The sequence below is a fragment of the Deltaproteobacteria bacterium genome (assembly GCA_016874755.1).
GTDB lineage: Bacteria > Desulfobacterota > Binatia > UBA9968 > UBA9968 > DP-20.
This window is the reverse complement of record VGTH01000003.1, coordinates 56,673-114,343: the sequence shown is the minus strand read 5'-3', so window position 1 is coordinate 114,343 and position 57,671 is coordinate 56,673. Positions and strand designations below refer to the sequence as shown.

Annotated in this window: 57 protein-coding genes (2 of these 57 cut by a window edge); 32 read left to right on the top strand and 25 right to left on the bottom strand. The window is 58.0% G+C overall.

From position 1 onward, the window contains the following. The 7 genes from FJ145_02840 to FJ145_02810 form a co-directional block, all read left to right on the top strand. Window positions 1–150: the final stretch of an extracellular solute-binding protein gene (locus FJ145_02840; GenBank protein ID MBM4260357.1), read on the top strand. 1,167 nt of this gene lie to the left of the window's left edge; only the last 150 of its 1,317 coding nucleotides appear in the window; its start codon lies beyond the left edge, outside the window; the stop codon is at window positions 148–150. 2 nt (window positions 151–152) lie between these two features. After that, window positions 153–542, top strand: a complete 390-nt coding sequence (locus FJ145_02835; protein ID MBM4260356.1) for a hypothetical protein — start codon at window positions 153–155, stop codon at window positions 540–542. A 48-nt stretch (window positions 543–590) separates the two neighbouring features. After that, window positions 591–1,631 carry an ABC transporter substrate-binding protein gene (locus tag FJ145_02830; protein ID MBM4260355.1) on the top strand — a complete coding sequence of 347 codons (1,041 nt, stop codon included), beginning with the start codon at window positions 591–593 and terminating at the stop codon, window positions 1,629–1,631. Between the two features lie 78 nt (window positions 1,632–1,709). After that, window positions 1,710–2,747, top strand: a complete 1,038-nt coding sequence (locus FJ145_02825) for a hypothetical protein (protein MBM4260354.1) — start codon at window positions 1,710–1,712, stop codon at window positions 2,745–2,747. A 24-nt stretch (window positions 2,748–2,771) separates the two neighbouring features. Continuing rightward, the gene (locus FJ145_02820) at window positions 2,772–4,286 is read left to right on the top strand and encodes a MutL protein (GenBank protein ID MBM4260353.1); all 1,515 of its coding nucleotides are present in this window, start codon (window positions 2,772–2,774) and stop codon (window positions 4,284–4,286) included. Window positions 4,287–4,295: 9 nt separating this feature from the next. After that, a complete protein-coding gene (locus FJ145_02815) occupies window positions 4,296–5,243 on the top strand; it encodes a phosphate/phosphite/phosphonate ABC transporter substrate-binding protein (GenBank protein ID MBM4260352.1) in 948 nt (315 codons plus the stop codon). A gap of 45 nt (window positions 5,244–5,288) precedes the next feature. Continuing rightward, window positions 5,289–6,569: a CoA transferase gene (locus FJ145_02810; GenBank protein ID MBM4260351.1), complete on the top strand. Its 1,281-nt coding sequence runs from the start codon at window positions 5,289–5,291 to the stop codon at window positions 6,567–6,569. A 113-nt stretch (window positions 6,570–6,682) separates the two neighbouring features. On the opposite strand, the gene FJ145_02805 is transcribed toward FJ145_02810, so the two are convergent. The 6 genes from FJ145_02805 to FJ145_02780 all read right to left on the bottom strand — a co-directional run bounded on the left by FJ145_02805 (window position 6,683) and on the right by FJ145_02780 (window position 14,219). Further along, a complete protein-coding gene (locus tag FJ145_02805; protein MBM4260350.1) occupies window positions 6,683–7,444 on the bottom strand; it encodes an enoyl-CoA hydratase/isomerase family protein in 762 nt (253 codons plus the stop codon). A 166-nt stretch (window positions 7,445–7,610) separates the two neighbouring features. Further along, entirely contained in the window at window positions 7,611–8,705 is a 1,095-nt protein-coding gene (locus FJ145_02800; GenBank protein MBM4260349.1) for an ornithine cyclodeaminase family protein, read from the bottom strand. 79 nt (window positions 8,706–8,784) lie between these two features. Then, entirely contained in the window at window positions 8,785–9,765 is a 981-nt protein-coding gene (locus tag FJ145_02795; GenBank protein MBM4260348.1) for an ABC transporter substrate-binding protein, read from the bottom strand. 2 nt (window positions 9,766–9,767) lie between these two features. Further along, window positions 9,768–10,841 (bottom strand): hypothetical protein, encoded by a 1,074-nt coding sequence (locus FJ145_02790; protein MBM4260347.1) that lies wholly within the window; start codon window positions 10,839–10,841, stop codon window positions 9,768–9,770. A gap of 281 nt (window positions 10,842–11,122) precedes the next feature. After that, the gene (locus FJ145_02785) at window positions 11,123–12,526 is read right to left on the bottom strand and encodes an MmgE/PrpD family protein (GenBank protein ID MBM4260346.1); all 1,404 of its coding nucleotides are present in this window, start codon (window positions 12,524–12,526) and stop codon (window positions 11,123–11,125) included. Between the two features lie 298 nt (window positions 12,527–12,824). Further along, window positions 12,825–14,219: a hypothetical protein gene (locus tag FJ145_02780; protein ID MBM4260345.1), complete on the bottom strand. Its 1,395-nt coding sequence runs from the start codon at window positions 14,217–14,219 to the stop codon at window positions 12,825–12,827. A gap of 176 nt (window positions 14,220–14,395) precedes the next feature. On the opposite strand from FJ145_02780, the gene FJ145_02775 reads away from it, so the two are divergent. The 8 genes from FJ145_02775 (at window position 14,396) to FJ145_02740 (ending at window position 23,272) form a co-directional block, all read left to right on the top strand. Then, window positions 14,396–15,472: an amidohydrolase gene (locus tag FJ145_02775; GenBank protein MBM4260344.1), complete on the top strand. Its 1,077-nt coding sequence runs from the start codon at window positions 14,396–14,398 to the stop codon at window positions 15,470–15,472. A 313-nt stretch (window positions 15,473–15,785) separates the two neighbouring features. Next, the gene (locus tag FJ145_02770; GenBank protein MBM4260343.1) at window positions 15,786–16,748 is read left to right on the top strand and encodes an ABC transporter substrate-binding protein; all 963 of its coding nucleotides are present in this window, start codon (window positions 15,786–15,788) and stop codon (window positions 16,746–16,748) included. A 38-nt stretch (window positions 16,749–16,786) separates the two neighbouring features. After that, entirely contained in the window at window positions 16,787–17,740 is a 954-nt protein-coding gene (locus FJ145_02765; GenBank protein ID MBM4260342.1) for a hypothetical protein, read from the top strand. Window positions 17,741–17,837: 97 nt separating this feature from the next. Then, entirely contained in the window at window positions 17,838–18,608 is a 771-nt protein-coding gene (locus tag FJ145_02760) for a class I SAM-dependent methyltransferase (protein MBM4260341.1), read from the top strand. 182 nt (window positions 18,609–18,790) lie between these two features. Next, window positions 18,791–19,774: an ABC transporter substrate-binding protein gene (locus tag FJ145_02755; protein ID MBM4260340.1), complete on the top strand. Its 984-nt coding sequence runs from the start codon at window positions 18,791–18,793 to the stop codon at window positions 19,772–19,774. A gap of 19 nt (window positions 19,775–19,793) precedes the next feature. Continuing rightward, window positions 19,794–20,927, top strand: a complete 1,134-nt coding sequence (locus FJ145_02750; GenBank protein ID MBM4260339.1) for an amidohydrolase — start codon at window positions 19,794–19,796, stop codon at window positions 20,925–20,927. Window positions 20,928–21,050: 123 nt separating this feature from the next. After that, window positions 21,051–22,106 (top strand): ethanolamine ammonia lyase-activating protein, encoded by a 1,056-nt coding sequence (locus tag FJ145_02745; GenBank protein MBM4260338.1) that lies wholly within the window; start codon window positions 21,051–21,053, stop codon window positions 22,104–22,106. Between the two features lie 131 nt (window positions 22,107–22,237). After that, entirely contained in the window at window positions 22,238–23,272 is a 1,035-nt protein-coding gene (locus FJ145_02740) for a hypothetical protein (GenBank protein MBM4260337.1), read from the top strand. Between the two features lie 262 nt (window positions 23,273–23,534). Here the strand turns inward: FJ145_02740 and FJ145_02735 are convergent, their stop codons facing one another. From FJ145_02735 to FJ145_02720, 4 genes are all read right to left on the bottom strand, one after another. After that, on the bottom strand, window positions 23,535–24,029 hold the full coding sequence (locus tag FJ145_02735) for a hypothetical protein (GenBank protein MBM4260336.1): 495 nt from the start codon (window positions 24,027–24,029) through the stop codon (window positions 23,535–23,537). Between the two features lie 132 nt (window positions 24,030–24,161). Continuing rightward, window positions 24,162–25,541 (bottom strand): MFS transporter, encoded by a 1,380-nt coding sequence (locus FJ145_02730; GenBank protein ID MBM4260335.1) that lies wholly within the window; start codon window positions 25,539–25,541, stop codon window positions 24,162–24,164. A gap of 147 nt (window positions 25,542–25,688) precedes the next feature. After that, window positions 25,689–26,093, bottom strand: a complete 405-nt coding sequence (locus FJ145_02725) for a hypothetical protein (GenBank protein MBM4260334.1) — start codon at window positions 26,091–26,093, stop codon at window positions 25,689–25,691. Then, complete coding sequence (locus FJ145_02720; GenBank protein ID MBM4260333.1) at window positions 26,090–26,374, bottom strand: hypothetical protein; 285 nt, start codon at window positions 26,372–26,374, stop codon at window positions 26,090–26,092. The genes FJ145_02725 and FJ145_02720 overlap by 4 nt, the downstream gene beginning before the upstream one ends. A gap of 124 nt (window positions 26,375–26,498) precedes the next feature. Between FJ145_02720 and FJ145_02715 the strand changes: the two genes are divergently transcribed. The 5 genes from FJ145_02715 (at window position 26,499) to FJ145_02695 (ending at window position 30,410) form a co-directional block, all read left to right on the top strand. Continuing rightward, on the top strand, window positions 26,499–26,786 hold the full coding sequence (locus FJ145_02715) for a hypothetical protein (protein MBM4260332.1): 288 nt from the start codon (window positions 26,499–26,501) through the stop codon (window positions 26,784–26,786). Between the two features lie 63 nt (window positions 26,787–26,849). Next, window positions 26,850–27,059, top strand: a complete 210-nt coding sequence (locus FJ145_02710) for a hypothetical protein (GenBank protein ID MBM4260331.1) — start codon at window positions 26,850–26,852, stop codon at window positions 27,057–27,059. A gap of 33 nt (window positions 27,060–27,092) precedes the next feature. Further along, window positions 27,093–28,163, top strand: coding sequence for a hypothetical protein (locus FJ145_02705; GenBank protein MBM4260330.1), 1,071 nt, complete (start codon window positions 27,093–27,095; stop codon window positions 28,161–28,163). A gap of 182 nt (window positions 28,164–28,345) precedes the next feature. After that, window positions 28,346–29,326 carry an ABC transporter substrate-binding protein gene (locus tag FJ145_02700; protein ID MBM4260329.1) on the top strand — a complete coding sequence of 327 codons (981 nt, stop codon included), beginning with the start codon at window positions 28,346–28,348 and terminating at the stop codon, window positions 29,324–29,326. A 94-nt stretch (window positions 29,327–29,420) separates the two neighbouring features. Next, window positions 29,421–30,410 carry an ABC transporter substrate-binding protein gene (locus FJ145_02695; GenBank protein ID MBM4260328.1) on the top strand — a complete coding sequence of 330 codons (990 nt, stop codon included), beginning with the start codon at window positions 29,421–29,423 and terminating at the stop codon, window positions 30,408–30,410. Window positions 30,411–30,491: 81 nt separating this feature from the next. Here the strand turns inward: FJ145_02695 and FJ145_02690 are convergent, their stop codons facing one another. After that, a complete protein-coding gene (locus FJ145_02690) occupies window positions 30,492–31,613 on the bottom strand; it encodes an amidohydrolase (GenBank protein ID MBM4260327.1) in 1,122 nt (373 codons plus the stop codon). 210 nt (window positions 31,614–31,823) lie between these two features. Next, a complete protein-coding gene (locus FJ145_02685) occupies window positions 31,824–32,846 on the bottom strand; it encodes a cupin domain-containing protein (protein MBM4260326.1) in 1,023 nt (340 codons plus the stop codon). Window positions 32,847–32,980: 134 nt separating this feature from the next. On the opposite strand from FJ145_02685, the gene FJ145_02680 reads away from it, so the two are divergent. From FJ145_02680 to FJ145_02665, 4 genes are all read left to right on the top strand, one after another. Then, entirely contained in the window at window positions 32,981–33,985 is a 1,005-nt protein-coding gene (locus FJ145_02680) for a hypothetical protein (GenBank protein MBM4260325.1), read from the top strand. 90 nt (window positions 33,986–34,075) lie between these two features. After that, window positions 34,076–35,263, top strand: coding sequence for a hypothetical protein (locus FJ145_02675; GenBank protein MBM4260324.1), 1,188 nt, complete (start codon window positions 34,076–34,078; stop codon window positions 35,261–35,263). A 58-nt stretch (window positions 35,264–35,321) separates the two neighbouring features. After that, window positions 35,322–36,467: an amidohydrolase gene (locus FJ145_02670; protein ID MBM4260323.1), complete on the top strand. Its 1,146-nt coding sequence runs from the start codon at window positions 35,322–35,324 to the stop codon at window positions 36,465–36,467. Window positions 36,468–36,559: 92 nt separating this feature from the next. After that, on the top strand, window positions 36,560–37,615 hold the full coding sequence (locus FJ145_02665; GenBank protein MBM4260322.1) for a cupin domain-containing protein: 1,056 nt from the start codon (window positions 36,560–36,562) through the stop codon (window positions 37,613–37,615). A gap of 86 nt (window positions 37,616–37,701) precedes the next feature. Here the strand turns inward: FJ145_02665 and FJ145_02660 are convergent, their stop codons facing one another. The 3 genes from FJ145_02660 to FJ145_02650 form a co-directional block, all read right to left on the bottom strand. Continuing rightward, the gene (locus FJ145_02660; GenBank protein ID MBM4260321.1) at window positions 37,702–38,682 is read right to left on the bottom strand and encodes an amidohydrolase; all 981 of its coding nucleotides are present in this window, start codon (window positions 38,680–38,682) and stop codon (window positions 37,702–37,704) included. A 30-nt stretch (window positions 38,683–38,712) separates the two neighbouring features. Then, entirely contained in the window at window positions 38,713–39,918 is a 1,206-nt protein-coding gene (locus tag FJ145_02655) for a Gfo/Idh/MocA family oxidoreductase (GenBank protein MBM4260320.1), read from the bottom strand. Window positions 39,919–40,109: 191 nt separating this feature from the next. After that, complete coding sequence (locus FJ145_02650) at window positions 40,110–41,321, bottom strand: amidohydrolase (protein MBM4260319.1); 1,212 nt, start codon at window positions 41,319–41,321, stop codon at window positions 40,110–40,112. 156 nt (window positions 41,322–41,477) lie between these two features. Here FJ145_02650 and FJ145_02645 point away from each other — a divergent pair, with 156 nt between their 5' ends. The 8 genes from FJ145_02645 (at window position 41,478) to FJ145_02610 (ending at window position 50,235) form a co-directional block, all read left to right on the top strand. Next, the gene (locus tag FJ145_02645; protein ID MBM4260318.1) at window positions 41,478–41,798 is read left to right on the top strand and encodes a CopG family transcriptional regulator; all 321 of its coding nucleotides are present in this window, start codon (window positions 41,478–41,480) and stop codon (window positions 41,796–41,798) included. 85 nt (window positions 41,799–41,883) lie between these two features. Beyond that, the gene (locus FJ145_02640; protein MBM4260317.1) at window positions 41,884–42,885 is read left to right on the top strand and encodes an ABC transporter substrate-binding protein; all 1,002 of its coding nucleotides are present in this window, start codon (window positions 41,884–41,886) and stop codon (window positions 42,883–42,885) included. Between the two features lie 26 nt (window positions 42,886–42,911). Further along, window positions 42,912–44,018 carry an NADP transhydrogenase subunit alpha gene (locus FJ145_02635; protein MBM4260316.1) on the top strand — a complete coding sequence of 369 codons (1,107 nt, stop codon included), beginning with the start codon at window positions 42,912–42,914 and terminating at the stop codon, window positions 44,016–44,018. A 2-nt stretch (window positions 44,019–44,020) separates the two neighbouring features. Further along, window positions 44,021–45,004, top strand: a complete 984-nt coding sequence (locus tag FJ145_02630; GenBank protein ID MBM4260315.1) for an LLM class flavin-dependent oxidoreductase — start codon at window positions 44,021–44,023, stop codon at window positions 45,002–45,004. Window positions 45,005–45,058: 54 nt separating this feature from the next. Further along, window positions 45,059–46,066, top strand: a complete 1,008-nt coding sequence (locus FJ145_02625) for an extracellular solute-binding protein (GenBank protein ID MBM4260314.1) — start codon at window positions 45,059–45,061, stop codon at window positions 46,064–46,066. A gap of 78 nt (window positions 46,067–46,144) precedes the next feature. After that, window positions 46,145–47,167, top strand: a complete 1,023-nt coding sequence (locus tag FJ145_02620) for an extracellular solute-binding protein (protein ID MBM4260313.1) — start codon at window positions 46,145–46,147, stop codon at window positions 47,165–47,167. Between the two features lie 112 nt (window positions 47,168–47,279). Continuing rightward, window positions 47,280–48,995, top strand: coding sequence for an iron ABC transporter permease (locus FJ145_02615; protein ID MBM4260312.1), 1,716 nt, complete (start codon window positions 47,280–47,282; stop codon window positions 48,993–48,995). A gap of 52 nt (window positions 48,996–49,047) precedes the next feature. Then, window positions 49,048–50,235 carry a M20/M25/M40 family metallo-hydrolase gene (locus tag FJ145_02610; GenBank protein MBM4260311.1) on the top strand — a complete coding sequence of 396 codons (1,188 nt, stop codon included), beginning with the start codon at window positions 49,048–49,050 and terminating at the stop codon, window positions 50,233–50,235. Window positions 50,236–50,261: 26 nt separating this feature from the next. Here the strand turns inward: FJ145_02610 and FJ145_02605 are convergent, their stop codons facing one another. The 10 genes from FJ145_02605 to FJ145_02560 all read right to left on the bottom strand — a co-directional run. Continuing rightward, window positions 50,262–50,960, bottom strand: coding sequence for a class II aldolase/adducin family protein (locus FJ145_02605; GenBank protein MBM4260310.1), 699 nt, complete (start codon window positions 50,958–50,960; stop codon window positions 50,262–50,264). 13 nt (window positions 50,961–50,973) lie between these two features. After that, window positions 50,974–51,285, bottom strand: a complete 312-nt coding sequence (locus FJ145_02600; protein MBM4260309.1) for a hypothetical protein — start codon at window positions 51,283–51,285, stop codon at window positions 50,974–50,976. 28 nt (window positions 51,286–51,313) lie between these two features. Then, window positions 51,314–52,087, bottom strand: a complete 774-nt coding sequence (locus FJ145_02595) for a VOC family protein (protein MBM4260308.1) — start codon at window positions 52,085–52,087, stop codon at window positions 51,314–51,316. A 98-nt stretch (window positions 52,088–52,185) separates the two neighbouring features. Next, window positions 52,186–53,184 (bottom strand): LLM class flavin-dependent oxidoreductase, encoded by a 999-nt coding sequence (locus FJ145_02590; protein MBM4260307.1) that lies wholly within the window; start codon window positions 53,182–53,184, stop codon window positions 52,186–52,188. A 596-nt stretch (window positions 53,185–53,780) separates the two neighbouring features. Continuing rightward, window positions 53,781–54,611 (bottom strand): tetratricopeptide repeat protein, encoded by an 831-nt coding sequence (locus tag FJ145_02585; GenBank protein ID MBM4260306.1) that lies wholly within the window; start codon window positions 54,609–54,611, stop codon window positions 53,781–53,783. Between the two features lie 68 nt (window positions 54,612–54,679). After that, window positions 54,680–54,913 (bottom strand): hypothetical protein, encoded by a 234-nt coding sequence (locus FJ145_02580; protein ID MBM4260305.1) that lies wholly within the window; start codon window positions 54,911–54,913, stop codon window positions 54,680–54,682. A gap of 12 nt (window positions 54,914–54,925) precedes the next feature. Then, window positions 54,926–55,225, bottom strand: coding sequence for a hypothetical protein (locus FJ145_02575; protein MBM4260304.1), 300 nt, complete (start codon window positions 55,223–55,225; stop codon window positions 54,926–54,928). Between the two features lie 16 nt (window positions 55,226–55,241). Further along, window positions 55,242–56,072 carry a hypothetical protein gene (locus FJ145_02570; protein MBM4260303.1) on the bottom strand — a complete coding sequence of 277 codons (831 nt, stop codon included), beginning with the start codon at window positions 56,070–56,072 and terminating at the stop codon, window positions 55,242–55,244. Window positions 56,073–56,146: 74 nt separating this feature from the next. Further along, complete coding sequence (locus FJ145_02565; protein ID MBM4260302.1) at window positions 56,147–57,148, bottom strand: asparaginase; 1,002 nt, start codon at window positions 57,146–57,148, stop codon at window positions 56,147–56,149. Between the two features lie 145 nt (window positions 57,149–57,293). After that, window positions 57,294–57,671 carry the 3' end of a TIGR03619 family F420-dependent LLM class oxidoreductase gene (locus FJ145_02560; GenBank protein ID MBM4260301.1) on the bottom strand. 558 nt of this gene lie beyond the right edge of the window, so only the last 378 of its 936 coding nucleotides appear in the window; the start codon falls outside the window, past its right edge; the stop codon is at window positions 57,294–57,296.

The following is a 57,671-nucleotide window of genomic DNA, read 5'->3' as shown; positions in this document are numbered from 1 at the left end:
CAGCGCTTGCCCGGGCGGAGCAACGTGGCGACGCTCGACCCGGCGCTCAAAGAAATCAACGCCGAGAAGGTCCTGCCGCTGCCGATGGAGGAGCTGCAGGTGAGCTATAAGAAACATCTCGACGATTTTCGCAACTATTTCGGCAAGTAATCGTGGCGAGCACCAAAGCACAACCGGAGCTGCGGAAAATCTCAATTGCCACCGTGCGCTCGCGCAAAGAGGCGGCGGCCATCGCCGATAAATTAAGCGCCGCGGGCATCGAAAGTGTTCTCGTCGAGGAAAAAAGCTTCGCTACTCGCCAGTCGGCGCGCCGGCAGCTTGGCGCCGTCAAAGTTCAGGTCGAAAGCCGAGATGTGCAGCGAGCGCTGCAATGTCTACAGTCTAAGGACGCGTCGCCGAGCCCAGCGAACGGAGCAAACCCTGCCCAACCCGACACTGTTGCAATCCTGCCCGCCGCGCAGCGGCACGGCAGTTCGGCTTTTATCCCGTTGAGCGTCATCGGTGCGCTGCTGGCCGCTCTGGCGCTGTTGCTATTGCTGTAATGGGTGCCTACAACCAGCTGATCTCACTTTCTTAGGCAGGAAAAATCTATGCTCGATGGAAAACTCCGAATCGCGCCGACCTGTTATCACATGCTGCACCAGGTACCGGTGCGGGCGGCCCATGAGATGAACTTTTTTTACGACGAGGGCCTCAAGACCGCCGACGGCGGCCTGTCCTATGAGCTGCTCACCGACTCGATGGTGCCCTTTGGTTTAGAAAAGCTCGGCATCTCGCAAGCCATGAAAGAAAAATCGGTGGACATTGCACTGGACGTGCAGTCGCGCACGGTTTTTTATCAGCGCGCGCGGGGCGCCGATCTTTACATTATCGCCGGTTGGCGCAACCAGCACACCAACGTTTGGGTCGGGCCGCCGCATATCAAGTCGCTGCAAGACTTGAAAGGAAAACGTGTCGGCATCAGCGATTTTAACAGCATTCGCCATTGGGCAATCCAGATTCAACTCAAGAAGGCCGGCCTCGATCTCGAAAAAGACGTCGAATGGGTGCGCATCGGCGTCAATTCGCAGCTGCACAAAGACGCGATACGCTCAGGCCGCGTCGAGTGCGCGCCGGTGCCGCCCTGGTATGCCGAAGATTTGCTTGCGGAAGGCTGCAATGCGCTGGTTTCGCCGGCCGATCAATATCCCGACGGCCGCCCCGAGCGGATTGTTGCTGCCACGGGGCGCATCCTGGAAGAAAAGCCCGACATGGTGAAAGCTTTTCTGCGCGGGTTGGTGCGCTCCTATTGGTTTGTCCGCGATATGCCGAAGAACTACGAGTACATCACCAACTTGGAAAAGCGCATTCGCCTCACCAGCCCCGACCCGGAAGAACGCATCATTCACAAAGCGCGCTCCGTGCGTGATCTCGAAGCGATGCCCTTTCCGCTCGATGGCCGGGCCACCGGTTTCGAAGACATGCTCAAAGAAGAAGAGCGTCTGGGTGAGTTGAACTACAACGTGCCAAAGATCTCGGAAGTGGTGGCCCAGGATCTGGTTGACGAAGCGTTCAAAGAGCTGCGCGGACGCAAGGAGTTAGATGATGAGTTTCAGCGCTTGAAGAAAGCCGAAGCGCGCTGGGGATATTAGGGCTTCGCCTGGTTCTAACCGTTCAAGCGGTTCGAACGGTTCAAACGGTTCAAACCGTCGGAGGTAAAGACGTTGCGTATGCGTTATCCCGCGATCGTGGTCTGTGTTTTTGCCGTCGCGTTATTGTTGCGTGCTAGCAATCCGCTTTTTGCTCAAGCCAACAAGAACTGTTTTGAGGGCAAGACGATTTCTTTGCTGGTCGGTTCGTCGGCCGGCGGCGGGACGGACATCACGGCGCGGCTGATCGCGCGCCATTTGGAGCGCTACCTGCCGGGCAAACCGCGCATTGATATCATCAACAAACCCGGCGCCGGCGGTTTGATCGCGATCAACGAGCTTTACAATTTGAAGAAGCCCGACGGTTTGACCATGAGCACGCTCAACACCGGCGCGCTGTTTGCCACCGCGGTGGGCAACGAGGCGATCAAGTTCGAGCTGCAGAAGTTCCAATGGCTGGGCCAGGCATTCGACGACGCGCAGATGCTCTACATGCGCTCGGCGGGGCCTTTCACTTCGCTGGACGCGATTCGCAAAGCCAACAAGGAAGGCAAACTGCCCAAGCTCGGCGCGCAGGCGATCGATCACACTAGCAACGTGGTGCCCAAGGTGATCGGGCAAATTCTCGGCTTGGAATTTCAGGTCATACCCGGCTATCCCGGCACGCCGCAAATTCTGTTGGAGATCGAGCGCGGCGCGCTCGATGGCCGCGCCCAAGGGACGGGATCTTTGCTGGTGACGAAGCGCGACTGGGTCAAGTCGGGCTTTGTCAAACTGCTGGTCACGTCGAGCAAGGCGCGCGACAAACGGCTGCCCGATGTGCCCAGTATCGAAGAGCTGGCGCCGGTGGGCAGCAAGAGTTTGCTCGGCGCGCTGCACGCGGCGCAAAACCTGGCGCGCTCGATCGTGTTGCCGCCCGGCATGCCGGCCGATCGCTTGAAGCAAATGCGCGATGCCTTCGCGGCGATGACCAAAGACGAACAATTCCAAAAAGAAGCCGACAAGCTGGGCTTGGAAATCGGCCTGATCCGCGGCGAGGAGATGAATCGCGACGTCGAAGCGACGATTCGCGACAAGCGCTTGATGGAGCTCTATAAGAAAATCACGTCAACCAATTAAAAATTGAAAGTTCAAAATTAAACAATCTGCGGATCGCTGTCAGCGACGGTTGCTGCGCGTGATGGGGCGGTTTTTTTAATTTCTAATTTTTTTATTTTGAATTCTCTAGCCATTCTCATCGACTTCGGCAGCACCTACACCAAAGTCATCGCCGTCGACCTCGATCGCGCCGAAGTCATCGGCCGCAGCCAAGCGCCGTCATCGGTTTTGACCGACGTGCGCGACGGTTTGTTGCAGGCTCTGTGCTCTCTGCACGAACGCCATGGCATTTTTGCCAGCGCGCCGCGCGATTTGACGATCCTCGAAAATGCCACGGTGCTGGCCTCGAGCAGCGCTGCCGGCGGCTTGAAAATCGTCGTGGTCGGTAATGTTCCCGGCCTGACGGTGGAAGCGGCGAATCAAGCGGCGTTGGGCGCCGGCGCCAAGCTCATCGGTTCGACGGCGTTCAAATTGTCCGATGCGAAGCTGCGCGAAGTCGAAGCCCTCGCGCCCGATATGATTTTACTCACCGGCGGCACCGACGGTGGCGACGAGGCGACGATCTTGCACAACGCCGGCATGCTGGCGGCGGCGATGCGATTGGCCGTGCCGATCGTAGTGGCCGGCAATCGTGCCGCGTCGGCAGCCGTGGCTGCCCTGCTGCAAGGGCGCGGCAAGGAAGTGCGCCTCGCTGAAAACGTCATGCCGCGAACGAGCACAGTGGCCGTGGAAGGGGCACGCGAAGAGATTCGCAAGCTGTTCATGGAGCGCATCACCCATGCCAAGGGACTCGATGCTTTAGCGGGGACGGTTCCGGTGGTGCTGCCGACACCGATGGCGGTCTTACGCGGCGTGCGCCTGGGCGCCGACGGCACAGGCGTCGAACCCGGCTGGGGTGACATGTTGGTGGTCGACGTCGGCGGCGCGACGACCGACGTCCACTCGATTGGCTACGGTTTGCCGGGCGGCGAGAGCGCGATCGTGCAAGGATTGGCCGAGCCCTATGCCAAACGCACGGTGGAAGGCGATCTGGGCATTCGGTTCAATGCCGCGACTATTGTCGAGCGCATCGGTTTGGAGAAGTTGAGCGACGAGCTGCGGGCAAATTTTAAGCTTCGGATCGATAGCAGTGCGTTAAGCTCTTATATCGAGCAGATCGGCCGCAAGACGGCCACGGTGCCGCAGCGAGATTGGCACGCTGCTGCCGATGCGGTGCTGGCGCGCAACGCGGTTGCGCTGGCGATTGCGCGCCACGTCGGGCGGCGCGAGCGCATCGTCGCGCGCGAAGGTGAAGCGTGGGTGCACTACGGTAAAGATTTGCGTGAAACGCGCACACTCATCGGCATCGGCGGTATTTTCGTGCACAATCCCAACGCGGCGTATATCTTGTCGCCGCGCGAGCAGGCGGACGATCGGGTGCAGACCCTGCAACCGCGAAATCCTGCGGCCTATCTCGACGCATCGTACCTCCTCTATGCCGTGGGGCTGTTGTCGGAAAGCCGGCCCGATGTGGCTTTACCTTTGTTCAAGCGCTACATTACGCCGATCAAGTCTAGTTGAGGTTCACCGATGAGCCCATTGCGGTTGATGTTGAAATGTCTCCGTCGCGCCTGCCTAGGCGTTGGGTTGGCCGTCGTTTTGGCCAGCTCGCTTTGGACGGGGCAAGCCACGAGCTCGCCTGATTCGCGCCGGCTGGTGCTTGGGATGGTCTCGGAGATCAATCAGTCGGAAATTAAGGAACACTTCGCTGAGTTCGTCGCCCACGTCGCGAAACGCCTCTATCCCGAAGCGGGAAACAGCCGTGGCAGGGTGACGGTCGCGCCGACTCCCTTTGGGCTCGCCAAACTATTGGAACAACGGCGCGTCGACTTTTATCTCGAAAGCGTCTATCCGACTTACACGATCAATTATGTGCACAACGTCGGCAAGACCGTTCTGCGCCGGCACAAAAGCGGCCAAGCGGAATATCAGAGCTTGATCTTCGCGCATCGCAATGGGCCGATCAAAAGACTTGACGACCTGCGTGGCAAGACCATTGTTTTTGAAGACTCCGGTTCCACCTCGGGCTATTTGTTGCCGAAACTGTTTTTGCAAAAGCAGGGTTTCAAGCTCGTGGAAAAACGCGGTTACGATCCGAACGGCGCGCCTGCAGTGGTCGGCTATGTCTTCGCTTATGCCCAAGACAAACTGGTCGACCTGGTGCGCCGTGGAGAAGCGCAGGCTGGTGCTTTCAGCGACGATGACTACGCCGGCTTGAGCGACGCGGTGAAGGCAGAGCTCGTCGTGCTGGCGCAGACCGAAAGGCTGCCGCGCCATCTGGTGTCGGTGCGCGCCGATCTCGATGTGAAACTAGCAAACCGTATCGAAGAGATACTCCTCGGCATGGCCGACGAAGATGCTGGCCGGCGCATCCTCGCCAGAATCGACCGCACCACCAAGTTTGATCGCCTGCCTGGCGGTGAAGCGGCGCTCAAACGACGTTTGCTGGACACCTTTTTCACGCCCGGCCCCAAGTAGCACCTTTTGTGCGGCTTGGTTTATTTCCGTGGGTTTTTCGGTAATATGGAGAACCCACTGGAAGATAGGAATCGATCCCTGATGGCCGACTACATTAAAGAACACTACGACTTTCCGCTAACCAAAAAGAGCGAACATAAGCCGCTCCAGGGTGTGCGTGTGATCGACGCCGGCAACATGGTGGCAGCGCCGTTTGCAACCGTCCTGTTGGCCGATTTCGGCGCCGAGGTGATTAAGATCGAGCACCCTAAATATGGCGACGGCCAGCGCAAGCTCGAGCCGATTATGAACGGCATCCCCCTGTGGTGGAAATCGGTGGCGCGCAACAAACGCTGTATTACGCTCGATTTGGGCAAGCCCGAAGGGGCGGCGATCTTCAAAGAGCTGGTCAAAGGGCAGGACGTCGTTGTTGAGAATTACCGCCCGGGTACTTTTGAGAAATGGGGCATTGGCTACGACGCACTGCGAGCCATTGTCCCGAAAATAATCTTCCTGCGCATCTCCGGCTTCGGCCAAACTGGGCCCTATAAGAACCGCGCCGGCTTCGGCCGGGTTGCTGAAGCGATGAGCGGCTTGACTAATCTAATCGGCGAGCCCGACGGTCCGCCGATGTCGCCGGGCTATCCCTTGGGCGACTTGATCGCCGGCATTTTCGGTTCCCTCTCGGTGATGATGGCGCTTTATCACCGCGACGCCCGCGGCGGCGAAGGGCAGGTGATCGACCTGGCGCTTTACGAAGCGGTGTTTCGTTTCTTGGACTTCGACCCGATCCAATACGATCAGATGAAAACCGTCCACATGCGCACCGGCAACCGGGTCGCCTACGTCGCGCCCAGCTCCATGTTCAAAACCAAGGACGGCAAATACCTCACGCTGGCGGCGAGCACCCAGAACGTCTGGGAGCGGCTGGCGGAAGCGATCGGCCGCAAAGACTTGATCACCAACCCGAAATTCATCGACAACCCCGCGCGCGTGGAAAATTCCATCGAGTGCAACGGTCTGGTCGGCGCCTGGATCGAACAGAAAACCCGCGACGAAGTAATCGAACACTTCGACAAGTTCGGCGTCGCCTACTCGGCCGTTTTCGACATGGAAGACGCCTTCCGTGATCTCCAATACCGCGCCCGCGAAGCGATGGTGCGCGTGCCCGACCCCGATCTCGGTGAAGCGATCGTGCAAAACGTCGTGCCGAAAATGTCCGGCACCCCGGGTTCGGTGGATTTCCTCGGGCGGAAGCTCGGTGAAGATAATGAGGCGATTTACTGCGGTGAGTTGGGGATGTCGAAAGAAAAGCTGAAAGATCTCACGCAAGCAGGCATCGTTTAGGAGTTTACCCACCACGAAGACACGAAGTCCACGCAGGTCGGAGAGAGAATTGAAATTTCTTTTCTTGCCTTCTTGATCGTGGTGCCTTCGTGGTGAATGTTTTTTTCTTTGTCTTACCGAATTCCTTTCCGTTCAAGAAAAGCTTTAAATCCTTCGCGCGGCGAATTTGCCTTCAACTTGCTCTTGCGCGCGTTGTGTTCGGCATCGAACATCTCACGCCAAGCCATGCCGACGTCGTCGTCGACGAGTTTTTTGATGCCTTGAACCATGCGCGCGTCGTTGGCGGCGATCAGATTGGCCAACTCCAAGGCGGTCTCCGCGAGCTTTGCCGACGGCACGACTTGATTTAGCAAGCCTATCTTCTCCGCTTCTTCGGCGCGCACGGGGCGGCCGGTGTAAAGCAATTCTTTAGCTTTCGGCATGCCGACCACCAGCGGCAGGGACCAGGTCGAGTTGGCGCGGCCATATTTTGCGGCAAGAAATTGGATCTCGGTGTTCTCGCAGCCGATGCGGATGTCGAGCATGGTGGTTAATTGCGCGCCGGCGCCGTAGGCGATGCCGTTGATGGCGCCGATGATCGGCTTTTGAAACGTCGCCAGGTGCCAGTTCATCTCGCGGCGCAGGTCCGTGCGCGCGGCCATCTCTTCGGGTGTTGACTTGATCATTTGATGAATATCGCCGCCGGCGGAAAAAGCCCGCGGGCCGGCTCCCGTGAGAATTACGACAGCTACGTTGTCGTCGGCTTCGATGACTTTTAATTCTTCGTCGAGATCGCAGGCGAGCTCGTAGCTCATGGCGTTGAGCTTTTCGGGGCGGTTGAGAGTGACGACGGCGACTTTGCCTTTGCGTTCGGCGAGAATATTTAGATAGCTCATGGCGTTACTCCTTCACTGTAGTGCCGCATTACAACAGAAAGCCGCGAGCGGCGCAATTGAGATTCGGAATGCCTCGCGCCAAGTGCCCAAAGGCCGCAATGGATTACCGAGTGTTCGTCCCAACGTTTGCGTGCTTTGCCTCTTTGCGCGGGAAATATCCGATTCCTCAGTCGCGAATGTCCTGCAGGAACGGATCGGTCGACATTTTTAATCCCACGCCTTTCTCCTTGGCTTTCTCGTAGGCTTTCGCGGCGACGGCGGCGAACTGAAAACCGAGCAATCCCAGATTGTGAAAGAAGGTAATTTGCTCCCGTGATGCGCGCCGCTTCGAGGGGTCGTTCAGCAGATCGCACAGGTCTGGGTAGTTCACGAAGTCGAGATTGCTCACCGACCGCTTCGGGGTGCGCGCTTGCTGCTCGGGAGTGCCGACCACCCACGACGCCCAGCCGTGCTGCCGCTCGGACTCCGCCATGCCGCCCTTGGCCCCGAAAGTTTCGGTGCCGACCTGAATGACGATGTCGCAAAGTTTGACGATGTCCCAGCTAAATTCTTTTGAGCTGCAATTGGCCAGGTGCATGCCTTTTTCGATCCAGCCAGTGTCGGTGACCACGAGTTTGTTGGAGTCGGTGCAAGTGGTGACAATGTCGGAGCCGCGCACCACCGGTTCGGCGCTGTCATAGGGCTCGACGGGAATGCCCAGTTCCCGCGTCATTGCGGCTGCGAATGCCTCTCGATGTTCTTTCGTCGGACTGTAGACTTTGACTTTCTTGATATTTCGCACCGCGCAGAACGCCGGCAGGTAAGCGTGGGCCATGCCGCCAGAGCCGAGCAGGCCAATGACACTGGCATCTTCGCGGGCCAAGTAGCGCACGCCCAACGCCGCTCCGGCAGCGACGCGCAGGTGATGTAAGATGCCGTCGTTCATCATCGCTAACGGCTCACCGTTGCGCGTGCTGAAGAGCATCAAAAACCCACTAAACGTGCCCGGCTCAACGCAGTGCAATTCGTCGGTTCCCTGTGGCGTCCAGGTGATGATGTCGGACTTCATGCGGGTGCAGAAAACACCCCAGGGCTCGATGGGGCCCTCCATGCTGCCCCAGCGGTAGTAGCCGTCGTCGCGGCCGCAGGGCACCCAGACATCGGTCCGCGGCCGCGAAACCGCAGCGCCGCGCGCCAGGGCGTGGAACGTTTCGTCGAGTGCGTCGATGCAGTCTTGCGCGGTGATGAGCTTGGCGATGTCAGAGTTGCTGAGGTAGATCATTTTATTTCTCCGGATCGGCGGATTTGGAATGTCTCGCGCAGAGGCGCGGAAGACTTAGCAAAGTTCGGAGACACCAGGGCTAACGGTACAACCCGTCGATGTAACCGCTGCGGTCGAGCTCTTCCAAAAATCTGGTGTCGATAAAATCTTTTGGGTCGGCGGTTTTGGCCGCGGGAATCTGATCCGCTAGTTCGGCGAACACCGCTTTGAATCCTTCGATGGACGGGTAGGGCTTGCGCGGCAGGAAGCTGCGCAGCACTTGCACGGCTTCTTCTTGTTCGCGATCCTGTTGCAGGCGGATGTAGCGGCGAAACGCCTGCTTGGAAATCTCGGTATGGGTGTGGGCAAGATGAATTCCTTCGACCAGCGATTTTACGACTCTGCGCGCGATATCCGGCGATTTGGCTAACTGGGCACGGGTCGTTACCAGGCCGGTGTGCTGGAAGGGGATGTTCATCTCTTCCATGTTGGCGAGCAAACGCATGCCAGAGTCTTGGGCTCTTTTGTGGTCCGGCGGTTCGACGATGGTGGCGTCGATGGTGTTGGCGATTAAGGCCGCTATGCGCGTCGGCGCGCCGCCGACTTGGATCAGCGTGAGGTCCTTTTCCGGATTCAAGCCGAGCCTTGCTAGTAGTAAGCGGGTCGCGCGATCGGCGCCGGCGCCGAAGCGCGACACGCCGACTCGTTTGTTTTTGAGATCGGCTGCCGAGCCGATCTCGGGCCGGGTAATCAGACGATACAAGAGCTTGTTGAGAAAGCCCGCAACCATCACCACATCGGCGCCTTGCAGCTTGGGCGCAGACATCAATGACCCGGTCATCTGGCCGAAGGCGATGTTGCCGGCGATCAGGGCGCGCTGCACCAGCGCGCTTTCGAGATAGAGCACCTCGACGTCGAGGCCGTTTTTCTCGAAGAGCTTGCCTTCCTTGGTGATCCACAACACCGACATGGCCACCGACGGCGCGCCGTAGCCGATGCGCAGTTTGTCGGCGGCGAAGCTTGGCGGCAGAGCCGCGACGAACAGGAACAATAGGAGGGACAGCGCGAATGGTTTATGCATGTTTACGGCGCAGCAAGTTTTTTGAGAATATTTACCGCTTCTCTTGGCGCTTTCAGAATCGACGCCACGATGGTTGCCGCTTCGTCTCCCGGCACTAAGCGCGGCGCCGCTCCCTGGCTTTTGTTCCACTCGGTGAGAAAGGTTTGATCCTTGCCCAGCGCTTGAAACGCTTGCCGCAGGTCGGCGACGAGCGCGGTGGGCGTCCTTGGCGCAACGGCGATCATGCGCGTCAGCGAATAGCCGCCGATCAACGCCTTCTCCGCCTGCCACGCCGGTCCCGAGGGCTCCCGGCCGTGGAGCATGCGATAAGCTTCCGCGATGGACGGCACATCGACGCCAAGCTCTTTCCAAACCGGGTCTTTGACGATGCCGCCGCTGCTGTCGAGAAAGCCGTTTTGATAGAGCATCGTCGTCCAACCTTCGCGCACCCAGGGCAGCACCGCGCGCGAAATGCCGACGGCAGTTTCCTGGGTGAAGTTGACCTCGCCGCGCTCGTAGGCGAGGCGGATCGGGCCGGCGCCGCCGTAGCCGGTGACGTAATTGGGATTCTTCACGCCCAGTAGATTCATCGCCGCCAACATCGAGACATCTTTGATCGAGCCGTAGCCGGAGCCGCCGATGACGATGGGCGATTTGGGATTCAATAGATCGCGCAGCGACTTCACGCCGGTTTTGTCGCTGCGCACAAACGCGGCGACCGACTCCGAGCTGCCGCCGACGAGCGGCATCTTGGTCATGTCGAACTCGATGCCGGGCAGCTCGATCAATTGGCTGATCGGCGTGCCGGTGGCGAATAACACAGTGAGCCCGTCCGGTTTGGCTTTGCCGTAGACGAAGTTGGCGCCGATGATCTCGCCGGCGCCGGGCATGTTTTCGACGACGATGGTGGGCTGCCCGGCAATGTGGCGCGGCATGTGGCGCATCATTAGGCGCGCGACGATGTCGCTGCCGCCGCCGGCGGCGGAGGCGACGATGACGCGGAGAGTTTTGCCTTGGTAGAAGGGCTCGGCGGTGTGGCCGAAATTAACAGATAAGACTAGGGTCGCGAAGGAAAATAAGATGACGCGTTTTAGCAATGTTCTCTTCCTCTATCTCCGAGTTCCCTCGCCCTTTGGGAGAGGGCTAGGGTGAGGGCTGTTCGAAGCATGACAGGATCGTGCGACAACGCGCCCTCACCTCTATCCTCTCCCAGCAGACTGTGTCGCAATTGTCATTCTCAGCCGAAGGCGCAGAATCTGCTCCATGCAACAGCGCGAAAAAGCAGATCCTTCGCTTGCGCTCAGGATGACAAACCCGGCAATTTTGCGCATTACGACACAGTCTCCAGAGGGCGAGGAAGCAAGACGGGCTGGCTCCCTCACGAGGTCAACAATTTCGCCAACACCGCCACATCCGGCGCCTCTTCCAGATGCAGCGCAACTTCGACGGCCCGATCAATCTTCTCCGCGCCCAAGGGTTTCGCTGCATAGGTCGCCATGCCGCGAAAAGCTTTGACCAATTCTTCCGATGTCACGGGGTTCTTGGGATTGCCTTTGGGATGAATGATTTTCTCGCTCAAAACTCGGCCGTCGTGCAGCACAATCCCGACAGTTTGCGGCTTGACGTCCATCGGCCCTTTGTCGAACTCCGGGGTCAAAATGGTTTTCACGCGCGCCGCCAAATCGAGAACCGCGCGGTCGCGGAGCTGCGCCTCGGTAAAGTTCTCCAGCGACAACCCGCCGCTCAGTAAGGTCGCGGCGACCGTGTAAGGAATGCTGAACTGGGCGTCGACGACACCTTCGGGCTTGTGCTTTTTTCTTTTCTCATCTTCGGTCCAGCCGCCCACCGAGCGCATGTCGCGCTCGCCGATCTGCACCAGGACCTCTTTGATGTCGTCCGGTTTGATCTTGTGTTTGCGCAGCAGCTCCAGGCAGGCAGTCACGGCACAGTGGGTGTAGCGGCAGGAAGGAAACGGCTTGGGGCCGACTTCGACGATCTCAAAGCGGCTGCCCAATTGATCGAGCAGCGCGTCGTAGTCGCCTTCCTGCTGATAGAAGTTTTGGAAAAATCCCGCGCTGCCTTGCAACACTTCGCCGCTCGCCGGATAACCGGCGCGGGCGAGCAGAGCGGCGACGACGCCGCTTTGGCAGGCAAAGCCCACGCCGAGCCGTTTGCTCAAGCTTGGCGCCACGGTGCTATTGCCGGCAGTGGTGGAGCGGCAAAAGGCAATGCCGAGCGCGTCGTGCATGGCTGCGGCATTCAAGCCGAGAATCTTGCCGCAAGCCGCCGCCGAGGCGAACGGCCCCAAGGCGATGGCGCGCGAATGCACCGGCTTGGGGTTGGTTGCCAAGCCGAGGCGAATGCCGAGATCGACGCCAAGGCAAACCGCGGCGATGAAGTCTTTTCCGGAAACTGTGCCGACGCTCTCAGCGAGGGCGAGGGCTGAGGGCACGACTGTGACACTCGACTTATAAGCGATGCGGTCGTCGTTGATGTCGAGCTCGCGGCTGTGCCCCATGGTGGCGTTGACCAACGCCGCGCCGGCGGCGGGCAGTTTGTCGCCGGTGACGAGCACGCTGGATTGGCCGTTGTCGCCGTGCAGCGCTTTGGCGCCGGCGAGAGCTTGCTTGGCTCCCGGCGCGCTCGAACCGGCGAGAATGGTTCCCAGGGTATAGAGGATATGTTCTTTGGTCGCGCGCAGCGCGTCGGCGTCGAGCGCCGAATAGTCTGTGCGCGCCAGATATGCCGCGATCTGTTTGGTCAATGTGCCGGTGCCGATCATGATAAACCTCTAGACCGAATTATTTATGCTCTTGAAACACCAACGATACTGTCGATCGGGGTGGAACCCTGGAGGCGCGAAGGCATCAGCGCAAAGCTTTCGTTTTGTTTGCCACTGCTTGAATTTAACTGCGACCCTTGCATCGCCAGTCGCAAAAAGCGGGCGACCGCCGGTCGCCCTTATATCGCGGCGTGAAAGCGATGCCCTGTTGGCTTCGCTGCGGAAGGGTTTCACCTCGATCGACTTCACACCGTGAATAGTTCGGGCTAGACCTTTCGATTGGAACATGTTCAATTCGCTAATTCCTAGTCACGCACCCCTTCAACCCTTCGTTCATGCCGCGGTCCCATTGTTGTTCGTAGTCGGGCAGTTCGTTCAGCAACAGGATGTCGTCATAGGTGCCGTGGCCGGAGCCGATGCGGCGTTCTGGGTGAACGCACTCGCGGCGCGGCATCGGTAGATTGTACTTCTTCCAGCTCTCGTAATAGTTGCCCATTAATTTCAGGTAGTATTCCAGCGGGATCGGCGGCTGGTCCCACTGCGAGCCTAAGTTGGACCCCGGCTCGCGGCGCCATTGGTTGAAGCGCGGGATGACGCCATGTTTCATCATGTAATCGACGCCGTCCGAAGTCGACTTGACCGCTGCGTCGACGGTTTCGAAGCCGTAGGGCTTGGCCATCTCGACGCCGCCGACGAAATTGGGCCGCACGTTGCCTTCGCCGAAAACGTCGACTTCGTCGAACAAACTCTTCACCCAACCGTCCCAGCCGACGCGGCGGTTTTTACCCGGATTAATCCATTCGAATAAGCGTTTTTCCCAGACCTCCATGTTGGAATGATGGCAGTCGACGCCGGCGGCGCGATATTTTTTCATGGTCTCTTTGTCTTGGGCGTTACTTTGCAAATTGACGTAGCGGCGCGGCCCGCCCCATTTGAGCGCCGAGACGTATTCGGAATAGAAATCGAGCTCGTTCTTGCCGTGCAGGGTTTTTAAGATCGTCCCGCCAGTGATGAGAAAGTCGATGGGCGGGGTGAAGCCGACCTCGTCCGTCGCGTCCTCTTGGATCGAGCGCGCCACTTCTTCCATATACTTCACCGGTTTCACCGGCGCGTTGAAAGTAAAGTCGTGCGACTCCTTCATCTGGCGCGCGTTGATGTTGATATCGCAGAAGCGGCACTCTTCGTCCGGGCCCCAATATTGGCAGTTGCGAAAGACCGTGACGAAGTAGCCGAAGGCGATGATCTCGTGATAGGCGGTGCCGTCGTCGAATTTGCGCGTGTAATATTTGAGCGGTTTGGGAAACGACACCGAGCAGAGTTCTTTGCCGTTCAAGAGCAGCTTGGGCTGACCGTCGATGATGTCGATGACGTAGGGCGAGCTGGCATCGAGGGTCGTCTGAATGCTGACCGGGCGCAGCCCGTACATACCGCCGCGAATGGTAAACCACTCCGGTGTCTTGCGATGCTCCTTGCGCTTCATGTCCTTCATCGCCATCAGGTCGTAGGAAAACAAACGGTAGGACTTCACTAGCGCTTGGGACGCCAACTCCAACGCGGCGTCGGTGAACCAGTGGCCGACGCGCAAAAGATCGTGCTTCAAAATGATCTCGCGCGGCAGGTGGCTATAGCCGCGGAAGTAGTTCTCGATCTCGTCGATCTTGCGGGCGTTCAACGCTTCGGCGACTGCTTCCATGGGCGGGTTCCTTTCGCTGGCTCATTTTGATGGCAATGAGCTTGTTGATTCAGGCCAATCGGGCTTAAGGCAGCGCGATATCTCGTTGACAACTTCTCTAGTGCAATGTTAGACCCCTGTCAACGAAAAGATCAGTTCATTCTTGTTATCCGGTCGATTTAGAGGAGGTTTTTGCGATGGCCACGATTGACGGCGATGCCCATGTAATGGAAGGACCGCGGACCTGGGAATATTGCGACCCGTCGGAGCGCAAGTTCATGCCGGTGCTGGTCGATCCTGGCGCGGGCGCCGACCGGCAGTTCTGGCTGATCGACGGTAAGATCCGCGGCCATGTGCGCCACGTGATCAAGCCCAAAGATTTCCAGGCGCTGGCCGCGGCCAGCGGCCGCGATATGGTCGTGCCGCCGGAGGCGCAGCATCTCGAAGACGTTCAGGCGCGCATCCGTCACATGGACGAGATGGGCATCGACATTCAGGTGATGTACCCGACGATTTTCATCCAGCAGGTGACCGACAAGCCGGAGTTCGAAGTGCCGATCTGCAAAGCCTACAACCGCTGGATGGCGGATGTTTGGAAGCAGGGCAACGGCCGGCTGCGCTGGGTTTGCGTGCCGCCGCTGCTGAGCCTGCAAGACGCCATCGACATGCTGCCCTGGTGCAAAGAGAACGGCGCGGTGGCGGTGCTGATGCGGCCCTTCGAGGGCGACCGCCTGATTCAAGACCCCTATTTCTATCCGCTCTACGAAGCGATGACCAAGCTCGATCTGGCGGTGGGCATGCATATCGGCAATGCCAACCCCGATATCACCGACACGACGCGGCAGCGGGTTGGCTACGGCGCCGGTTTTTGGAGCATGTCGACCAACACGGCCGGCGCCTGCCACGCGGTGATCACGAGCAAGCTCCCCGAACTGTTCCCCAAGCTGCGCTTCGGCTTCATCGAAGCGTCGGCGCAGTGGATTCCCTGGGTCTTCAAAGACATCAAGCGGCGCGCCGAAGGGCGCAAGCTGCCGGATAATTTTTTCGAGACCTATCGTCTCTACGTCTCCTGCTACAGCAGCACCGACGACATCGAATACATCGCCCAGTACTCGACTGAAAACGTCTTGATGACCGGCACCGACTACGGCCATGTCGACATGTCGGTGGAGATCGACGCGCTGCGCACCTTGGAGAAAAATGGCAAGGTGCGGCCAGAGCTGGCCAAGAAAATTCTCGACGACAATCCGGCGCGGTTTTACGGCATACACTGATTGACCGAACGGTTGGCGGCGATGGAAACCAAGCGCGTGCAAGCCACCGTGCTGGCGCCGCCGGCCATGTACCAGGCGCAGATGCGCGGCTTCAACATGCTCGCCGATAGCGGTTACTTCGACAGGCTGTATAAGAAATAGCGCGTGCCGGATGCTGGCCTGCGCTAGCGGCTGGTGAAAAACTCGTAAGAATGCTTCGGCAGGCTCAGCATGAACGGGTTGTTCGCAACGATCTCAAGCTCCGATCCGTTCGCCCTGAGCTTAGTCGAAGGGCTCCGAAGAGTTTTTTTTTAGCAACCTGCTAGTCTAGGAGATGCTCATGTCACGGACGAAACTCATAGCTCTCACCATCGCCGCTGGCTTTCTCATCGGGACCGCTGCGGCGATGGCACAGCAGAAGCCCAAGCTTCGGCCGCTTCACATCGCGCTGGCGAACAATTCGGTCAGCATGACGGCGATCTATGTCGCCAAGCATCTCGGCATCTTCGAACACTATGGCTACGACGCCCGCGTGCTCGTGCTCGAACCGCGCGCCGGCATCGCGGCGCTTTTGGCGGGCGAGTTGGATTTTTACACTGCCATCGGCTCGACGGCGCGGGCGGCGCTGCGCGGCGTGCCGGTGCGGGTCGGCTTGGTGGCGCTCAACCGTTCGGATTTCATGCTGGTGGCCAACAAAGAGATTCAATCCATTGAACAGATCAAAGGCAAATTCGTCGGCGGCTACACGCCCCAGGGCACGGTGAACGTGATTCTCGCCGAGATGCTGCGGCGCAAGGGGCTGCGCAACGAAGATTACAAAATCATCAACTCGGGCACCGCGCGCGCGGCGGCGCTGATGAGCGGCAACGTGCCGGTGGCGCTGGTCAATAGCGTGGAAACGGTCAAACTGGTGAAGCAGGGCTTTCATGTTTTGGCGCGCGCCGCCGACGAATTGGAAATGCCGCAGAGCGGCCTGGGCATGGGCATCGCCTCGATCCAAAGTAAGCGCGAGTTCTTGCGTCCCGGCGTGCAAGCCGTGCTCGACGCGATTCGCGTGGTCGTCAATCAAAAAGACAAGACGACAGGTGTGCTGATGAAGCAATTGTCTTTGACGCAAGACGAGGCTAACTTCGTCTACGACGCGATCAAGCCGGGCTGGGCATTGGACGGCCGGCCGACGCCGGGTTCGCTGAAACTCGACGCCGAGTTGTCGGCCCGCGACATGGGTTTGAAGGAATTGCCGCGGCCGGAGCAGACCTACGATTTTTCGCTGTTGGATGAAATCGGCAGGAAATAAGGCGCCGAAATCTGCGGTTATCGCGTTAGGAGCGCACAATGAAAGCTCTGATGTTTTTCCTGGGAGCGGTGGCTTTCCTGATCATCCAGGTTTCGTCGGGCGATGCGCAGCCAAAGGCCAAGCTGCGGCCGCTGCGGATTGCCTTGCCCAGTCATTCGGTCAGCTCCTCGCCGGTTTACCTCGCAAGGAGCCTGGGCATTTTTGAGAGCTATGGTTTCGAGCCGCAAATCCTCGTGCTCGAGCCGCGCGCGGCGCTGGCGGCGTTGTTGACCGGTGATCTGGATTTCTACACCGCGGCGGGAACCACCGGTCGAGCCGCGTTGCGCAACGTGCCGGTGCGGGTCGTGATGGTGGCGATGAATCGCTCGGACCAATGTGTCGTTGCCGCCAAAGAGTTTACTTCCATCGAGCAGCTGCGTGGTAGAACCTTTGGCGGCTACACCGCGCAGGCGTCAGCCAATATCGTGCTGATCGAAATGCTGCGGCGCAAAGGGCTCAAGCCCGATGACTACACAATCCTCAACATCGGCACCAACCGTGCCTCGGCGCTGCTGGCCGGGCAAATTCCGGCGGCCGTGCTGACGGCGGTGGAAGCTGCGCGTCTTAGCCGCCAGGGGTTCCGCGTGCTGGCGCGCGCGTCCGATGACATTGAATTATCGTCGGGCGGATTGGGCACCGCCATCGCCAGTTTGCAAAACAAGCGCGATGTCATGCGTTCGGCGGTGCAAGCCGCTTTGGAAGGGCTGCGCATTGCGGCCACTCAAAGAGACAAAGTGATGCCAGTCTACATGAAACAGTTTGCGCTAAACAGCGAAGAAGCGGGCTGGTTGTATGACAACGTGTCCAAGTCATGGGCCGTCGACGGCAAACCTTCGGCAGCCGCCAACAAACTTGATTTCGAGCTGACGCAGCGCGACATGGGGCTGAAAGAACCGCCCAAGATGGACCAGATCTATGATTTCTCGCTGCTCGATGAGATTGCCAAACGATAAGTAGAAGCTAGTGACACGGAAATAGCCAGGAGGATTTATGCGGAGTGTTTTTGAGCTCGTTATGCGAAAAACGTCAATGTCGATGTGCCTGTTGGCAATGGGGCTATTGGGCAACGCTGTCGCATGGGCAAACGACAACCTCATCGCCCATTGGCTTACCGCGCCGCATCGCACCAAGGCCAACGTGGTGCGCGATGGCTATCGCCATCCGGTGGAAACGCTGGCTTTTTTCGGCGTCAAAGAAACCAGCACGGTGGTCGAGATTCTGCCGGGCAGCCGCGGATACTATCTGGAAATCCTGGCGCCGTATTTAAGGGCGCGTGGGCTTTACATCGCGGCCAATCGTGACGAGCTGGCGGCGCCCCGTTATCTGGAAGATCATCAAAAATTCCTGGCGCGTCTGAAAGAAGATCCGCCGCTGTTCGACAAAGTGCAGGTCACCAAATTCAACGCCGACATGCACGAGATCGCCAAGCCCGGCAGCGCCGACTTTGTCCTGACGTTTCGCAACCTGCACAACTGGGTCGAGCGCAACGAAGTCGACGGTGCTCTGCGGGCGTTTCACAAAGCGCTGAAGCCGGGCGGCGTCTTGGGTGTGGTCGACCACCGTGGCCGGACAAGTATCCCTCAAGAAGCGCAGATGACATCGGGTTATGTGCGCGAAGACTACGCTATCAACCTGATCGAGAAGTTTGGCTTCAAACTCACCGGTAAGTCGGAGGTCAACGCCAACCCGAAGGACACCAAAGACTACCCTGACGGTGTTTGGACGCTGCCGCCGAGTTTTCGCTTGGGCGATAAAGATAAGGCCAAGTATCAAGCCATTGGCGAAAGCGATCGTTTTACCCACCGTTACGTAAAGCAGTAAGCAGGCCGAGTTGGGTTGGCCCTGGGTGTCGATTTCGCCCTACAGGGCTGAAGCTCTTCGGAGCCCTGCGACTGAGCTCAGGGCGAACGGTTCGGAGGCCGCGCGCTTGCGCTCATGGGTAACGGTTGCAGTTCTGCTGCGATTTATGGCTAGATTGCGTTGATTTCCGAAGGAGCGAAACGATGATGACCCAATGCTTCTTGTCCTTTGCGCTCGTGCTCGGTTTCGTGCTTGCGCCACAAATCGTCGGCGCACAGCGGCTTACCGCCGGCTATATCTCCAAAGATTTGAACTACCTGCCTTTCTTTATCGCCCAGAAAAAAGGCTTTCACGCTAAAGAAGGCATCGCGGTCGACCTGGTGAACATCGGCCGCAGCGACATTCAGCTGCAAGCCATGGTGGCCGGCGAGCTGCATTTCGCCAACATCAACGCGGACAACATCATCATCTGGAACGAGCGCACCAATGGTAACTTGAAAGTTGCCGCCGGTTCGAGCAACGCCGCACCGTATTTATTGATCGGTGCCAAGAACATCAAGCGCGTCGAAGATTTGAAAGGACAACGCATTGGTGTCAACAGCCTGAGCGGCGGCGCGACGTCGATCTTGGTCGCCTATCTGAGAAGCAAAGGGCTGACGCACCCGCGCGACTATTCCATGTCGGTGATCGCCGGCGGCACGCCGGCACGCTTGAGCGCCCTGGAGAGCGGGTCGGTGGCGGGCGCCGTGCTGGTGCTGCCGTTTTCCGACATCGCGGTGGACAAAGGCTTTACCAAGCTGGGCGACACCAGCGAAATCATTTCGCAGTACCAATTCAACAACATCAACATCAATCCCGGCTGGGCCGAGAAAAATCGCGCCGCGGTCGTGAAGTTTATCAAGGCACATATACAAGCCCTGCGCTGGCTGCACGATAACCCGGCGGAAGGCGCGGATTTCTTGAACAAAGAATTTGGCTTGCAAGCCGTCTACGCGCGGCGCGGCATCGAGTACTACACCAAGAACAAGGTCTATCCTTACAACGGTGATGTGACCCTGACCGGTTTGAAAGCGAATATCGACGTGCAGGTGCAGGATGGCATTATCAAAGGCACGGTGCCGCCGCCGGAGAAATATATCGACTTGAGTTACCTGCGCCAGGCGCAAAAGGAATTGGGGATACAGTAGTAAACCCAGCGAGGCGATTATGAGCTATCCACTGCTCGACGCCGACTCCCATGTCAGCGAACCGTTGAACCTTTGGAAAGAACGTTTGCCGGTGAAGTATCGCGACATCGCGCCGCAGATGCATACTGAATACGAAGGCAAACCAGGCGCCTGGTGGTGGATCGAGAAAGATCGCCAGCCGCACAACGTCATCCTCGGCTTTGGCGGCAACAAAAGCGTCGATCAGATCAAAGAATTATTGAACAACTTTTCCTACGCCGGCGCGCACAAGGGCGGCTGGGATCCGGTACAGCGCTTGAAAGATATGGACCAGGACGGCGTGGCCGGCGACGTGCTGTATACAACGCTGGGCTTTCGCATGTTCTGGATCAGAGACGCGGCGTTCCAGCGCGCCTGTTTTTCGGTCTACAACGATTGGCTCGCCGAGTTCTGCGCCCATGCCCCGAAGCGATACAAAGGGTTGGCGCTAATTTCGCTGCACGACCCGAAGCAGGCCGCGAAGGATTTGCAGGAGTGCGCCAAGAACGGCCTGGCCGGCGCCATGATCTGGGCGTCGCCGCCGGACGGCATGCCTTTTTACGCGGAAATTTATGATGATTTCTGGGCGGCGGCGCAGGACTTGCGCATGCCTTTGTCGATTCACGAATTCGCCGGGCTGCGCTGGGTCGATTGGGACTCCAACGCGCAGAAGCGCTTCATCGCCGGCGCGATCAACTCGCACGAAGCGGAGGCGACCTTTGCGACTCTGATTCTCTCCGGCGTCTTGGAACGATACCCGGGTTTGAAAGTCGTCGCGGCGGAATTGAACTGCGGCTGGCTCGCCTACTTCCTCCATCGCATCGACGGTCACGCCGCGACCCGCGCGCTGCGCGTGCACGGCAGCGCGTTTGAAACCCGGCTGACGATGTCGCCGCGGGAGTATTTTAAGCGTCAGCTCTACGCGACATTTATCAACGATGACTACGGCATCGCGCATCGCCATGAGATTGGCGTGGGAAATATTATGTGGTCGTCGGACTTCCCGCACAGCGCGACCTTTTGGCCGCACTCGCGCGAGAAGATCGAAAAAGATTTCGCCGGTGTGAGCGACGAAGAGAAGCGCAAGATGCTGTCGGAGAACGCAGCGAAGCTGTATGGGTTTTCTTTGGATTGATTCTTGGCATCCCCCCTTTGAAAAAGGGGGGATTTTCGACGCGCAAGGACAAATCCCCCTCAGTCCCTCTTTTCCAAAGCAGGAAGCAAAAATCCACTCGTTACCGCGTCGTGGAAAAGCAAAATGGACCTAACCAAAACCGCGGCCTATTCAGACAAAACTCCCTATGACCTCTGGCAAGAGCAGGAACAAATACCGATCCTGCGCGGCCACTGCGTCGAAGATTTAACGACAATCGCCGTCGCGCCGTGGCAGCGCTTGGGTGTGCGTGGCACGTTTATCAATCTCGTCGGTTCGGGGCGTAGCTGCGGTTCCTACGTCTGCGAGATTCCGCCCAAGGGCGAGACCCAGCCGCAACGCTATCTATTTGAGCAACTGATCTACGTCGTCAAAGGGCGCGGCGCGACGACGGTGTGGAACGACGGCACGAAAAAGCAGAGCTTTGAGTGGCAGGAAGGCAGCTTGTTTTCGCCGCCGTTAAATACTTGGCATCAGCACTTCAATGCCCAGGGCAGCGAGCCGGCGCGCTTTGTCGCTTTGACCGATGCGCCGCCGATGATCAATCGCTTTCGCAATCTCGACTTTGTGCTGGGCAATGCATTTTCGTTCATGGACCGCTTCAGCGGCGACGACAGTTATTACAACGGCAAAGGCAAAGAGATTGTCGAATATCGTACATGGGAGTCGAATTTCGTTCCCGACGTGCGCGATTTCGGATTGCGCGATCGCAGCGCGCGCGGCAAGGGGGCAACCGGGATTCGCTTGCACCTGGCGGCGAACACCATGAGCGCGCATCTGGAGCAATATCCATCGGGCGCGTATCCGCGCGGCCACCGCCACGGTCCCGGCGCGCATCTGATTATTCTCTCGGGGGAAGGTTATTCCTATCTCTGGGAGGAAGGGCGGCCGCGCATCCGCATCGATTGGCGACCGGGAAGTTTGCTGGTGCCGCCGGCGAATTGGTTTCATCAACATTTCAATCCGGATAACAAACCGGTGCGCTACCTGGCGCTGAAACCCTGGGGATTTACCTACAAGGTCGAAGATTTATCCAAGACCGATCAGGATATCCGCGTTGGCGGCACGCAGATCGAATACAAAGACCAGGACCCGGCGATTCACGAAGAGTTCAAGAAAGAGTGCGCCAAGCGAGGGACGGCAGTCACGCTGCGATTTTAGCGAGAGGGTGACTCAAGAAATATTCTCGCGCAGAGGCGCGGAGGCCGCAGGGTTCGGAAACCAAATTTTTCTCTGCGCCCTCTGCGCCTCTGCGCGAGATCATCTTTCGACAATCGAGGAGAAGCACATACATGATCACACTGACCGTGGGGTTTTCGCGCAATCCGCGCCTGGAGCCGCTGTTTCAGGGGGCGGTCAAGCCGCAGCATATTAATCTGGAATTTGTCTACTGCCCGCCGGGCGATCTTTTTTATCGCAATCTGCGCTACGACGAGTTCGACGTTTCCGAGATGTCGATCTCCGATTTTTTGATCACCCGCGAGCGGCGCGACGGGTCGAAATGGCAGTGGAGCGGCCTGCCGGTGTTTCTCTCCAAGGCGTTTCTCTGGTACACGCTGTCGGCCAACACCAACAGCGGCATTGAAACCCTCGCCGACTTGCGCGGCAAACGGGTCGCGGTGCCGGACTATCCGATGACCGCGGCGGTGTGGATGCGCTCTTTTTTCAAAGAGCTCTACGGCATCAACACCAATGAAATCACCTGGTACAACGGCCGGACGAAAGACTTTAGCCACAGCGGCGTGTTCGGCTTCGACAAGGAACCGCCGGCGGGGATCACGCTCAACTGGTTGAACGAATCGCAGACCATGGATCAAATGCTCGACCGCGGCGAGATCGATGCTGCCTATGGCATACGCGCGGTGACGCGCAAAGAGTCCTCCGGCATGAAACCGATCGATCGCAACGGCGGCACGCAGATCGACGGCAACCCGCGCATTCGCCCGCTGCTAAAGGACGGCGGCCGGCAAATTACCTTGGACTATTTCCGCAAGACCGGCGTCATGCCGTCCAACCACATGGTCATCGTCAAGAGCGCGATCTTGGAGAAGCACCCGTGGATCGCGCTGGAACTTTTCAAAACCTTTCAACGCAGCAAAGAGCTTTCCTACGAATGGGCCGCGGAAATGAGCAAGGCCCATCTGATGTTCGACGGCGAAGATTTGAAAAAGCAAAGCGAGATCTATGGCGCCGATCCGTATCCACTGGGATTGAAAGCCAATCGCAAAATGCTCGAACTGCTGGCGCGCTGTTCCGTTGAGCAGGGCTTAACCAAAAAGCCGGCGAACATCGACGAGCTATTTTTCCCGGTGGTGCGGGATACCTAGCCCGGATTATTCATCGCTGCGGCGCGATCGAAGTGAAACCGTTCCGGAGCGAAGGCAACAGATATCCGCTTCGACGCCGCCTTGTAGGGGCGACCGGCGGTCGCCCTGCTCTGCGAATCGCAGTGAAAAGGTCGAAGAGATGCCAAGCATCGGCGAATTAAACCGAACGATTTGCGCTGATGCCTGCGCTCCTCCAGGCTTCCAGCTGTTCGGACGTTGAATTAAGCCGCGGTTGCCGTAAGTTGCGGCAAACACCGCGTTGCTAGGATGACTCTCCAGCCTCCCACCAAGCACGGATTGCGGCGATATCTTCTGATTCACCGTGTAGTTTAAGCTCACGCTCACCCGAGCGAATGACGACGCGACTCTTGGAGAACCAGCCAAAGTCCAGTTCATATTCCTCTGTATCGCAGGGGATTTTGAGCTCATCGTCGGTCTTTGTGCAATGCAGGGTGAGCACGTCATCTTTGATTTCTGCTTGCCACTCATAGTCGCGAAACAGACCCCATTCGACAAGCTCGCATTGACAATACATATCTCTGCGCTGAAGCTCGGTGTCACCGGTTGGGTTAGGTTGCTGTTTGGTTTGGGCTTCTTCCTGAAGCTGTGCGACGCGCAGCTCGATATAGCGAAGTATGGCCTGCTTCTGATCGCCCTTGGTTTCGACCAACGCTTTCGCCATGACGCCGGGGCGCGGTGTGCGCGAGGCGATCTCGCCGGCGGCGATCTCGTAAAATGTTTCCTCGATTTTGTCCATGGGGTTGCAAGCGATATTACACTGCCGACCGACTGTCGAAAATAGCTCACCGGCAGGATTGCGACTTCCGTTAACACCTTCAGAGGATGCCATCGACAAGCCCAGGACGAACGGATGCGAAGTTGAAATTGTTTAGGTTTTTTTCTCGCTGCGGAATAGCGACAAGAAACAAGCCACAGCGCACAACCCAGCGGCGCCGACGAAGACGTCTTGGAATGGCGAAGCGCCTGCGGCTTGGGCTGGGTTGGCGGCGCGCCGCCAATCGAACAGCATGCTCCAGCCGCTGGCGCCGGCGACGATGCCGAGCGGGCGCATCATGCTGGCGATGCTGCCGGCGACGCCTTGTCGATTGCGCGGGATCGAGCCCATGACAAAGCTCATGTTGGGCGCCTCGAAGATGCCGAGCCCCAAGCCGACGACCACGAGAGTCATTGCCAGTGGAATGTAGCCTGCTTGCGCGTCGAGTTGCCCAAGCAGCCAGAGTCCGACTCCCTCCACCGCGAGGCCGAGCGATGCCAAGAGCGCCGTGCCGATGCGGTCGGACCATTTTCCCGCCAGCGGTGCGGCGGCGATGGTGAGCACATAGGTTGCCAGCATCAATGAGCCGCCGACGGTCGCGGGATAGTGCAACACGTTGATGAGATAGTAGGGGAGCAGCAGGCCGATGGCGAAACGGGCGCAATTGGCCATCACCGAAAGCAGGTTGGCGATGACGAAACCGATGTTGCGAAACAGCCGCAGGTCGATCACCGGCGCGGGGCTGCGCTTCTCGATGACTAGAAAACCGATGAAGCAGGCAACCGCGCCGCAGCTCAGAGTTACAACCAGGGGCGCCGACCATCCGAGCGCGCGGCTCCGGCTCAAAGCGAGTAGACAACCGGCGACGCTGGCGGCGAGTGTCAGCGCGCCGAGAAAGTCGAACCGTTGCGCTTCTTGGGGCTTGGTAGGAGCGGGACATTTTGTCGCTGCCAACCAGGCCAGCAGCAGCGCCGGCGGCAAGCGAAACAGAAACGTCGCCCGCCAATTGAAGCCATCGACGAGCATACCGCCCAGCAGTGGACCGACGGCGTAGCCGACCGCAGTGCTCATTTGATAAATGCCCAAGGCGCGGCCGCGTTGCTCGCCCGGCACAGCGAGGGTCACCAGCGCCGGTGCGCTGCCGAAGATCAGCGCAGCGCCCAGACCCTGGACGATGCGACAGGCGACGAGCCAGCTGTAGTGCGTCGCCAAGCCGCAGCCGGCGAAAGCGACGGCGCTGATCAATAATCCCCAGGTGAGTAGTCTACTGTGGCCCCAGCGATCGGCCAGCCCGCCGCAGCCGAGCAGCAAACTTCCGTGGGTCAAAACATAACCGATGACGACCCATTGAATCGCCGTGACGGGCAAGGAAAATGCCGCGGTGATCGACGGGAAACTAATATTGATGGCGCTGTCGAGCGAGCCTAGGTGCGCGCTCAGACAGGCGACGACGACCGGATACGCAAGCAGCGGTGAGTGGGTATTGCGCGACAGAGCGAGTCTCGCTTGCCGTTAGATTCGAAAGAACTGTTTCGGGTTTCGCGTTTTCCTACTGGGTTGGCGACAAGTTTGGCTAATGAGAAAATACGAGTTCACCGCGAAGGCACGAAGGACGCGAAGTTCGGAAAAGATTTTCTTCTCCTATCTTCGTGATCTTCGTGCCTTCGTGGTCAATTCTTCCCATGGCAAAAAGCTCAGATCAATCAATTGCTGCACGGTCAAATTCTTCGCCTTTGGATTATCTTTGGCGATGTCGTCCAATGCGAGCTGCTTTCCTTTAATACTCGGTTTGCCGTCGTCGGGCAAAGCCCGAGCCCGCTGGTTGTAGTCGAATTCTGCGATGGAGCGGTCGTGGGTGCGCAGCCGCTTCATGGTTTCGCGGATGGCGACTTGTTTTTGCGTTTTGCAAAAGCGTACGCTGTCGAGGTAGCTCTTCATGAAGCGGCGCACGACGTCGGCGCGGCTCTTGAGCCTCTCTTCGCGAGTGATGATCGCGACCTGCTGATACTCGATATCTTTTTCGATGAAATCGAGCAGCAAGTTCAAACCGCTTCTCTGGCCGATCCGCACCAGGCCGAGGGGTCCAAGCTGCGGCCGACTAACGCCTGCATTGATAAAGTTCCGCCGCCGATAAAAATAACTTCGACGTCGAGCTGGTTCTGTCTGAGGACGCCGGCGTCGCGGGCGATGGTGAACAGCACCGATTCCGCGCTAGCCGGCGAGTTGGTGCCGACGCGGACCGTGGCGACCTGCGCCGCGCATGGCGCGGCGCATGAAATTAGGAAAGCGGAAACGAGGAAAGCGGAAACAAGAATAGTCGGACCCATCGCAGTCTAGCCGTAAAACAAACCATGCACTCTGTCAATTGCAAATGGTTGCAGCGGTGGCTTGAGTTTGCCTATATAGAACGACGGATCCGCATTTTTAAACGAAGGGTTCAGGAGGTTTTCAATGGCAAAATTGCAATTTCTCGACCCGCGCGCGGCGGTGAACACGAAAAGCCGCCCGCTAGTGCCCGGATTGGACACGTTGGAAGGCAAGGTCATCGGCATCATTGACAATGGCCAGTCCAACTCGACGGCGATGTTTCAAGAGTTGGCCAAGTTGATTCAAGCCAAGTACGCCACCAAAGAAGTCTTCTTTAAAACCAAGCCGAGCCACATGCAGGGCGCACCGAAGCCGATCATGGAGGATTTCGTAAGCCGTTGTGATGCCGTCATCACCGGCTTGGGCGCTTGAGGGTCGTGCACGTCGTGGAGTGTCCACGACGCCATCGAACTACAAAAGAAAGGAAAGCCGACGGTGACGCTATGCCAGTCGATCTTCATGGAACTGGGGCGCACCGAGGCGAAGTTTTTCGGTTTGCCGGATCTGCCGTTGATCGAGATCCCGCACCATCCGAGCGGCGGCGCGCGGGCCGGTGAGCACAAAGCGGACGCCGAAGGGGCGATTGGTTTGGTGTTTGAGCGACTGACATTGGCTGGGCCCGTCAAACAGGCAAAGGTTGGATAGCGGCAAACGTTAGCGTTGCTATAGGAGGCAGATATGGCTGATTCGCTGCGCTACTACATCGCTCACAATGGCGGACTTAAAGTCATGGAAAACCGCGGCGGTAGCTTCAACACCGTCGGCGAGTTTTTCCAGGGCAAGACGCTGGAACATATCATCGGCGGCGTGAAGCGGCCGGAGCTGCTCTTCGCAGCCGTCGCCTTCGATGCCGGCTACCGCTCGGAAGACGGCGGCAAGAGCTGGACAAAAATCATGGACGGCGACGTGCGCACGTTCACCATCGATCCGCACGACGAGCGCGTGGTCTACATGGGCATCGGGCCGATCCGACTATTTCGCAGCGAAGACGGCGGCAAGAAATTCGAGCCGCTCGACAGCATGCTCGATTTCGGCGAAGAGGTGACAAGCCAATGGGGCGTGCCGGCGCAGTTGAAGGGCATCGAGTTTCCCCACGTGCGCCATATCTTTGTGCATCCCGACGATCAGAATTTAATCTGGGTTTTGTTGGAGCATGGCGGCGTGCTGCTCAGCCGCGATCGCGGCAAAACCTGGTATGACCGCAGCATTGGCATCGACTACGTCGATATGCACTACATCGAAAATCTGCCGGGCAGCAAAGAACGCTATTTCGTTTCGTCGGCGCGCGGCTTTTTCCGCACCGACAATTGCGGCGAGCACTGGCGGCGCGCCGAGACCGGCATGCCCTGGGCATTCACCGAGTTGCACAGCTATTCCCACGAGTGGCACTTCATGCCCGGCGGTCGCATGGTTTTATGCGGCGGCAAAGGCTCTCCGGGTGTTTGGCGGCGCGACAAGCATACGCCACTGGGACATATTCTCTTGAGCGATGACTATGGCGAGAGCTGGCGCATCACGACCAAGGGATTGGAAAAAGAGAATCCCTGGATGCCGTGGGTGCTGGTGCACCATCCGACCGACAAGAATTCGCTTTTCTGCGGCATGGGCGATGGCGCGCGCGGCTACGGCTTCGACGCGCGCATCACGGGCAAAGGCGGGCTGTATGTGACGCGCGACCGCGGCGAGTCGTGGGAGCCGGTGCTGCAGGATACGCCGTCGGTTTTGACCGCGTGGGTCGCGGCGAATTGAAGAATTCGGAATATCTCGCGCAGAGGCGCGGTGGGCTTAGAGGTTCGGAATAGGTAACCGCAAAAAGCCCGGGTTTCGGAAATCGGGCTTGATCAACCGGAAAGAACGCAGAGAACGCAAAAAAGATTTGTAGGGGCGACCGGCTGGTCGGCCCCTCTTTGTATGTAGCACAAGGCTGAGGCATGAAGCGATTCATTGTTGGTGCGATCCTTTTTAGCCAGTTGCTCGCGGCTTCCTTGGCCGGCGCGCAAAACAAAGTCCGCCTCAACTGGGGCGCCATCAGCGGTGTGATGGGGGCGATCTGGACGGCGCAGGAAGAGGGCCTGTACAAAAAACACGGCCTCGACATCGAATTTATTCACATCGCGTCGACGTCCAAAGCCATTCAAGCCATGCTCGCTGGCGAGATTCACTATACGACGGCAGATGCGCTGAATAGCATACAGGCGGTCGGCGCCGGCGCAGACTTGGTGATGTTCTGCAAAGGTATCAATCGTTTTGTGTTCTCGATCATGGCGAAGCCGGAGCTGAAACGGCTCGCCGATCTGAAAGGCAGAAAGATCGGCATCACGCGCATCGGTTCATCGACGCATACGGCCGCGTTGTTTGCCGTCAATCGAGCCGGTTTGGCTGCCAATGAATATTCCTTTTTACAGTTGAGTGAGGTGCCGAATATTTTGACGACCTTACTCGCCGGTCAGATCGACGCCGGCGCGTTGTCGCCGCCGACCAGCAGCCGGGCGAAGAAGGCAGGCCTGGTCGAGTTGCTCAACCTCGGCACCGATGGGCCTGAGTATCCATCGACGGTCATGGCCAGCACTCGGGCTTACGTCAAGGCCAATCCGGACAACACCAAGCGCATGGTGCGCGCATTGGGGGAGGGGCTGCACGTCTTTAAGACCAACAAGACTGCCGGCATTCGCGCGCTCCAGAAATATTCGCGGCTCACTGACATCGAGGTGCTCGAAGACGCCTACAATCAATACAGTGCTGCTTTCGACTTTATTCCTTACGTGAGCCGTGGCGGGATCAACACTTTGATTGCGAGTCTCGGCGAGAAGGACCCTAAGATTCGCGCGTTGAAATACGAAGACGTGGCCGACATGCGCTTTGTTGCGGAGTTGGAAAAGGAAGGGTTCTTCAAAAAGCTTGGCCAGAGATAGCGCGTAGGGTGCGCCGTGCGCACCGGTTCAGATAGTGCGCACGGCGCACCCTACGGAATTGACGATTCGGAGTGATTCCAAGAGAATAGTGTTCATGGGGACATTAGGAGGCAATTTGATGAAACGGAACTGGTTGCTCATGCTGTTGGCTGCGCTTGCATTCGTAGGCTGCGCCTCGGGGACCCCTATGAAATTGACTGAGCCGCAGACTATTCGCTTGAACGTTTTTCGCGTCGATGCGGCGACGGTGGTCGGCCAGGCCAAGGATGTCTTTGCCGAAGAGAAACTTACGATCGATGCTTCGGTTACGCCCAACTCGACCGCGCAGATGCGCGGGCTGAGCCAGCGAAACTACGAAATGGTTTCCACCGCCTTCGACAACGTGCTTGCCTGGTCGGGACGAGAGGGCGCGGAGCTTGTCGCGGTGGGGCAGATCTCGGATTACACCGTGCTGCCGATTTTTGTCCGCCCCGAGATCAAGAGCTGGAGCAATTTGAAGGGCAAGAAGTTGGCGGCGGATGCTGTGGACACCGCTTTCGCCTTGGCGTTGCGGCGGGTGCTCTTGGCCAATGGTTTGGACCTGACCAAGGGCGACTACGAGCTGGTTGCCGCCGGCGCCACCGGCGCGCGTCTCGACTCGATGATCAAGGGTGAAACCTTTGCGGCGGTGTTGAATCCTCCCGTGGATGCCAAGGCCCTCGCCGCCGGCATGCGCCGCATCGGCGATTCAAAAGCGGTTTTGCCTGACTACCCGAACACGGTCTTTGCCGTCAATCGCGCTTGGGCTGAGAACAATCAGGCGGCCATCCACGCTTTCTTGCGCGCATGGCTCAAGTCGGCGGCCTGGGTGAGGGAGCCGGCAAATCGCGCCGAAGCGATCAAGATCGTCGGCGAACGTTTGAAATTGAATCCCAAACAAGCCGAAGATGCCGTCAATGAAATATCGGCCACCGGTGATTTGAATTTGAAGGGCCTGCAAACCGTCCTCGACCTGCGCAACCTGTTTGGCTTCAAGCTGAACAAGGGCGACAAGCTGGCGGCGTATTACGATGCGCAGTTTATCAACGCCGTGAAGGGGCGATAGATCGGTTACGGGTTTCGGGTTCCGAGTTTCGGGTTGTCGCCCAGAGAACTCGAAACCCCGAACTCGTAACCCGAAACTATTTTAATACCCGAACCCGTATAGTCTCGCGCAATTATCCCACAGAAATTTCCGCTTCATCTGATCGCTGAAGGGCTGCTTTAGCAGGCTTTCGACGGCGTGGGGGTATTTCACGTCCAGATGCGGGTAGTCGGTTGAGAAGACGATATTATCTTCGAGGCCGAATTCTGGGATGAACTTGGCGACATGCTCGTCGCACTCCACGGCACCCCAGCACTGGCGCTGGAAATATTCCAAGGGCGTTAGCTTCATCTGCGGGTGCTCGGCGACGCCGGTCAACTCGCCGTATTCTTCCATACGCCAGAGCAGCCACGGCAGCCACGAACAGTTGCCTTCGAGATAGGCAACTTTCAATTTCGGAAAACGTTCCATGACGCCGCCGTAGATCATGTCCGCGCAGGTAAACATATTGGCCATCGGGAACGACAGGGTGTTGAACATGGCGAAGCTGGGTATCAATTCCGAGATCGCGGGTTGCGGCAGATAGACCCGGCCAGCTTCGTGGAAACCGATGGGGATGTTGAGCTTCTGACATTCTTCCCAAAGCGGATCGTAGTAGGGGTCGCTCCACATCTTGCCGTTGACGTGGTTCGGCCGCACCAGCACGCTCTTGAAGCCTAGTTCCTTGACGCACCGCCGAGTCTCTTCCACGGCGCTTGAAACGTCATGCGGCGCAATGATGCCGGCGCCGAACATGCGGTCCGGCGCGACTTTGCAGAAGTCGAACATCCAATCGTTGTACGCTTTGGCGATGGCCGCAGCGAGGTCGGGGTCGAGCCCATCGACGGCAAGGACGAACAGACCGCGGCTCGGGTAGAGAATCGCGATGTCGAGCCCTTCTTTGTCCATGGCGCGAACCTGCGCGACGTTGTCGAAGTCGCGCGCTTCTTCTTCCTGATAGCGGGTGTTGAGAATCTTTTCGCGCAAAGGCCGCAGTTCGGGATTGGGTCGCGGCGTTGGCTTCGGCATGATCTTGCCGTCCACCTGCACGCCGAGATCGCGCTTGTGTCGGTTCAAACCGATGGGCGCGCGGTCGAGATATTTCTTGTCAATATACCTCTGCCACAGATCGCAGGGCTCCATAACATGCATATCCGAATCCATCGCTTTGAAACCGTTTTTCATGGTTTTTCTCCTGGGGAAATCAATGCGTCAGCTCATCGAATAACAAAGGGGTGAGCGGGTGTCAATTTGATTGAGGACTATGAGTTGTCTCGCGCAAAGCCTGTCCTGAGCAAAGACGAAGGGGCGCAAAGCTCACAGGATTCGGAAATTCTCTTGATCCGCCCCAAACGTCCGCTGCGACACGCTGAATCAATTTCATCAGCTGCCAATCTAAGAAACCTCTTCGCGATCCAGCCCGGTCATTTGCAGCAGCGGGCGATCGGTGAACGAGAACAATATGGCCGGCTCGGTCTTCGACAAGTTCTTGTGCGCGTGCCAGCGCCAGGAGGGGACGGTGTAGCTATCGTGCTCGTCCCATTGCATTTCGGCCGCGTTGGTTTTGTCGACCATCGTGACGCCTTTACCCTGGACGCAGTGGTACATGTAGGTGCCGGTGTGGCGATGGAACTTGGTCTCTTGGCCGGGTTGGAGCATCTGCAAATAGCAAGTCATGGTGAGAAACGTGTGGCCGCCGTCGACCGGGTTTTTGTACTCGATGTAGAGGCCGTCGTAGGGGTCGTTCTGGCCTTGCTCGGCTAATTCTTTCATCGCTTCCAACGCTTCCGCCCATTTGTAGTGGTAGGGGACGCCGGCGGCGCCTTCGTAGTCGACCTGCGGTTTGCGCGCGGTGCCGAACAGGCGGCGTGCGGCGCCGTGGCCGCGTGTCAGCGGCTGCTGCTTTCCTTCGGCCCACTCTTCGCGAAAAATGTGGGCGTCGAGAAAATTCACCAGACCGGCGTCGAGAGCGTCGATCCAGATGATCGGTTCTTTAGAATTGTTGACGTGGTCGTGCCACACCCAGTTCGGTTGGATCAGCAAATCGCCAGGCTCCATCACCATGGGCTCGCCATTGGAAGTCGTATACGCGCCGCCGCCTTTGACGACGAAGCGCAGCGCCGTGTTGGTGTGACGGTGCGCCGCTGCAGCCTCGCCGGGAAGGACGATTTGAAAACCCATGGCGAGGGTTTTACTGCCGGTTTGCAAACCGACGTTGCGACGAAACGAATCAGGCCCAATGCGAATCACATCGGCGGCTTCGAGCAAGGCCGGGTAAACGTCTTTCCAGCGCCACAGTTTGGGCTCCATGCGTTCGTGATTGCGGTCGGCTTGCCAGTAGCCGCGTAAGCCTAGCTCGGCGAATTTTCGGTGTAGTTCGGTGCGGTCTTTGGGTTCATTAACAGCAGGTTTCGCCATGGCGACCTCCGTCGCGGTAGGGACAGGTCGCGACCTGTCCCTCCGTGAATTTTCTTTGGTTGTACCAAAACACTAGAACTCATCGCAAACAGACTTAGGACTGCTTTACAAGCAGAAGGGTTTCCAGCTATGACATGAGAAATATCTCCAATTTTAGGAGGCCACTTATGGTAACAGCGAAAGACGTTCAGGGCGTGATGGCGATGATGCCATCGTTCTCGACCAAAGATGCGGCCGCGCTGACTTCAAAAAATACGATCGATGTCGACAGTCTCAAAGCCGGCGTCGACAAGATGATCAACGACGGCATCGACGTGATCACGACCACCGGGAGTTTCGGCGAGTGCTACAACCTGAGCTGGGATGAATATAAAACCCTCGCCGCGGCTGCGGTCGACGCGGTGAAAAAGCGCGTGCCGCTGTTCATCGGTGCCACCAGCCCCAACGCCCGTGAAGTGGTCGAGCGGCTGAAGTTCGTCCAGGACATCGGCGGCGATGGCACACTGCTCGGTGTGCCGTACTACGACGCGCAGTCGCCGGAATACATGGCCGATTGGTACACGCAGATCAGTGAGATGTTTCCCAAGCTGGCTTTTTTGATCTACCACAATCCGGTCAACCACAAGGTCAAAATTCCGGTATCGGTTTTCCCTCAGCTCGTAAAGCGGCCGAACATCGTCGGCATGAAAGATAGCCACCGCGACACCCGCGAGTTTATTCGCCTCATGGACATCATCCGCGGTAAGATCAGCGTTATGACAAACCAGGCGCAGTTCGTGCCGTTCTATCGCATGGGTTCGGCAGGCTGCTGGTCGATCGACTCGTGGATGGGGCCATGGCCAGTGCTGCATCTGCGAAATCTGTGCCGCGACGGTAAGGATCAAGAAGCCATCGGCGTCATTGCTGAAATCATGGCTGCGGCCGGCGGCGAACGGCCCGGTGGCAACGAAGGTGCGACGGCGAAACTGCCGATCGAATTTGCCGGCTACGTGAACCCAGGTCCGGCGCGCACGCCGATCGTGAAGTTCTCGGACACGGCCATCGAGCGCGCGAAACAGAAGGCTGAGGGGTGGAAGGCTTTGTGCGCAAAGTATCGGCCGTTGGTGGAGGCGGCGAGAACCAAAGCCAAGGTGGCGTAAGAATCTCTTTCGAGTTTCGGGTTTTGCGTTTCGAGTTTGAACCCGAAACTCGGAACTCGAAACACGAAACGTTCCGGATGGGAGGTTAGCGTGGGGTCTGTTCCATTAATTCCCAAGCAAGCGGCTGTCGCCGTCGCCGACTTGGTCGACAACTGCGCCAAAGTAAAGCCCGGCATGAACGTGTTGTTGGTCGCAGCCAATGACGGCGTTTACGGCGGCGTGAATATCGTCGACTCTGAAGTCATCTCGTGGCTGCACTCGGCCATTGTCCAGCGCGGTGCCGATGCGACGGTGGTCTGGTGCGATATTCCCTATCGGCCGATGGTGTATTGGGGCGCCGGCGCCGATCCGGGCAAAGCCTGGCGTGTGCCGCCGATCGTCGCCGGCGCGATGAAGTCGGCGGACTGTATCATTAGCAACTCGGTGGATCTGACGTTTGAAGAAGAGCTGCGTGAGACGGCCGACATCCTCGAAGAGAACAACATAAATTACGCGCGAAATATGGCGACGACGGGTTCGCTGCTGACCAGCAACTGGGGATTGACGCCCTACGAGTTGGTTTCCGAGATTCGCAAGCAAGCCTGCGCGCTGGCCGTTCCCGGCGAGAAATGGGTGATGACCCATGCGAACGGCTCGCACATCGAAGGCTACGTCGTAAAGCCGCAAGACATGGACGATTACGCGCACTATCGCGACATCGGTGTTTACTGCCCGTTTCCCGAGGGCGTCTGGTCGTCGATACGGGCGCGTGACGCCGAGGGCGTCGGCATCATCAACGAGATCGGCGTGATCTGGGCGCGCCATATCGGCGTGCCGTGTCCGTTCAAGCAGCCGGTCAAAGTATTCATCGAAAAGGGTCAGATCAAAAAATTCGAAGGCGGCGCTGAAGCGGAAACGCTGACGCGCTTCTACCAATTCATCTCAAAATATTTGGGCGACGCCGCCTACGAAGTGCGCGGCTTCCACGGCGGCGTGCATCCCTCGGCGATCTTGGAACCGCACCAGTGCCCAAATGCGCCGTATCGACATTTCATCGAACATCACCACTGGAGCAGCTTTCATTTCCACATGGGCAATAGCCGGCGCAGCAAGACGTTTCCCTATCTGATGCACATCTCGGCAGAGCTGCGCGGCGGCGATTTGAAGATCGGCGACAAGTACGTTTACAAAGATGGCAGGATTACGACCGCTGATCATCCGAAGGTGCGGGCGATCGCTGAGAAATACAAAGACCGGCCGGGGCTGGAGCCGGAGAAATGGTTGCAGACGCCGCGGTGAGGCCTGAAGCGGTTTCGAGTTAAAGAATTCAAGGGATAGTGATTCGGAGGCTTGAGTAATGGCAAATAAGTATCGTCTTTTTTCCGGGGATTCGCATCTAGAAATTTCTCCTGAGCGCTGGACCAATCGAGTCCCTGCCAAGTATCGCGATCGGGCGCCGCGCTTGGTAAAGCTTGCCAATGGCGGCGATGGCATCATCATCGAAGGGCGGCCGATGTATGTTGTTGGGTTGGCGATCGCTGGCAAGCCCTACGAGCGACACGAGCTGCGCGGGGTTAGCTACGAGGGCTCGGAGGGTGCGGGGGCGCCGGAGCAGCGCTTGATGGAGCAGGAAAAAGACGGCGTCGACGGCGAGATTCTTTACACGTCGGCGACCAATCTGACTTTTTGGCGCGGTATTAAGAACGACGACGCCTATCTGTCGGTGATTCGCGCTTACAACGAATTTCTCGCCGAAGAATACTGCGCCGCAAATCGTGAGCGCTTGATTGCGCTTGGTGCGCTGCCGAGCCATTCAGTCGATGCTGCTATCAAGGAGCTGGAGTACTGCGCCAAAGCTGGGTTGAAGGGGATGATGCTCAACACCTTTCCCAGCGGCAAGTCGCATCCAACGCTTGAGGACGACCGCTTTTACCAGACGGCCATCGATCTCAAGATGCCGCTCTCCGTGCATGTGTCGATGCAGCTGCCCGACGGACCCTTGTTCAAGTATGAGAAAGATCCGGGTGAAGTTGCTTTTGGCGGCGACCCAATCCGTGTCTTGACCCGTTTCGGCGGCAACAGTGGTCTAAACGCGGTGCAGTTGCTGCTGTCGGGCGTTTTGGATCGCCTGCCGAAGCTGAAGATCTATTGGGCGGAAACGCAAATGGGCTGGTTGCCGTATTACTATGACCAACTCGATGACGTTTATAAGCGGAGCAAGTACTGGATGCAGCGTTACTTCGATTTGAAACCACTGGAGCGGCAACCGAGCGAATACTTCCGGGAACATTTCTATTGGGGCTTCATCTATGATCGGCTTGGTATTCGGCTGCGCTATGACATTGGCATCGACAAAGTCATGTGGGGCAACGATTTCCCGCACTCGGCCGGCGATTGGCCGAACTCGCGGAAAGTGATTGCCGATATGTTCTCGGGGGTGCCAGAGGATGAGAAGCAGAAGATGCTGGTCGATAACACGGTGAATTTCTTTCATTTGAATTAGGATTTACTCACCACGAAGCACACGAAGGACACGAAGTTCGGAGAAGATTTTTCTTTGCTCCCCCTTCGTGGCCTTCGTGGTGAAAACTTCTTATGTCTAAGAGTAATGCCAGCGACCTTCAGGAGCGAATTGCATCGCTGAACGCAAGCGTGCAGGCCCACTCCCTGCGCGGCGCCTGGGAGCGCGGGCGCGGGCCGGCGCGGCCCGATGAGATTTTGCCGGCCGTGTGGCGTTGGAGCGATATGGCGCCGCTGCTAACCGAAGCCGGCGAGCTGGCGCCGCTCGATGACGTCATGCGCATGCGCACGCTGCACATGACCAATTCCACCGACACGATTCCGCTCGGCGCGACGCGGACGTTTGCGGCGATGTTGCAGCATGTGAACGGGGGAGAAGTCACCGACTCGCACCGTCACACTGCGACCTCGGTCTACTTCATGATCCAAGGCGGCGGCCTCTATACGACGGCCGAAGGTGAGCAGCAGTTCATGGAGCCGGGCGATTTGCTGACCCAGCCCAGTTGGACTTGGCACGGCACAACCAACACGGGCAAAGATCCGGCGATCTGGTTTACGGCGATGGACTCGACCTTGATGCAGCTGCTCGATGTCTGGCAAAACGAACGCTTCCCTGACAGCTTTTCACAGCCGGTGACGAAGCCCGACGGTTACTACAAGAAGCGTTTAGGCGCGCTGCGGGCGAAAGGTGTGATTGATAACCCGGGTCCGTATCCGGTGCGCTATCGTTGGCAGGAATCGTTGGCACTACTAGAGGAACTCAACGCGGCAGGTGAAAGCGATCCCTATGATGGCGTAATTGCCGACTACGTCGATCCGCAAACCGGCGGATTTACCACGGCGTCGCTCCACTGCCGGATTCAGATGCTCCGCCCCAGCGAAGAAACCGAAAGCCATCGCCACAGCTGCAATACTGTTTATCACGTTGCGCGCGGCGCGGGCGTAACGAAGATCGGTAAGAGCAGGACGGACGGGAATGGGCTCGATTGGGCGGAGCGTGACTGCTTTAACGTGCCAACGAACTATTGGCACCGTTTCAAGAATAACTCGTCAAAAGATCCTGCGATTCTTTTTTCCGTGAGCGACCGGCCGCTATTCGAGGCGCTCAGATTGTACCGCGAAGAAGCTTAAGGTTTTCTCGCGCAAAGACGCAAAGGCCGCAAAGAAAAATACGTGTTTGAACTTTGCGTCCTTGGCGCCTTTGCGCGAGGCTCTCCTTATATCTTCACTTTTGTAAAAACCTTCAGCGGGTTTTTCTGGAAGATTTTCATCTTATCTTCCGCGCTCAAGAACGCCAGTTTGTCGATCACCGGGATCATGTCGTCAGACGGTTTGCCGGTATCCTTGCGCACGGCGCCGCCGGAGCCGGGGGACTCGGTGCCGAACAGCACCTGGTCGACGCCGCGCTGTTTGATCGCCGCCTCTAGATAATTTTCGTCGTAGACGCAGGAGTCGTAATATAAATTATTACTGGAATCGCCCTGACCGACGTGGTGGTCGTTGGGGATGAAGCGATGGAGCCCGCCGCCGCAGTGGCAGATCACGATCTTCAGTTTCGGGAACGTCTGAAAAACCTTGCTGTGCATGTAGAGATTCATCGCGACGAACTCTTCCAGATAATTGTTCATCTGATAGTTGGCAGGAATCACCTCCAGCCGTCGGTCGTAGGTGATTGACGGATGGACCATCAGCGGCACGTCCAACTGCACGGCTTTATCATAGAGCGGATGCCAATATTCTTCATGCACGCCGGGCGTCTGCTTGTCGCCCGCCGGGTCGGGATTTAAGTAGGCCCCGACAAAGTTAAGTTCCTTGATGCAGCGTTCGAACTCGGGCAAGCAGTTGCGCGTGTCTTTGTCGCGGCACTGCGGCAGCTGCGCCATGCCGCGGAAGCGGTCGGGGTGGAGTTTGACGATGCGCGCGATCACGTCGTTGGTCGTCCTGGCCCAGAACTCTTGCAAGAACGGCCGCATCCAGTGCCACATGGCGATCGGGCGCGGGCCGATCAACTGCACGTCGATGCCGCGGTCGTCCATGAATTTCAGATGACGCTGCTGCGCTGCTTCGAGCTGCTCATCGCTCATGTCGAGCTTGCGATTGGGCGTATTCTGCGAGACGCATTCGGCTAAGAATTGGCGGAACACCGCCGGGGTGGTCATGTGACCGTGCACGTCGACTGTTTTTTGTCCGTTGTACATTTTGCCTCCTTGAGATGATATCTCCGACTCTTAATCTTGCTCGGGCGCCGGCACTTGATGCTTCAAGTAAATTTCTTTTCTTTCCTTCGACGATTGCATCAGCGCCAAACAAACTTCCAAGGTCGCCATGCCCCAGGGGCCGGTGTGGCGGATCGGTTTGTCGAGCACCACGGCGTTGTAGAGCTCCATCAACTCGGCGCGGCGCGACGGACCGCCGCCGCCGACCAGCGGCACGTCTTTGGTGCCTTCGTCGCTGTGGACGAACAAGCCGTATTGCGATTGACGGATGTCGCCTTTTTCGCAGGTGGCAACGAGAATGCCGAGGTCGTTGGGCTGCCACGGCTTGGCTTTGCTGCGATCGCGAATTTCACCCTCGTTGGCGCCGCCGATGCGCATGGCGTCTTTGTCGGCGTTTTCGTTGCGCGTGCCGTCGAGCAAAGATTTGCGAATCTTGGCGCGCTCGGCTTCGCTGTAGCGGCTATTCTGGCCACCCCAGGGAACCAATTCCGACGCGAGAAAATAGCCGTAGCCGTTGTGCATCAAAGTTGCCGGTGTGCCGTCTTCGAATTCCATGAATCCCGAATAGTAGCCGGGGATCGGCCGGCCTTTGAACCAGCCTCCGGTGGCGCCGCGCACGCTGCGCACCAGACCGCCGCCGAGGAGCCGCAGGGTATCGATCTGGTGCGGCCCCTGGCGGTAGGGCACGCCGCCGCCTTGATTGATGTCCAATTCGTCCGCTGTGCGCGGCCGCAGCATCCAATCCGTGTAAGCCCAAACGTGCAGCGCGCAGAGGCGGCCCAGCTCGCCGGAGCGGATGATTCTACGCATCGTGCGAATATGCGGCCCAAAGCTCTGGGTATGACCGCACAGCAGTTTGATCTTGTTTTTGATCGATGCCTCGACCATCTGCTCGGCCTCTTGCAGTGAGATCGCCATCGGTTTCTCGACGACGACATGTTTGCCGGCGTTGGCGGCGATGATCGTGTGCGGCGCATGAAAGCGATTGGGCGTCGACACCCAGACCGCCTCGACGTCGGGGTCGGCGCAGAGCTTGTCGATGCTGTCGTAGGTCTTGGCGCCATACCGTTGTTGGAATGTCGCCATCACGCGCGGATTGACGTCCGCCGCCGCAACCAGCTCAAATTCCGGAATCTGTTCCATCGCCGGCAAAATTTCTGAGGCGCCGACGCCGAGGCCGACGATGCCGAGTCTCAGTCTTCGATTGGGAGTTGCCATGGGATTGCTTCTTTCGGTTGGAAGGTTTCTCTTGTTAGCAGGGGAGCGGTTTACGCGCAAGCCAAATTCCGACTTCCCCCTTTGGAAAAGCGGGATAGATGGGGATTTGAACGCAGCGCATTAGGAAAATCCCCCCTTGACCCCCTTTGTCAAAAGGGGGGGGGCGTCGGATCGCGTGACGAAGACTATAACTAAGTGACTTTGTAAAACTCAGCACAGTTGTCCCAGAGAATTTTCCGTTTGTCGAGGTCGCCGATTTTGAGCTCCAAGAAATTCTCCACTGCATGGGGATATTTGGAATCGCCATGCGGGTAATCCGTCGAGAAAACCAGACGCTCGGTGCCGATGTAATCGATAACATACTTTACGCCGGCTTCATCGGGTTCCACGGATACGAACACCTGGCGCTTGAAGTAATCGCTCGGTTTCATCGTCATTTCCGGCGCCCAGATATCGCCCTCGCGCTCCCAACCTTCGTCGAGGCGCCAGAGGAGCCACGGCAGCCAAGTGCAGTTGGCTTCGAGAAAAGCGACGCGCAAATTGGGATGGCGCGCCAAGACACCGCCGGCGCAAATGGCGACCAACCCTAACATCTGCTCCATGGGCTGGGCGACGGCGCGGCGCAGCATGAAGTTGGGCTCGAACCAGTCGCCGGTCTGACGCCCGGCGGAAGACGACGACTCATGAAAGCCCACGGGCACCGCCAACTCTTCGAGGGCGGACCAGAGTGGCTCGTAATAGGGATCGTGCCAGTTGCGTTCGTTCAAGATATTCGAGCGCATGAAGACGGCGCGAAAACCCAGCTCTGTTACGCAGCGGTGCGCTTCTTTGACGGCGTCGTCGATGTCAAACGTGGAGATCATGCCGGCGCCGAGCAGGCGCAGCGGATCCTTTTCGCAAAAGTCGTAGAGCCAGTTGTTATAGGCGCGCGCCAGAGCGGCGGCGAAATCGGCGTCCATCTGGGGTTCGCTAAGGACGTTTAACCCGCGCGTGGGATAGAGCACGGCAACGTCGATGCCTTCGACGTCCATCGCTTCGAGCTGCACTTCGGCCGTCCAACCACGCTCCGAGTGATCGCGATAGATGCCTTGGTTGCGATTGAAGTTGCGGCCACGGTTGGGGGCGCCGCTGCGCACGCCGTTGGATCGATACACGCCCCACGGGCGGCCGTCGGGATGGGCCATGCGCAGATCGCGGACGTTTTCGCTGGAGAGCCCGCGCGGCGCAATGGCCTTGAATTTGTCGTCAATGTAGCGGTCCCACAGGTCCACCGGCTCCATCAAGTGCATATCGCTGTCGAGCACCTTCATCCCATTCTTTGTCATGGCGGTCCCTCCTCGGGCGAACTCTATGATCGATATCGCAGTGCTCGCTTTTCTGTCAATGAATCTGTAGATTTGCATCGTCTAAGGAGCACCGTGAAGATCGGAACAATTGGGCGATACGCCGCGTTGGTGTTTTTTCTGTTGCTACCGGTGAGTCTGCTGGCCCAGGCCAAGGCCGCCGCCAAGGCCATTACCGTCTATCAGGACCCTGGCTGAGGATGTTGTTCGGCGTGGGTGGTCCACCTGCGTAACAACGGCTTCCAGGTCGATCGAAAGTTTTTGTCGGCGCGGGACCTGCTCAATTTCAAGGAAAAGCAGCGTATCCCGGAAAAACTGCAGTCGTGTCATACGGGGCTGATTGACGGCTACATCATCGAGGGGCATGTCCCGGCCGATCTCATCGACAAACTGCTCAAGGAGAAGCCGGCGGTGTTGGGGCTAGCTGTGCCGGGTATGCCGATCGGCTCGCCGGGGATGGAGGCCGGTAAGCCGGAGCCTTACAACGTGATGACGTTTGACAAGGATGGCAAGACGACGGTGTATGCGAAGAGATGAACAGGCATTGGGCAATAGGCAAGACAGATAAGGTCTGAGGCGCGAGTGGGAGATTACGGTATTGGAGTAGCGTAGTAATGGAGTGATGGGGATTCAAACAGCGATTCAACTGACGATAGGCTTGATGGTGTTGCTGGTGGCGCCAGCGCATTCGTTGGCGCAGGAGAAGAAGGCCTTTCGGATGGTCTTCGTAAGCCTGGCTTGGAATAGTGAAATTCCTTTTCGGGTCGCCATGGCGCGAGGGTTTTTCAAGCAGCAGGGGTTGACCGTCGAGCCGATTTTGATTCGTGGCGGGCCGGCGGCGATCTCAGCGTTGGTCGCCGGTGAAGTCGATTTCGCCAGCATCGGCGGTGCACAGGCGATCTTTCGCGCCAAGGCGCGCGGCCTCGATTTGTCGATCATCGGCTGCATCTCCGGCACGACCAATTACATCATGCTTGGCAACAAGCAGACGCGCACGGTGGAGGATCTCAAGGGCAAGCCGATCGGCATCACCGGCGCCGGCAGCTATTCCGAGTTTGCCGTCAAGGCTTTTTTGAGAAAGCACAACATAACCCCCGACAAAGAAGTGATTCTGCGCGCAATTGGCGGCACCGTGCTGCGGGCCGCGGCGATCGAGAAGGGCATCATCGCTGCCGCGCCGTTTCCCACCGAAGATGCGGTGCGGCTGATTCGCTCGGGCTATTCGGTGATCAGCAACATGAACGATTCGCTCGGCATTCCGCAAAATATTCTAGTGACGCGCAACGAGATGCTGGAGAAATATCCCGAGACCAGTAAGCGCATGCTCAAGGCGTATATTCAGGGCATGCAGATCGCCAAGTTCAACAAGCGCGAAGCGATCAAGGCCGGCTACGAAGCTGGGCTGCAGGGCGATCCCGATATCGTCAGCGCGGCTTGGGACCTCTACTCGCCCGGCCTGCAGGGTGATCTGTCGCTGGCGGTGCCAGGTATGCAACAAATGCTTGACGAAGATATCCGCACCGGGCTGGTCGACAAAAGCTTCACCTTGGACCGCGTCCTCAATGACCGTATCTTGAAGTTGGCGCAGCAGGAGCTGCGCGGCGAAGGACGGCTAAAACCATAACCGCTTGCTGTTAATCGATTTCATCCATGGCGATCAAGAAAATTGCAGTATTGGGCGCGGGCAACGGCGGTTGCGCTGCTGCCGCCGATTTGACGCTGCGCGGCTATGAAGTGCGGTTGTTTTCGCGCACGGAAGAAACTCTCAACCCAATCCGCAAGAAAGACGGCATCACGTTGGTGGAGAACGGCGAAGAAAAATTCGCTTCGCCGTTTTTCGTCAGCCCGCATCTGCCGCCGGTGATTGACGGCGTCGATCTGATCATTGTTTGTGCGCCGGCAGTGGCGCACGAGTATCTCGCCAACGGGTTAGCGCGCTATCTGCAAGATGGCCAGCGGATCATGCTCAACCCGGGCCACACCGGCGGCTCGCTGCATTTTGCCAACACCCTGCGTCACAGCGGCCTGCGAGCTAAGGTTAAACTTTGCGAGACCGTGACGCTGACCTACATTTGCCGCATGCCGCGGCCGGCGCGGGTGGAGATTTACCGGCGCACGACCCATTTGCGCTGTGCTGCGTTTCCGGGCTCGGATGGGTTCTCGCTCATGCCGGAAATCCAGGAAATTTATCCGAACATTGTCCGGGCTCAGGACGTCCTGGAGACGGGCTTCGCTAATATCAATGCGATCATGCATCCCGCCGGCATGCTCGGTAACGCCGGCTGGATTGAGAAAACCAAGGGCGATTTTCTCTACTACCGTGACGGAATCACGCCGGCAGTCGCCGCCTGGATTGAGAAAATCGACCAAGAGCGTTTGGACATCGTCAAACGGCTGGTGCTCGACCCCGTGCGCTTCGTCGATATCTTCTTTCAGTCTGGGCTGACCACCGAAGAGGCGCGCGCCAGCGGTTCGGTCTACCGGGCGATTCACGAGAGCGAGCCCAACCGCACGATCAAAGCGCCGCCGTCGCTGGACCATCGCTACATCAAGGAAGACGTCGGCTACGGATTGGTGCCCATGGCTGAGATCGGCCGGTCGCTCGGCGTCAAAACGCCGTTGATCGACGCTTTGATTACGCTGGCGTCGGTGATGCACGGCATCGACTATCGCAGCGAGGGGTTGACGCTCAAGAAAATGGGTCTCTCGACCGTGCGGCCGCGCGATTTGGGCAAGGTCATGCGGGAGGGTTTCTAATCATGCGAGTGGGTCTGTGTTTTGACGGGTTCTATTCGATTCAAGAAATGATCGAGCTCGCCAAGCTCGGCGACGACGTCGGCATGGAGTCGATCTGGATGTCGGATCACCTGTGCTTCCGCGACTCGCTGACCACGGCCATGGCGCTCTTGGCATCGACCAAGAAGATCAAAGTCGCCGCCGCCCCGGCTAGTCCTTACTCGCGTAATCCGATTATCACCGCGATGTCGATTGCGACCATGGACGAGTTCGCCCCCGGTCGCGTCATTGGCAGCCCCGGCACTGGCAACGCCGCGGCCCTCAAGGAAGCCGGCATGGAGTCGCCCCATCCGTTGAAGACCATGCGCGAGTATGTCGATATTCTGCGCCGCTATTTAAAGGGCGAAACCGTCAACTTTCAGGGCGAGACGTTCAAGATCAACGGCGCCAAGATGGGCTTCTTTCCGGCGGCGCCGATCAAGATGTATCTGACCGCGGTGCGGCCCTTGATGCTGCGTCTGGGCGGCGAGATCGGCGACGGCGTGCTGCTCTCGGCCGGCTGTGCTCCGGGTTATATCAAGAATTGCGCGGGTGAAATTGACAAGGGCGCGAAGAAAGCCGGCAAGTCGTTGGAAGATGTCGACGTCGCCGGCTTCGTCACGGCGTCGGTGAGCGACAACCAGCGCGAAGCCATCGAGGCGAGCAAGATGTTTCTCGCCTATATTTTTCGCAACGTGCATCATTTGCAAAATATTCGCCTCGGCGGCAACCAGATCGACCAGCCGGCGCTGGCGGCGGCGGTGGGGAAGCGCGACTGGGAGGCGGCAAAAAAGTTCATCACCGACGAGATTGTCTTTGCCCATGCGATCGCCGGCACGCCGGCGGAATGTCGGTCGCAGTTGGAGTCCTTCGTCAAAGGCGGCCTCGATCTGCCGGTGCTACTGCCGACGGGGACGCAGGAGGCGCGCAAGCAAGTGGTGCGCATGGCGCGGGAACTGGTGTCATAAGTGAAGAATGGCCGCAAAAAACGCAAAACACGCAAAAATTTATAGGGGGAGTCTATGGTGAATCATAAGCTGACTTTTGGGGTTGCGGTTGCGGTGTCACTTTTGTCGCTTCAGTCTGTTGGAGCCCAGCAAGTCAGCCTCGACGCCGCCAAAAAAGAAGGCAAAGTCTTTGTCTACGGCACCATCGTGCCGCAGGTGATGAAGCTGATCGCGGCCGGCTTCGAAGCCAAGTACGGCGTCAACATCGAATACTGGCGCGGCGATGCCACCAAGGTCATTGATCGGGTTCTCAGCGAGTGGCGCGCTGGCAAGCCGGGCTTTGACATGGTCATCGGCGCGCGTGGGCCGTTGTCACTGGGTAAGGCCGATGGAGTTTATGCCAAGTTTATTCCCGCGAGCGCGGAGAAGTTTCCCGCCAAGTTCAAAGATAAAGACGGCCAGCTGACGGCGTGGCGCGTTACGCCGGTGGGGATTCTTTACAACACTGAGCTAGTGAAAGCCGCCGACGTGCCGAAGTCGCTCGACGATCTGTTGGATCCCAAATGGCAGGGTAAGATTTCCATGCCCGACCCGTCGCGCCACGCGAGCACGGCGACTTATTTGTGGAACATGTCGCAATTCAAGGGTGACAAATGGATGGATTTTGTGCGCGCTTTGGCAAAGCAGAAGCCGCTGCTCGTTGAGTCCTATTCGAGCGTGCCGAATCAAGTTGTCCGCGGCGAAGCCGCACTCGGGATCAGCTACATACAGTACGTGCCGCAAACCAAAGGGCCGATTGGCTTTGCGCCAATCAACCAAATCTTAGCCGACCCGAGCGATAGTGCCCTCAGTGCCAAGGCGGCCAACCCCAATGCCGCGCGCTTCTTGATGGACTATCTCTGTTCGGCGGAAGGGCAGAAGAAGGTTGCCGAGACCCACGAGTTTGTTCTGGCTCCCGGTGTCTACCCCAATATCGCGGGCGCCGATCGCATCATGGCCAACATTCGCTTGCTCGAAGACCCTTCGGCAGAGCAGTTGCAAAAGTTGCAGAGCGACTTCCGCCAGCTTTTTGTCGCCAAATAGTATTGTAAAAAGCATCTTGACTTGACCGGTTGGGCTTTCTATAGCTTTTTTACCAGCAGGTCGTTAAGGAGGAGTATTGTGAAAGAAAGATTGCGGGTTGGTTGGATAGTCCTGGCGCTCGCCGTGGCCATGTTGATCGCGCCCGCGGCGCCGTTGTTCGCCCAGGCGGTCAACATCGATGCCGCAAAAAAAGAGGGTAAAGTCATCGTCTATGGCTCGGTGGTGCCCCAGGCGATGGACGATCTGCACAAGGGCTTCAAGGCCAAGTACGGCATCGATGTCGAGTACTGGCGCGGCGACTCCACCAAGGTTTCCGAGCGGGCGCTGGCCGAGTGGCGCGCCGGCCGGCCAGGTTTCGACGTGGTCGAAGCCAACCGCGGCGTGCAATTGATCATGAAATCCGAAGGATTGTTCGCTAAAAATATCCCGCCGTCGTCGGAGAAATTCCCTGCCGCCGTGCGCGAGAAAGATGGCCTGATCACGCCCTGGCGCGTGCTGCCGATCAGCATCCTCTACAATACCGAGTTGGTGAAGCCCGCGGATCTGCCAAAGACCTGGGACGACCTGCTGCATCCCAAATGGATGGGCAAGATTTGCATGCCCGATCCGACGCGCCACACCACCACGGCGCAGTTTCTTTGGAATCTCGATACTTTCAAGAAAGACAAATGGCTCGACTACGTCAAAGCCCTAGCCAAGCAAAAGCCGATCTTCGTCGAATCGCTGGCGCCGGTCACCAACAAGGTCATTCAGGGCGAAGCCCATCTCGGTATCACCTACGTCAAGTACGTTAAACAGTACAAAGGACCGGTGCACTATGTGCTGATGGATAAGCATCTTGCCGATCCGAACTACATCAGCATTGGCGCCAAGGCCAATCATCCCAATGCGGCGCGCCTCTACGCTGAGTACGCGACTTCGGTGGAAGGGCAAAAGCACATCGCTGAGGACGGCGAATTCGTTTTCGCCCCCGGTGTGCTGCCGCCGATCAAGGATGCCGATAAAGTCCAGCCCAATATCATTGTGATGGACAACCCGACGGCCGATGAGTTTAAGAAGCTGCAGACGGTGACCTTCCGCGAGATCTTCTTCGCCAAGTAGCGGTTTGTGATTTCTCCAGCAAGGGCGCGCGTGCAAAGAGGGCTGGCCAATGGCTAGCCCTCGGCGCATTTGTGGCGGGTGAAACATTGCTGAAGAACAGGAGCACGGAGCCGTGATGACTCGGGTTTTCGGTGCGTTTAAACGCGACCCGCTATTGGCGGTGGTGGTCGTCGTCGGCGTGATCATCGCCTACTTGAGTTTGTCGCCCACGCTGATGCTGTTTTACGGCAGCTTTCGCAGCAAGCCCCTCGGCGTGGCCGGCGAGTTTACGCTGGCACACTACATTAGTGCCTACACGGACCCGCTCACCTATCGGCTCCTATGGAATTCTTTCATTTTTGCCGCCGGCTCGGCGCTGTTGGCGACCGCGCTGGCTGCGACCTTGGCATGGATCTCGATCCGCACCAATGCGCCGTTTAGAAAACTCTTCGAGCTGACGGCGATCGTGCCGAATATTTTCCCGCCGGTGATGCTGGCGGTGTCTTGGACGATTCTCCTGAGTCCGCGCACCGGGCTGATCAACCGTTTCTTGATGGAGGTATTCAATCTGAGCGCAGCGCCGCTCGACGTCTATTCGATGTGGGGCATGATTTACGTCGAGGCGTTGATCACCACGCCGCTGGCGTTTCTGATGGTTTCTGCCTCGCTCTACTCCATGGACCCATCGCTGGAGGAGTCGGCGCGCACCGCCGGCTCAAGCAACTTTCAAGTTGCTTGGCGGATTACCCTGCCGATCGTCCGTCCGGCCTTGCTGGCCTCGGCGACGTTGAACTTCGTGCGCGCCATCGAAAGCTTCGACACGCCGGCGATCATCGCCTTGCCGGCGCGCATCGAAGTGTTTACCACCAAGATCTACCGCGAAGCGGTCGGCGCTTTTCCGCCGAACCAAAATCTCGCCGCCACCTACGGTGTGTCGCTGTTGCTCATCACCATGGCGTTTGTCTTTATCTATCGGCAGATGACCAAGCGTTCGGAGCGCTATGTCACGGTGACGGGGCGGGGTTATCGGCCGAGTATCATCGATCTTGGCCCGTGGCGCTACGCGGCCAGCGCGGTGGCGGGGATCATTCTGGTCCTGATCGTTGTCTTGCCGTTCTTGGTTTTGATCTACGCGTCGTTTGTCAGCTATCTCCATGTGCCGGGCGCCAAGACACTGGAGCTTTTGACCCTGGACCATTATCGCGCCAACCTGGGCGATGGCCGCACCTATCGCGCACTGCAGAACAGCCTGTTTCTGGCGATTGTTGGAGCGACCCTATGCATGTTGCTGGCGTCGTTGACGGCTTGGATTACGACCAAGTCTCGGTCCGCCGCCCGCGGCCTGATCGAAGCGCTGACCTTCATACCATGGGCATTTCCCGGCACAGCGCTGGCGATCGGCCTGCTTTGGACCTACGTCTATGTGCCGCTGCCGATCTACGGCACCATCTGGATTCTGTTGATCGGCTACATCACACGCTTTCTTCCCTATGGCCTGCGCACGATGACGAGCACGACGGTGCAGATTCACAACGACTTGCAAGAAGCCTCAAACGCCTGCGGGGCCAACTTCATGACTACGTTCCGGCGGATTTTGCTGCCGCTCCTGCGGCCGGGGTTTATCGCCGGTTGGATATTGCTGGCGACCATCTACCTGCGCGAGTTTAGCACCTCGATATTTCTCTACTCGCCGGGCGCCGAGCCGTTGGGACCTTTGCTCTATCACTTCTACGTCGACGGCAACCTGGGGCCGATGTGCGCGCTGGCGCTTTTGGTGAGCTTGGTTTGCATTGCGCTGATTTTGGCAGCGCGCAAGATTGGCAAAGTCGATGAATTTGGCGGACACTAGAGACAGGCAAGGGGCAACAGGCAACAGTCAGAAGAGTTTCGAGGCTTGAGTTATGGAAGCGGCAACAGTCAAGAAATTAATAGATCTGAACCTTTCTTACGATGAGGTGAAGCGGATACTCGTCAGGTTGGCGCAATTCGCCAGCCCGCAGACTGCGCTGCTCGAAGCCGAGCCGCAGGTGTTGGCGTTGATTCGCGATCTGGTCAAGCCCGAGTTGGAACAGTCGGGTTTTCATCCGGCCGTCGACGCGATGGGCAATTTAGTTTTGCATCTCAAAGGACGCGAGAAGCGCGACCGCTTGATGCTCGTTGGCTACGCCATGAACGCGGCACCGAGCACGATGAAAAATCCCTATTCCGGCGAGATTGTCGATGGCGCGCCGTACAAGTTGGACGGCGAATGCGTCTGGGGCCGCGGCACCTGCGAGCAGAAAGGCAGTCTCGCGGCGATGATGGCGGCGATCAAAATGATCGGCTCAGTCAAAGCCGAACTGCCGAGCGATCTGTATTTCGTCGTCAGCACGGCGGGGGAGACCGGCAAGCACGATTCGCTCGCCTATGTGCTCGATCACGGCAACGTCGAAGCCGACTGGTGCATCATCGACGGCCCGCCGGAGATTCAGCTGGGCAACAAAGGGCGCGTCGATGTGTTGGTGGTCGTTAAAGGCAAACAAGCACATAGCAGCCGGCCCTGGGAAGGCGTCAATGCCATCGAAGGGGCGATGAAAGTGTTAGAGAAGCTGAAACCGTTGATGCCCTTTCCGGAAACCAAGGCCCATGCCGATCTCGGCAAAGTCAGTCTCACCACCAACGCCATCGAAAGCTTCCCGAAAGCGACCCACACGATTCAAAGCGAGTGCCGCATCATGTTCGATCGCCGGCTGCTGCCCGGCGACGATCCGAAAAAAGCGATTCAGCAAATGGTCGATGCCATCGGCCAGATCGAGCCCTATGAGATTAAAGTCCAGCCGCGCGATTTCATGTACCCCAGCGAAGTCAGCAAAGACGCCGAAGTCGTGCAGGCGCTAGAGCAGGGGATACGGACCATGCTCGGGCAACAGCCGCAGATGAGTTTTTCGACCGCGGCCAACGATACCGGGCTATTTAATTTTAGGGGAATTCAGGCGATCAACTACGGCGCGCGCGACATCCGCTTTCAGCACACCGACCACGATCTGGTCTCAATGAATAAAGTCTTCGATGCGGCGAAGGTGTTCGCGTTTATGGCGCTGCACAGATAAACGGCTAAGCCGAGAGAGCGCAGAAGTTATCGCGCTTCGTGCTTGCGCAGCATTCTCAAATAGTATTCCCACAAATTAAACATCGCATCGGGGCGAAAAACCCGTTTGCGCTTGAGCAGGGCATCGGCGTCTGTCGCCCAGGTAAAGCCGCCCATCGACGCCGCTTTTACTTGCGTCTGTGCGCTATGTTCGAGCAACACGCCGTAGATGCAGGCCTCTTCCACCGACGGGCCACCGATGACGATGCCGTGATTGCGCAAAAGAACGATGTTGTGCTGGCCGAGCAGTTTTGCCACCGCTTTGCCTTGGTCTTCGCTGACGATCAGGTCCGAAGACTCTTCGTATTTTTGAATCGGCGGCGGGTAGAAGGCACAGCTTAAATTGGTAATCGGCAACAGCGTCATTTCCGACGACGCGATCAACGTCGAATAGGTCGGATGGGTGTGGATCACGCAGCGAACTTGCGGATTAGCGCGGTAGATTTCGCTGTGAATGGGAAACTCGTTGTGGCGCTTGCGCTTGCCGGCCAGGGTCTTGCCGTCGTAGTCGATCAGCACGAGATCTTCTTCGGTGCATTCTTCCAGGCCGATACCGGAGCCCTTGATCCAATATTCGTTAGGCTTGTCGGTGAGCGCCGAGGCATGACCGTAGATCATGTCGTTGTGGCCTTGCATGGCCAGGATACGGCAGGCGAGCGCGAGTTTTTCTTTGACGGTCATAGCCATCGCTTAAGATATCTCACCGGCGGCGCTTGTTGCTGCCGAAGACGTTGCGCGGGTGGTTGATCACTTCGTGTTGCACCGCCGGATGGCGCCTCAAAAATTTCTTCAAGTCTTCGTGTTTGTCGAGATATTTGCGATTGCCCGCCAGGCGGGGATTGGCCTGAAGCTCGGTCGACACTCTCGGATGATCGCGCAAGAATGCGTGAAAGGATTGAATCTCCGCTTTCATCTGCCGCTTGGTTACAGCCATGCCGCCGCCGGCGCTCAATCCCAGCGCGAGCAGCAATGCCACCAGCCCAGAACCGCACTTCAACAAAAATCGTCTCATCTTCTCCTCCGCAGCTACAACTTTCGACTCAGGTTCCAAAACTCAGATTTGCGCCGTGGGTCAGCGCAAGATCGAACAGGCCGGCTTGAGAGCCATCGCTTAGAAACGTGGCGGAGTAGGGCGACGGCCCATACTCCCGCATCCAATGCACCAACGGACTTGCCGGGTCCACGGGCATGACAAATTCAAGATGATGCGTGCCGACCGTGAACTGTACCCCTTTGGCGCCGAGCATGTCGTCGTCGAAGGGCACGCCGTCGAAGCCTAAGAGCGTATGATACCACTGCTCGACCTTGGACAACTCGCCGACGGCGACGGTCAGCGTGCCGATGCCGGCGGCGCCATTTTTGTGATTGAACTCTTGCGGAATGCGCTCGTTGCGCGGTGTCACGTCTTCGATCAGAAACGGCGCCACCCCCCGATGACTGCCGGTTGCCAGGGAGAGGAGCCATTTCAATTCGAATCCATCGGGCCGTTTGCGCGACCACGGCACCGGGTCGTTGATGGCGACGCCGGCTTGGCGCAGCGTGGTGGTATCGCGGCGCAGGTCGTCGGTCTGTAGGCAATAGTCGACTAGGCGCTCGCCCTTTTCCAACGGGTCCCACCAGCGATGGTCGACCGCTTCGCGATAAAAAGCGATGATCTCGAGATAGGAACCGTCGGCAAACGAGATCAGCGAGTTATGACTGCCCACTGGGTGCTGGCCGCCCGGCACCACGGTGAAGCCCAACTGCTTGAAGTCATTGGTCGCTTGGGCGAGGTCTTTGACGACGATGACCAGATGATCGATGCCGAGAATCACGAATGTTTAGAATGATGGAGTGCTGGAGCATTGGAGTGTTGGGACAAATTCTTGAACCCATTACTCCAGTATTCCATCACTCTATCCACTCCCCCTTCTTAAACGAATGCCGGCGCCACTTCTTCGAGAAAACGTTTCAGTTGGCCGGTCTGATCCCACGACGTCATGCGCAGCGTAATATGCTCGATGCCGGCGGCAAAGTAGGCTTTGAGCTCTTCGATGCACTGCTTCGGCGTGCCCGCCGTGGTGAAGCCTTCGACGAACTTCATGCTGAAATTGGAAGTATAGTATTTGTCGAGAAAAGCTTTGCTCTCGTCCAAGGCGACCTTGCGGTCTTCTTTAATGTTGATGTTGTGGTAGAGCGAGGTGCCGATCTTGGCCGGGTCGCGGCCTTCCTCCTTGGCCATGGCTTGAATGCGCGTCCACTGCGATTTGAATTCCTCCGGCGTCACTTTGTTGGTCATCCAACCGTCGGCGAATCTCGCCACGCGGCGCAGCCCTTTTTCGACGGCCGGCGATGGCGCGCTGGCGCCGTCTTTCCAAGTGAGGCCCGTGGGGTTGCTGGCGATCCAGATCGGCAGCGGGTTCTGCACCGGCCGCGGTTGAATCGTTACGCCTTCGAATTCATAAAACTTGCCCTTGTACGATGTCTTCTCTTCGTGGAAGAGCTTGCGCAGAATCGTGATGCCTTCTTCGAGCCGGGCGACGCGCTCGGTGTCTTTGATACCCATGACTTTGTGTTCCAGCGCCTGCGCCGGGCTTTGTTCGTTGGGGCCGCCGAGGCAAACGGCTAACCAGGAGCGGCCGCCGGAAATCACATCGAGGCTGGCCCACTGCTGCGCCAGTAGCGCCGGATGGCGATGCGGAAAAGTTGCCATGCAGCCAACGGCAAGCTGCACTTTCTTAGTCACCGCGGCGAGCGCTGAAAGCAGCGCGATCGATTCAAGCCGCGGTTTGGCAAGCAGGCTGTCGCCCACCCACACGGCTGAAAACGCGCCGGAGTCTTCGCCGCGCTTGGCCATGTCAAACAGTTCGGGGACCGTGACGGCGCCGATGATCACGCCGCGGTTCGCCAATGTCAGCCCAAAGGAAGCCATACAGATCCTCTTCTCGATGTCGCTTCGACAAGCGATTTTATAGCACAGCAAGTTTTGGGATGCGAAGGAACAACGGGTGCTAGGTTAGTTACCGCGTCGACGCAGGGTGCGCTTATTTAATCGCTGGAAGCTTTGCTGGTTCACTGAAATCGGTTTTGTGGCTGGCTATTTGTTGTTTGCATGAACGTCCGAGGCGGTTGCCAACTCGGCATCCTCCCGAGCGATCGCGCTTGACCTCAGGTCGCGCACGGTGAGCACCGCGACGATGGCCGTGACTATCGTGAGAATCAACAAAATGGGCCCGGTCCGTTGGCCAACGCGCGAATCCATGAATTCTTGAATCGCCTCTACGGTTGAAAGGATAGCGGTTTGGAGTGAAGTACTGTTGCTCTGGCTCATGGTGTGATCTGTTTCCGATGTCGCTACCGCTTGGGCGGACGTTAATTTGTTCTAGTCGTACACCCGACAGTCAAGCGTGTTGCAAGTGGTGTGTTGCGCTTTGTTGGGCCGGTGCCTCTCTAAAATGATAATCCGCGAACTTTTGGTCCAAAAGGGAGCTTGATGGCGTCTCAAGATCCGGCGCAATTGATCGAGAACTACTTCTTTGGCTCGCTTTGGCGAGCCGCACTGCGATTGTTCCGCGCCTCAGCTAAATCTGGCTTGAGACGCAGCGCTTCCGCGTAATCATCCAACGCGCTGTTGATATCGCCTTTGTAGCGGCGTGCCGTGCCGCGGTTGTTTAGCGCCAAGACATCATCCGGTCGCAGCCGAAGCGCCTCCGTGTAGTCGGCGATGGCGCCATCGAGATCGCCTTGGGCTGCTCGCGTTACCCCGCGATTGTTGAAAGCCATGGCGTAATCGGGCCTCAGGCGAATTGCTTCATTGTAGTCCGCGAGGGCACCGTCGAGATCGCCTTTCTCGCGACGGACGCTAGCGCGATTATTGAACGCCATTGCTTCATCGGGATTGACCCGAATCGCTTCGTCGTAGCTTGCTGTCGCGCCGCCAAGATCGCCGCGCCGCTGAGCGTCCAGACCGCGATTGATGTGGAAAATCGCGAGATTCCCCATGTGCTTACGGACGGTTGTTTGAAGCTGAGCCATACTCACGGGTTTGATCAGCACGTCGTCCGCGCCGGCATTCAGCGCGTCCATGATGCGCGCATCACCCAGTGCGGCGGTAAACACAACGATTGGAATGTGAGCGATAAACGGTAACTCTTTAATGCGAAGAGTTGCGGCAATGCCGTCCATTACCGGCATCATGAGATCCATGAAGATGATATCCGGTTGGACAGCGATCGCTAGGTCGACGCCTTCACGGCCGTCCCAGGCATGGCTGCACTCGTAGCCCAAGTGTGCGGCAATGGTTGTGAAAATCTGGCTGACGCCGTCGTCATCGTCGATCAATAGAATTCTGCGCCCCAAAGTCCTCTCCCGCCGCTGTTGTCAACGAGCCCGCGGACTCTTGTGACAGCTCCATAAGTGATTGTCCCTTAGACGACAATAGTCCAAGTTTGTTCAATAACACCATGAGCTTCCCCCAAAACAAATTTGGCGACAAGATTGGGGTTCGCTTTGTATATTGGTGATTGTGCGGGCGGGGACGCAGAGGGGAAAGAGAAGTCTCCGCGCCATTCGATCGGCTCACGGGAGGTGGAAAACAGCGGGACTTCTTTACCAATTGTTGACACATCAAGCGGCTGGTGCAGCAGCAGGCGCCGCAACATGCGCTGATATCTTCATGCTCGCGCGTGATCCTGTTCGCTTTCTGCCGCGTCGTAGCAGATGCGCAAAATCTTGCGCACGAGATTGCGGTCCAGGTCTGTCATATCGATGTGCCAGCTTAGTCTGTCGACAGCGCTCTCGAATGTCTGCGGGCCGTAAAGAATGATGTTCACCAGGAGCTGATAGAGTTCTGCCACCCGGTCGTTTGGATTGATTGCCAGCAGCGTCTGGGTGAGATTCAGGGCTTGGGTGAAAGCGCCGTTATTGCATAGTTGTTCGAGCTTGCCGTGCTGTCCCTGTGTGAGGTCGTTCATGCGTTTGCAGGCTTGGTTAATCGCCAAATAACGGCCGGCCGGTTTCAAGGAGGGTTTTGAGATTGCTCAACAACATCGGCCAAAACTCTTGGTAAGGGCGATACTGCGGGCTGTGAAGATCGAACCCATCGTGGATCAAAGTGAGCCGCGTCATCCGGCCGACGGAAGTGATTTCGAACGACAATCTGGACGGCAATTCTCTATGCAGTGATTCAGTAGTGACTGGATAGAATGAGCAGCGAAGCATCCGCCGCGGTTCGGCGTGCAGCACGACCTGCTCATGGGTCATCTTACCATGGCGGCGGTAGTAAATCGTCGAGCCCACCTGCCAATCGGATTCCACTCTCGTATTGGACCAATACTGTTCAGTGATCGCCGGGTTGGTGAGCGCGTCCCAAACTTGCTCCGGCGTGGCGGCGATATAGGTCGAGATTTGAATCTTTGGGACTACCTGCGCACCGGGTTCCAAACGCGGGTGCGGCGCTGCCTGCAACCGTCGATAGCATCGACGCAGCGCGCAAGAAACCAGCGCTACGGTCGAGCGAACGCCTTGACGCAATTGCTGTAAGGAATCACCCGGAAATTTAACTTGCCAGACCCGTTCGAGTGCCCTCGAAGCGCTCGGCGCCAACCGCTCGAGCTGGATCTTGTCCCGCAGTGTTCGCTGTAGAGCGCTTGCCTGCAACTGCCAGAAGGACTTTGCCAACATCTTGTTGTCATTGACGACGTTCCGTCTGCGGTATTCAGTCTTGTGACAAAGAACGTGAACTTCGCACAAAAAATGCTCTAATTGTAAACGCCGCTTACAGTCGCACGGCGTGTTGTCACGTCGAGAAGGAGCGAGCAAAGTCTGTGGTGCGGCTGCGCACGTAGCGCGGCCGCACCATGATACCTGCGGTGAGGAAGGATAGGCTCAGCGGTTTAGTACGTGTCAAACATGCGCTGGATTTCGTCAGCGTTGGTCGTCTTGGTCAGCGCGAGTGCCAGCAGCAGGCGCGCCTTCCACGGTTGCAAATTGTCGCCGGCAACGAAGCCGCGGCGAGTCAGGCCTGGGCTGCGCACGACCCGGCCCGATGCTACGCGGCTGCACAGGCACATGAGCATGCCGGTTTCTTTGAAACATTCGTCGAAGGCGGCGTCTTCCGCCGGTGTTGGCCGACCCGCGCCGGTGCCGGCGCTAACGATGCCTTTGGCGCCGGCCTTGGCCGCCGCCTCGATCATGGTGCCGTCGGCGCCCACGTAGGAGAGCACCATGTCGACCCGGGGCAGTGAGTCGAGGTCGCGCACGTCAAACTCGGTGGCTGTGGTGTGCTTCTTGACCGGCTGATGATAGAAAACGATTTTGCCATCGCCGTCGGCATATCCTAGCGGCCCAAGGTCTCGTGATTGAAAGGCTTCGACGCGGTAGGTGGCGTTTTTGGTGACGTCGCGGCCGTTGAATATGGTGTCGTTCATCACCAGCAGGCAGCCCTTGCCTCGGGACCCCGGATCGGCGGCGACTTTGATCCCGTTGACCAGGTTCAAATAACCGTCAGCGCTGATCGCCGACGACGGCCGCATCGAGCCAACGACAACCACCGGTTTATCGGTCTTGAGAGTTAGGTTGAGAAAATAGGCGGTCTCTTCGATGGTGTTCGTGCCATGGGTAATGACGATGCCGTCGGCCTTGTCTTCCTCGAAGATCTTGTGAATTGTCCGCACCAGGTCGAGCCAATCTTTGTCGACCAGCGCGTGACTCGGCAAGCGGCGAAACGGAACTTCTTTGATTTCTGCAATCTCTTTTAGCTCCGGCAGCTGCTGCAGCAGCTCGCCGTCGTTTAAACGTTTGCCAGCTTCGATATACCAGGCGAGATCCAAGCGGTCTTTGCCGACGGAATCGATGGTGCCGCCGGTGAGAATAAGCGCAACTTTCGGTAATGCCATGAAAAATCCTTCCTAATGGTTTGCAACGTTTTTATCTGTCCAATGGTTTTAGATCAAGCGAACGTTTATGGTTCAATCCGTTCCAGCGGTTCAAACCGTCGAACTCGGAGGTTCTGCCGTATTTCCCCCGAGCCACGAGCACGATTCACGACTTCAACAGTGGTAACGCCTCTTTGGCGAAGCGCTCGATCTGTTCCTTGCGCTCGGGATAATGCGGGATCATGAATTGTAAACCGATGTGCACGCAGCCGACCGCGATAAACTCCCGCAAGCGCGCGACGACCTGTTCGAGACCGCCTTTCAAATAATGGCTAATGGGTGCACCGGCGGTTGGCGTTAGTTCCACAGGCAAGCAGCAAGCGAGCTGCACTTCATCGGGGTTGCGGCCGGCCTTTTTAGCTTCAACCCGCACGTTGTCGTAGCCAGCTGCCAACTCTTTGGGCGTAACTTTTACGAAGTAGGGAAACCATGCGTCACCGTATTGGCCGGCGCGCCGCTGGGCGTATTTGCCTTCGCCACCAAC

Excerpts from the sequence above, each read along its gene's own strand:
- FJ145_02830 (MBM4260355.1), top strand. The coding sequence starts at position 591 with ATGCTCGATGGAAAACTCCGAATCGCGCCGACCTGTTATCACATGCTG.
- FJ145_02825 (MBM4260354.1), top strand. The coding sequence starts at position 1,710 with ATGCGTTATCCCGCGATCGTGGTCTGTGTTTTTGCCGTCGCGTTATTG.
- FJ145_02815 (MBM4260352.1), top strand. The coding sequence starts at position 4,296 with ATGAGCCCATTGCGGTTGATGTTGAAATGTCTCCGTCGCGCCTGCCTA.
- FJ145_02810 (MBM4260351.1), top strand. The coding sequence starts at position 5,289 with ATGGAGAACCCACTGGAAGATAGGAATCGATCCCTGATGGCCGACTAC.
- FJ145_02805 (MBM4260350.1), bottom strand. The coding sequence starts at position 7,444 with ATGAGCTATCTAAATATTCTCGCCGAACGCAAAGGCAAAGTCGCCGTC.
- FJ145_02800 (MBM4260349.1), bottom strand. The coding sequence starts at position 8,705 with ATGATCTACCTCAGCAACTCTGACATCGCCAAGCTCATCACCGCGCAA.
- FJ145_02795 (MBM4260348.1), bottom strand. The coding sequence starts at position 9,765 with ATGCATAAACCATTCGCGCTGTCCCTCCTATTGTTCCTGTTCGTCGCG.
- FJ145_02785 (MBM4260346.1), bottom strand. The coding sequence starts at position 12,526 with ATGATCGGCACCGGCACATTGACCAAACAGATCGCGGCATATCTGGCG.
- FJ145_02780 (MBM4260345.1), bottom strand. The coding sequence starts at position 14,219 with ATGGAAGCAGTCGCCGAAGCGTTGAACGCCCGCAAGATCGACGAGATC.
- FJ145_02775 (MBM4260344.1), top strand. The coding sequence starts at position 14,396 with ATGGCCACGATTGACGGCGATGCCCATGTAATGGAAGGACCGCGGACC.
- FJ145_02770 (MBM4260343.1), top strand. The coding sequence starts at position 15,786 with ATGCTCATGTCACGGACGAAACTCATAGCTCTCACCATCGCCGCTGGC.
- FJ145_02765 (MBM4260342.1), top strand. The coding sequence starts at position 16,787 with ATGAAAGCTCTGATGTTTTTCCTGGGAGCGGTGGCTTTCCTGATCATC.
- FJ145_02760 (MBM4260341.1), top strand. The coding sequence starts at position 17,838 with ATGGGGCTATTGGGCAACGCTGTCGCATGGGCAAACGACAACCTCATC.
- FJ145_02755 (MBM4260340.1), top strand. The coding sequence starts at position 18,791 with ATGATGACCCAATGCTTCTTGTCCTTTGCGCTCGTGCTCGGTTTCGTG.
- FJ145_02750 (MBM4260339.1), top strand. The coding sequence starts at position 19,794 with ATGAGCTATCCACTGCTCGACGCCGACTCCCATGTCAGCGAACCGTTG.
- FJ145_02745 (MBM4260338.1), top strand. The coding sequence starts at position 21,051 with ATGGACCTAACCAAAACCGCGGCCTATTCAGACAAAACTCCCTATGAC.
- FJ145_02740 (MBM4260337.1), top strand. The coding sequence starts at position 22,238 with ATGATCACACTGACCGTGGGGTTTTCGCGCAATCCGCGCCTGGAGCCG.
- FJ145_02735 (MBM4260336.1), bottom strand. The coding sequence starts at position 24,029 with ATGGACAAAATCGAGGAAACATTTTACGAGATCGCCGCCGGCGAGATC.
- FJ145_02720 (MBM4260333.1), bottom strand. The coding sequence starts at position 26,374 with ATGGGTCCGACTATTCTTGTTTCCGCTTTCCTCGTTTCCGCTTTCCTA.
- FJ145_02715 (MBM4260332.1), top strand. The coding sequence starts at position 26,499 with ATGGCAAAATTGCAATTTCTCGACCCGCGCGCGGCGGTGAACACGAAA.
- FJ145_02705 (MBM4260330.1), top strand. The coding sequence starts at position 27,093 with ATGGCTGATTCGCTGCGCTACTACATCGCTCACAATGGCGGACTTAAA.
- FJ145_02700 (MBM4260329.1), top strand. The coding sequence starts at position 28,346 with ATGAAGCGATTCATTGTTGGTGCGATCCTTTTTAGCCAGTTGCTCGCG.
- FJ145_02695 (MBM4260328.1), top strand. The coding sequence starts at position 29,421 with ATGGGGACATTAGGAGGCAATTTGATGAAACGGAACTGGTTGCTCATG.
- FJ145_02690 (MBM4260327.1), bottom strand. The coding sequence starts at position 31,613 with ATGAAAAACGGTTTCAAAGCGATGGATTCGGATATGCATGTTATGGAG.
- FJ145_02685 (MBM4260326.1), bottom strand. The coding sequence starts at position 32,846 with ATGGCGAAACCTGCTGTTAATGAACCCAAAGACCGCACCGAACTACAC.
- FJ145_02680 (MBM4260325.1), top strand. The coding sequence starts at position 32,981 with ATGAGAAATATCTCCAATTTTAGGAGGCCACTTATGGTAACAGCGAAA.
- FJ145_02670 (MBM4260323.1), top strand. The coding sequence starts at position 35,322 with ATGGCAAATAAGTATCGTCTTTTTTCCGGGGATTCGCATCTAGAAATT.
- FJ145_02665 (MBM4260322.1), top strand. The coding sequence starts at position 36,560 with ATGTCTAAGAGTAATGCCAGCGACCTTCAGGAGCGAATTGCATCGCTG.
- FJ145_02660 (MBM4260321.1), bottom strand. The coding sequence starts at position 38,682 with ATGTACAACGGACAAAAAACAGTCGACGTGCACGGTCACATGACCACC.
- FJ145_02655 (MBM4260320.1), bottom strand. The coding sequence starts at position 39,918 with ATGGCAACTCCCAATCGAAGACTGAGACTCGGCATCGTCGGCCTCGGC.
- FJ145_02650 (MBM4260319.1), bottom strand. The coding sequence starts at position 41,321 with ATGCAAATCTACAGATTCATTGACAGAAAAGCGAGCACTGCGATATCG.
- FJ145_02640 (MBM4260317.1), top strand. The coding sequence starts at position 41,884 with ATGGGGATTCAAACAGCGATTCAACTGACGATAGGCTTGATGGTGTTG.
- FJ145_02635 (MBM4260316.1), top strand. The coding sequence starts at position 42,912 with ATGGCGATCAAGAAAATTGCAGTATTGGGCGCGGGCAACGGCGGTTGC.
- FJ145_02630 (MBM4260315.1), top strand. The coding sequence starts at position 44,021 with ATGCGAGTGGGTCTGTGTTTTGACGGGTTCTATTCGATTCAAGAAATG.
- FJ145_02625 (MBM4260314.1), top strand. The coding sequence starts at position 45,059 with ATGGTGAATCATAAGCTGACTTTTGGGGTTGCGGTTGCGGTGTCACTT.
- FJ145_02610 (MBM4260311.1), top strand. The coding sequence starts at position 49,048 with ATGGAAGCGGCAACAGTCAAGAAATTAATAGATCTGAACCTTTCTTAC.
- FJ145_02605 (MBM4260310.1), bottom strand. The coding sequence starts at position 50,960 with ATGGCTATGACCGTCAAAGAAAAACTCGCGCTCGCCTGCCGTATCCTG.
- FJ145_02600 (MBM4260309.1), bottom strand. The coding sequence starts at position 51,285 with ATGAGACGATTTTTGTTGAAGTGCGGTTCTGGGCTGGTGGCATTGCTG.
- FJ145_02590 (MBM4260307.1), bottom strand. The coding sequence starts at position 53,184 with ATGGCTTCCTTTGGGCTGACATTGGCGAACCGCGGCGTGATCATCGGC.
- FJ145_02580 (MBM4260305.1), bottom strand. The coding sequence starts at position 54,913 with ATGTTGCGGCGCCTGCTGCTGCACCAGCCGCTTGATGTGTCAACAATT.
- FJ145_02575 (MBM4260304.1), bottom strand. The coding sequence starts at position 55,225 with ATGAACGACCTCACACAGGGACAGCACGGCAAGCTCGAACAACTATGC.
- FJ145_02565 (MBM4260302.1), bottom strand. The coding sequence starts at position 57,148 with ATGGCATTACCGAAAGTTGCGCTTATTCTCACCGGCGGCACCATCGAT.